This window comes from Aquimarina pacifica, assembly GCF_000520955.1.
Taxonomy (GTDB): Bacteria; Bacteroidota; Bacteroidia; order Flavobacteriales; family Flavobacteriaceae; genus Aquimarina; species Aquimarina pacifica.
The window spans coordinates 115,343-173,013 of the sequence record NZ_JACC01000008.1 but is presented as its reverse complement, the minus strand read 5'-3'; the positions used below and the strand labels follow the sequence as shown (position 1 = coordinate 173,013).

Below are 57,671 nucleotides of genomic sequence, written 5' to 3'. Positions count from 1 at the left end.
TTTACTTCTATCCATCCGTATAGGATAAAAGTATCGGGCCGTACAAAACATCATATTAATGTTTTTGGTGAAGAGCTTATTATTGAAAACACAGAGGAGGCACTAAGAAAAACTGCAAAAATAACAGGAAGCGAAATTGTCGACTATACTGTGGCTCCAATTTTTATGAGAGAAAAAGAAAAAGGGGCGCATGAATGGATTATAGAATTCAAGAAATCACCAGAAGATTTGGCTCATTTTGCACATATTTTGGATCAAAAATTACAAGAAGTAAATAGTGACTATGAGGCCAAAAGATATAATGATATAACCCTTACGATGCTCCGAATTCGTGAAGCACGACCAAATTTATTTTATGATTGGTTAAAAAAGAATGATAAGCTTGGGGGGCAGCATAAGATACCGAGATTGTCTAATAAAAGAATCTATCTCGAAGAATTAATAGAGCTTAATAAAGTAGGTTCATATAGTAGTTAAAAAATACTTGTGAAGATTTGCTAAGCACCTTTTGTAATGCATAAGTGCCGTGTGTAAAGTAATGTTCTATGTGTTTTGTTAGTTTAAAGTGATACACCGACCAAAACACCAACACCAACACCACCTATGGCGATTAGCGCTTTTTCGAAAATACTTTTTCTGCGTTGCCTTTTTACATTTTTCTCTACAAGATCCAGGCTATTTGTTGCTTTTTCTAAGCTATTGATAGTGTAGTCTAACGCCCTTTGCGTATTGATTAGAGTTGCTTGTGTTCTTTCATATATTTTTTGATCCAAACTGTCGTTTTTTGCAAAGTTTATTTTCAATTTATTCTCTAATTCAATATTGCGTTTGAGGGTATTTGTATAGTTGTCTACCAAAGTCTTGGTCATATCATTTTGGTTAGAAAATTCTTCATATATTTTTTTCATTGCCGAAAGAGACATTTTATTGACCAAAAAAATGTCGCCTGTTCTAAATATGTATAAGCTATCTTTTCTAACCATTTCGGGGGTGCCGATTCTATCAGCATAAGAAGCAGGGATTTCAATAATTTTTGATGAATTCAACTCTTGCCCAAAAGAGAAAGAAACAAGAAATATGGTGATAAGAGAAAATAATGCTGTTTTCATGGTTTTAAAATTACAAGTGTTTTTTTATGTAAGCCTTCTAGATATTATCGAGTATCAGGATTTATGAGAGTTCATTTTTTAATATTAAAAAGACTGTCTAGCAATACTCTTTCTGCAATTAATTTTTCTTGATTTTCTTTGATGCTATCTTTTATAGCAACAAGTGCATCCCAGTCAGCTGCAGTTTCCTTTTTAAAATCTAAAATGATAGAGTCGCGTTCTCTTTTGAAAATATCTTTCTGAAGATTCATCTTTTCGATTTCTTCTAGAGAGCTTTTTAGTCGAGTTTGCGTTATTTTTAACGTGTCTCGAGAAGTTTTTAGTTCATTACGAACGTTATCCAAATCCTTTTGAATACTCTCCCATTTGGATCCAGAGCTAAAAGTCATGTAACCAATTATGATCAAAAACACCAGCCCCACAATTTGTAAGATGGTATTTATATTTGTGGATTTCATAAGTAGAATTTTTATGGTAGTCGTTGTTGAGTTAGATTATACTGAACAACTTAGTAAATGTAAGTATTTTATTTTTTCTGAGCATAAGGAAAATACCCCTAAAAATTGTAAGTAAAATACCTACCAATTATGCGTATTTCTTAGTTTCTATATTTAATTGTACATTAGTCCAATACCGTAACAAGGAAAAGTATGTCAGAATTTTGGCTTTATTTACAACTCGGCTTTAAACATGTCCTTGATTGGCAGGCCTATGATCATGTTTTATTTTTAATCGTCCTTACTGTAGGTTATACTTTGGATCATTGGAAACGTATCTTGGTACTCGTTACATTGTTTACTCTTGGGCACACACTGTCATTGTTTTTGGCAGCATATAAGGTGCTTTCTGTAAATTCAGCGATCATAGAATTTTTGATTCCGTTAACGATATTGTTAACAGCCGTATTTTCTATACTTACAGCAAAGAATTCGGTTAATAAAGGGAAAGTTGGTTTTTTGTATGGAGTAACTATTTTTTTCGGCTGTATCCATGGTTTAGGGTTCTTTAGTTATTTTAGACTTATTCATGGTAATGCGGGCTCAAAGGTTTTGCCTTTATTAGAATTTGCTCTGGGGATAGAGTTTGCTCAAATTGTTGTTGTAGGATTGGTTCTTTTAATAAGTTCTTTGGTCCAGTTATTTTTTAGATTTCCGAAAAGGGATTGGATACTTGTTATTTCTTCTATTATTATCGGAATGGTCATTCCTATGCTAATTACTAATAAAATTTGGTGAATAAGTGGTGCTTAAGGTTGTATTTGCCACATCGTAATAATATCTTCGTACTTAGATCGTCAATTAATTGCAGTTATTTAATAATATGCCCAAAAAGAAGCAACGTAAATATGATAAAGCGTATCTTAGGATAGCAAAAGAGTGGGGCAAATTGTCTCATTGTGACCGAAAAAAAGTTGGAGCGGTTATTGTTAAAGATAGGATGATTATATCTGATGGATTTAATGGTACACCCACAGGTTTTGAAAACCCTTGTGAGGATGAAGAAGGGTATACAAAATGGTATGTTTTACATGCAGAAGCGAATGCAATTTCCAAAGTAGCATCTTCTACACAGTCTTGTAAAGGAGCCACCTTGTATATAACACTGTCTCCTTGTAAAGAGTGTAGTAAATTAATTCATCAGGCAGGAATCAAAAGAATTGTATATCAATTCGAATATAAAGACAATTCAGGATTAGAGTTTCTAAGAAAAGCAGGAGTAGAAATAGAAAGGATTACGGATTTAGAAGAATGAAAGGATATTCAAAAAAATATTTGCCTTTGTTTTTAGGCTTAGCGGTTGGACTAGGTGTGTTTTTGGGTAGTAAACTAGATTTTAGTAACCCCTCGGCAAAATTATTCTCATATAATGCAAAAAAAGAAAAGCTAAATAGACTTATTGATTATATAGATTATGAGTACGTTGATGAAATTAATACCGATAGTATTGTAGAGGTTACCGTTAACCGAATATTAGAAAACCTAGATCCACATTCTGTGTATATCCCTCAAGAAGAGTTAGAAGGGATTACCGAAAGTATGCAGGGAGATTTTATAGGTATTGGGGTAAGTTATTATCCGTATAGAGATACAATATCTGTGATTAATACAATCAAAGGAGGACCTAGTGAAGAGTCAGGAATCAAAGCTGGAGATAGAATATTAATGGCTGATAATGATACCTTGTTTGGGGAGCGATTGATACCAGAAGGTTTGGCAAATAAGCTTAAAGGAGAATTAAATAGTAAAGTGCTTCTAAAGGTCTATAGAAAAGGAAAAGGTGTATTCGATGTGTTTGTAAAAAGAGGACGAGTTCCTTTACAGAGTGTAGATGCAGCGTATATGCTTGATGAGGAGCTAGGTTATGTTAAGGTCAATCGTTTTGCCGAGACTACTTATAAAGAGTTTGAAAATGCATTAGATCTGTTAATAGACAAAGGAGCAAAGAACATGGTAATAGATCTTAGGGATAACGGAGGTGGATTTATTGCTCCTGCACTCAAAATGGCGGATGAGTTTTTAAAAGATGATATCTTAATCATGTTTACTAAGAATAAAAAAGGAGCGATAGAGAATAATTATGCAAGTAACCGAGGAAGTTTTGAGCAAGGAGATGTATATGTTTTGATTAATGAGAACTCTGCTTCTGCCAGCGAAATTTTTGCAGGAGCAATTCAGGACAATGATCGTGGCACTATTATTGGGAGACGTTCATATGGTAAAGGTTTGGTGCAGAGGGAGATGGCTTTGGGTGACGGAAGTGCTATACGATTAACTATCTCTAGGTATTATACGCCAACAGGGCGTTCAATACAAAAACCTTACGAAAATGGAAATAAAGCATATTTTAATGAATATCTAGAACGTTACAAGAATGGAGAATTGCAAAATGCAGATAGTATTCAGGTGGCAGATTCTTTAAAATTTAAAACACCCAAAGGAAAAATAGTGTATGGCGGCGGCGGTATAATTCCGGATATATTTGTGAGTAAGGATACAACGCGAGTGGGTGAGACCTTAGATTATATGTTGAGGTCTGGACGTATGGGAGCATATGTATTTGAAGAATTAGATAAAAATAGATCTTATTATAATGAGCTGTCAGAAGATAGTTTTGAAGAAGAAGTAAATATAGATGATGCCTTTGCAGAAAATTTTATGGAGTATGCTATGAGTAGAGGAGTAGAGATCAAATTAGATAACTATAAAGAACAGTTAAAAAAATATTTAAAAGCCACTATGGCGCAGCAATTATTTGGTGTTAGCACTTTTGAAAAAATAATCAATAGAGATGATGTAATGATTAAGAAAGTAATAGCGCTATCAAAAGAAGAGTAATTTTATGCCTTTGTAATGTCAGAAATTCAAGAATACTTAGTAGCAATAGCTATTTGCTCACCGCTTTTTTTCTTTATTATTGCAGTTGCTTTTAGGCTGTTAGATAATAGTGCGTCTATTTTTTTAGATCATGACATACTTGTAGATACATCATATGTTTCGGGAGATGTAATTAGAGAACACATAAATGACTCAGAAGATATAGAGCTCAAAAAGTCTTTAAGGCGAGCACTTTTGTTTAGGAAATTACATAATTTTTTTATGATATTAATGGTGATATCTATACCACCAGTAGTCATTGCTTGTTTTTTTATCTTCAATTGGGATTTTTCTTTCTGAAAAAAAATGATACAAAAGGATGTTTTATGGCGAATTTTAAAAACGTGCCTAAACCACTTTCATATAATTAATAGGAGAACTTCCTTTATTTTTTTCTCTTTTTCTGGATGCTTTGAGAAATTAGTAATATAAGCATGAGGATGATAGTACATGCAGACGAAAAAACTGTGATAAGTGCGGTCTTGCTAGTGTCAGTTTTTAGGTTATCGAATTCTATATGTGTGAGGTTGTAGATTAGTAAAGCTGATGCAATTGCAATGATCGTAAATATGAAGTATTTCATTATGGTGTGGTGTTATTTTTTTTAAAAAAGTCCTTTTATATTGGTGGCAAATAATTTGACAGCAATAGCTAGTAATATGACACCGAAAATTTTTCTGACAACATTAATTCCTTGTTTTCCTAAGACCTTTTCTATTTTTCCAGAAGACTTAAGGACAACGTATACAAATATAATATTGATAATGATAGCAATAATAATGTTGATAGTGTGATATTCTGATCTCAAAGAAAGAATAGAGGTCATTGTACCTGCTCCTGCAATTAGAGGGAATGCTAATGGGACCACCGCAGCGGTTTCTGGTGCATCATCCTTATATAATTGAATGCCTAGAATCATTTCTAAAGCAATAAAAAATAAAATAAAAGATCCAGCTACAGCAAAAGAATTAACGTCGATGCCAATAAGGTTTAATATTTCTTTCCCGATAAATAGAAACACGATCATTAGTAGCCCAGCTACTATAGACGCTTTTTCGCTCTGAATGTGTCCTACTTTTTTTCGTAGATCGATAATTATAGGAATACTTCCTATAATGTCAATCACAGCAAATAAAATCATACTTGCTGTTAGTATTTCTTTTATATCAAAGTTCATGCATCGATGGTTTCAAAAATTTATGCAAATTTAAATATACTTTATGTAATAAAAGTATGAACTAATTTTAACTTTTATTTGTAAGCTCAATTTTTAGGTAGAGTCTCCCTTTTTTTGTGTAAAAAATGAGACCCTTCTAGTTGTGAGAATACTTTTTAGAATTTCATAATTATGTTGTTGAACCAAAAATGGTAAAGTGCTATAATAAGCTATGATTCGATAAAGGATCATAAAAGTCAATTAGAGGTATAAACTAAGCTAAATAATTGATTAATGTGGTACTGTAAAAAGCTGTGTAAATTGTAAAAAAATTATAGTATAACAAGTATATTTGTCACATGTTTCAGTTAGGAAAGACCATAGTTTCAGAAGATATTATAGAGAAAGATTTTTTATGTAATCTTTCTGCTTGTAAAGGAGCGTGTTGTATCGACGGTGAGGCCGGAGCGCCTTTAGAAGAATCCGAAAGCCATATTCTTAAAGAGATATATCCGATTGTTAAATCATATTTACGAAAAGAAGGAATTGATGCAATCGAGAACCAGGGTGTATTTGTTAAGACCTCTGACGGAGAGCTAGAGACACCACTTATTAATGGAGCAGATTGCGCATATGTGATTTTTGATGATAAAAACACGGCCATGTGCGCTATTGAAGAAGCATATAATCAAGGGGAGATAGATTGGAAAAAACCAGTTTCGTGCCACTTGTATCCTGTTCGTGTGCAAGAATACACAGAGTTTGCTGCGGTTAACTATCATCAATGGGAAATTTGTGATGATGCCTGTGCATTAGGCAAAGAATTGCAAGTGCCAGTTTACAAATTCGTCAAAGAAGCACTTGTTAGAAAATTTGGCGAGGATTGGTATTCAGAATTAGAGAAGATTGCTCAAAAAATCAAAAAATAATCTTCATTTTTGATCTTCTTAGGATATTTTTTTAATTTTTTACTTGTGGAAAAGTTGTTTTTTTGATTACGGTTTTGCCGTAAAATGAACTGTTTCTGGTTTTTCGTTTTTTTGATGATAAAAAGCGGTTAACAAGTGGAAATAAGCACCTTTAGAAATTATGGCTTCCCGTATTTGTGTTTTTTGGAAAAAGAGTTAATTATTTGATTATTAGTTTTTTAACTTAGTTTTTTGTTAAGGTGTTTTTTGATGTAAAATTCCTTTGTGTTGAAAACTTTGTTGAAAACGTTTGTTAACTTTTGGTAGAACTTTTGACGTATTTGGTGATCTTTGTATGACCCTTTTGGAAATATAAATTTCTCAGACAACAGCTAAAAAAAAAATAATGAGCGCGGTAGAACCTATTTTGCAAGAAAATAAAGATCGATTTGTGATTTTTCCTATTCAACACCATGATATTTGGGAATGGTATAAGAAATCAGAAGCGAGTTTTTGGACTGCCGAAGAAATTGATTTACATCAAGATATTACAGATTGGTCTACCAAGCTGACCAATGATGAAAAATATTTTATCAAACATATATTAGCATTTTTTGCTGCTTCTGACGGGATTGTTAATGAAAATCTTGCCGAAAACTTCGTAAATGAAGTACAATATAGTGAGGCAAAGTTTTTCTATGGTTTCCAGATTATGATGGAAAATATACATTCAGAAACCTATTCTTTACTTATAGATACGTATGTAAAAGATGACAAAGAAAAAGATATTCTATTTAATGCAATCGAAAACTTTCCTGCAATCAAGAAAAAAGCAGATTGGGCATTACAATGGATTGAGTCAGATTCATTTGCAGAGCGATTGATAGCTTTTGCTGCTGTAGAAGGAATCTTTTTTTCTGGTGCTTTTTGTTCTATATTTTGGTTAAAGAAAAGAGGGCTAATGCCGGGACTTACGTTTTCTAATGAGTTGATATCTAGAGATGAAGGTGTGCATTGCGATTTTGCAGTTCACCTGCACAACAAGCACTTAATAAATAAAGTTCCTAAAGAAAGAATACGTAGTATTATTGTGGATGCACTAAATATCGAAAGAGAATTTATTACCGAATCTCTTCCTGTAAGCTTGATAGGGATGAACTCGAATTTAATGACACAATATCTCGAGTTTGTTACAGATAGATTGTTGTTAGAGTTAGAATGCGAAAAAGAATACGGAACCGCAAATCCATTTGATTTTATGGATATGATCTCATTGCAAGGAAAAACAAACTTCTTTGAGAAACGCGTTTCAGAATATCAAAAAGCAGGGGTTCTTAACAAGGATACCGATGATAATAAGATAAGTTTTGATGCAGATTTTTAGATAAGAGTGCATCAAACATGTATCACAAAATTCGAAATAGTTATTTAGAAAACTTAGAATAATAACGTTTTTTAAGATATCGATATATTCATTCTGAGCTGATCAAAAACATTTCTTCTGTTTAGTAAGATTAGCTCAGTTTGATACAACTTTTGTAAGTTGTATAGACAAAAAAGGGATATAGTAGTATAATATAAATTTTATAAGTACGCTGGCGTATTAGATTAGAGGTTGTTTTATAGCCTCTGGTTTATCATGACCTGACAGGGCATTATCCTGTTAGTGTATAGATTGGAATAGCACAAATTAACATCACTTTCTTCGATAGAAGAAAAATTAAAAACAAAAAAATCATATGTATGTAGTAAAAAGAGATGGGCGTAAAGAACCAATAATGTTTGATAAAATTACCGCAAGGGTAAGAAAATTGTGCTATAGTCTTAATACACTTGTTGATCCTGTTAAGGTTGCTATGAGAGTCATAGAAGGATTATATGATGGGGTAACGACAAGTGAGTTAGATAATCTAGCAGCAGAAATAGCTGCGACTATGACAATTACACATCCTGATTATGCAAAACTTGCGGCCCGTATCTCTGTGTCTAATTTACATAAAAACACAAAAAAAACCTTCTCTGAAGTAATTACAGACCTGTATGAGTATGTAAACCCTAGAACAGGTAAAAAAGCGCCTTTAATTTCTGATGAGGTATACAGTGTCATTGAGAGTAATAAGGAAAAATTAGATTCTACCATTATATATAATAGGGATTTTGGGTATGATTATTTTGGTTTTAAGACATTAGAACGTTCGTATTTGCTTAAGATTAATGGTAAAATAGCAGAACGTCCGCAACATATGTTGATGAGAGTTTCTATAGGGATTCATCCTAATGATCTTGATGCAGCCATAGAGACATATGAACTTATGTCAAAAAAATACTTTACGCACGCAACACCTACATTATTTAATTCAGGAACACCAAAACCACAAATGTCATCATGTTTCTTATTAGCAACAAAAGATGATAGTATTGATGGGATATATGATACGCTTAAACAAACAGCCAAAATCTCGCAATCTGCAGGAGGTATAGGATTGTCTATTCATAATGTTAGAGCTACAGGATCTTATATTGCAGGAACCAATGGTACTTCTAACGGGATTGTCCCGATGCTTAAAGTATTTAATGATACAGCGCGCTATGTAGATCAAGGAGGAGGAAAACGTAAAGGGTCCTTTGCAATTTATGTAGAGCCATGGCATGCCGATATTTTTGATTTCTTAGATCTTAAGAAAAATCATGGTAAAGAAGAAATGCGTGCACGTGATTTGTTCTATGCGATGTGGATTCCTGATTTATTTATGGAGCGAGTGCAAAATGATGCAGAATGGACATTAATGTGTCCTAATGAATGCCCGGGATTATTTGATATACATAGCGATGAGTTCGAAGAAGCATATCTACGTTTCGAAGCAGAAGGAAAAGGACGCAGAACTATTCGAGCAAGAGAGCTTTGGGAAAAAATATTAGAATCCCAAATCGAAACAGGTACGCCATATATGTTGTATAAAGATGCTGCAAATCGCAAATCAAATCAACAGAATTTAGGAACGATACGCTCATCAAACTTATGTACAGAGATTCTTGAGTATACAAGCCCAGATGAGGTAGCTGTTTGTAATTTAGCTTCTATCGCATTACCAATGTTTGTAAAAAACGGAGCATTTGATCATAAAGAACTTTTTAGAATCACAAAACGTGTAACTAAAAATCTTAATAGAGTAATCGATCGTAATTATTATCCGGTAAAAGAAGCAGAAAATTCGAATATGCGTCATCGTCCGGTAGGATTAGGAGTGCAAGGGCTTGCTGATACATTTATTCAGTTGCGTATGCCATTTACCAGTGATGAAGCAAAAAAATTGAATCAAGAGATTTTTGAAACACTTTATTTTGCAGCGGTAACCGCATCAATGGAAGAGGCAAAAGCCGATGGCCCTTACCAAACATATGAAGGGTCTCCGATATCAAAAGGAGAGTTTCAATACAATTTATGGGGTATAAAAGACGAAGAATTAAGTGGCCGATGGGATTGGGCAAAACTACGTAAGCAAGTGCTTAAAAACGGAGTGCGTAACTCTTTACTAGTAGCGCCAATGCCAACCGCATCTACCTCACAGATTTTAGGAAACAACGAAGCATTTGAGCCATATACAAGTAATATCTATACCAGACGTGTATTGTCAGGAGAATTTATAGTTGTTAATAAGCATCTATTAGAAGATTTGGTGAAATTAGGATTGTGGAATGATGATCTTAAGGATGCTATTATGAGAGCAAATGGATCAATACAGAATATTGATATCATCCCACAGGACTTAAAAGAATTGTATAGAACTGTTTGGGAAATGAGTATGAAAGATATAATTGATATGTCTCGTCATAGAGGATATTTTATAGATCAGTCTCAGTCTCTAAACTTATTTATGGAAGGAGCTACAATGGCAAAGCTAACTTCAATGCACTTCTACGCATGGAAAAGCGGATTAAAAACAGGAATGTATTACCTGAGAACAAAATCTGCAATCGATGCTATTAAGTTTACACTTAAAAGTGAAAAGAAAGAAGAAGTAAAACCAGAAAAGGTAGCAGTTGCAGCCGCTCAAGTAATGGAAGCGCAAGCAGCAACAAAATCAGAATCAAAAGAAGTGCCAGTCGCTGCAGCCACAGAAGGAACAGCACTTTCTCCAGAAGAACTACGTGCAATTATTGCACAATCAAAAGAAGCCGAAGGAGACGATTGTTTAATGTGTGGGTCATAGACCTGTATGTATATTGGGTAAAAGGGAAGTTTTCTGTATAGATACTTCCCTTTTTTGTTATTTTTGGGCGAATCCTCGTATCGAGGTCGGGCTATTCACTGTATCTTATTATTGGTTTTTGTAAAAACCAATAATAAGGATGCCGTTACTATCCCTTTCGCAAATGCAATAAAATTATGATGAATTGGGAACAACTTCTGTCTCTAAAAAGACAAGGGGATACAAATAAAAGATTACGCAAACACCAAGACGAAACTCGATTGGGTTTCGAGGTCGATTATGATCGTATTATTTTCTCATCGGCCTTTAGGAGTCTACAGGATAAAACACAGGTAATACCTTTGTCTAAAACCAGTTTTGTGCATACCAGGCTTACGCACAGTCTAGAAGTCTCTGTAGTAGGGCGTTCTTTAGGAAGAGTTGTAGGGAAACAAATTTTAGAAAAACATCCTCATCTTACTACAGAGCACGGGTATCAATTTAATGATTTTGGTGCCATTGTAGCAGCAGCAGCATTAGCTCATGATATAGGGAATCCTCCTTTCGGGCATTCAGGCGAAAAAGCTATAGGTGAATACTTCAAAACAGGAAGTGGTAAGCGATATAAAGAGGTATTAACCGCAAAACAGTATCAGGATCTTATCGATTTTGAGGGCAATGCAAACGGGTTCAAAATTCTTACAGAGTCTCGCGAAGGGATACAAGGAGGATTGAGACTATCCTATGCAACACTTGGTGCTTTTATGAAATACCCTAAAGAATCTTTACCAAAAAAACCAACACCTCATATTGCACATAAGAAGTTTGGATATTTTCAGAATGATAAACCATTTTTTGATGAAGTTGCAGAAGAAGTAGGTTTACTAAGTCATGCAGTAGAGGGAGGGGTTACTTATAGTCGGCACCCCTTAACCTTTTTGGTAGAAGCGGCAGATGATATCTGCTATACAATTATAGATTTTGAAGATGGGATTAATCTAGGCCTTATTGATGAAGAATATGCGCTCGAGTACCTGATCAAATTGGTAAAAGACACTATTAATACAGCAAAGTATAATCAATTAGTGACCACAGCCGATCGGTTAAGCTATCTTAGGGCATTAGCAATAAATACATTAATTGGTGAGGCAGCTACTGTTTTTATCAATAATGAAGAAGCAATTTTGGCTGGGGCGTTTGATGTAGCTTTGATTGATAAAAGTAAATACGAAGCTCAAATTGATGATATTATTAAGATAAGTATTGATAAAATTTATCACAGCCAGGAGGTGACCGAAAAAGAAATAGCGGGCTATGAGATTTTGGCCACGTTATTAGATCGATACTGTGTGGCTACAGATAATTTTAATAGAAGCAAAAGTTCTAATTATGATAAATTAATTCTTAGAGCAGAAGGAGAGCATTTTGATTATAAAAATGAAGACCTATACACACGACTTATTAGCATTAGTAATTATGTAGCAAGTCTTACCGACGGTAATGCGCTGTTGAAGTTTCAGAAAATACGTGGATTGCAGTTATAAAGGGAAATAAAAAATGGGATAAAATATTTTATCCCATTTTTTACTACGTTATGTTACTATCTATGCTTTTGTATAGGTATCAATATATGAGTATTCTATGGTTTCTCCATCTTCTTCATATGAACCTGAATATTCAAGTATAAGTGTAGTTTCGTTTAAGTCTAAAATCGTTGGGATATATGTTTCTTCATCTTCTAAATACGTTACAGAAAGCGTATCACCAGATAGAGACCATTCGAAAGCCCCTGAAAAGTCTACTTCACAAGTATCCCCATTAGAATAATAATAGGTTTCTGAGCCTGTTTTGTCAGAAGAAAAAATAATGGTATCCATCATATCGCATTCATCTAATTCATATTGTTCCCCATCTTCTTCACTAGCGGTCCATGTCCATGTTCCAATAAGGTTTGCTTCAGAAAAACTCGTAGCATCATCATCTTTAGAACAAGATGCAAAAATAGTTGTTACCAGTAGGATAAGTAGATTTAGTTTTTTCATTGTAATTTAAGTTTTAATTATTAATACTATTTGCGAGGTGCAAGTTATTTGTTTTCTTTTATTAGTGCAAGAAGTATGAATAATGTTACCCTTGGGATGTATTAAATTTTAAAATATATTTTGTTTCTTTTGTTTTTAATAAAAAAAACAATGTTATATATTTGGTAATGAGTTTGTTGATTTTTTCGATGATAGGGTGAAAAATGAATTAAATTCTAGAGTTTGTGATTCTGTAAAAGGCAAAAGTCACTCATATTTTTTCGTTAATTACTCTGCTGATTTCTTCTGCAGAAATTCCGCAGATATCATGTAGCTCATCTACTGTACCATGATGAATAAATTCATCCTGAATGCCTAAATTGGTAATCTTGTTTTTGTAGTTGTGATGATTGGCAAACGAAAGAATAGACTGGCCAAATCCACCTTTTATAACTCCGTCTTCTATCGTAATGATGTTTTGATATTTTTTGAGGATGTTATGTAATAATGTTTGGTCTAATGGTTTTATAAAACCAAAGTGATAGTGACTAATATTTTTATTACATGCGTCTATGGCTAATGCACTTACGTGGGCGATAGTTCCTGTCGAAATAATAGCAAGGTTTTCTCCTGTACGTAGCTTTTGCCCTTTTCCTATTTCGATTTTTTGAAACGGCTTTTTCCAATCAATGATATGTCCTCGCCCTCGGGGATATCGTATAGTGATAGGATGACTTACTCCTAATGAAGCGGTGTATAGTAAATTTCTTAATTCAATAGCATCTTTGGGAGCAGATATAATCATATTAGGGATGCAAGAAAGATAGGCAATGTCAAAAACCCCGTGGTGTGTAGCTCCATCTGCACCAACAATACCTGCACGATCAATGCAAAAGATTACAGGTAGATTTTGTAATGCAACATCATGTATAATTTGATCGTATGCACGTTGCAAAAAGGTAGAATAAATGGTGCAAAAAGGAATCAGTCCTTGTGTTGCCATTCCTGCAGCCAGTGTAACTGCATGTTGTTCTGCGATACCCACATCAAAAGCACGATCGGGCATTTCATTCATCATGTACTTTAAAGAACTTCCTGTAGGCATTGCCGGGGTAATCCCTACAATTTTATCATTTCCTCTGGCTAGTTCAAGAATGGTATGTCCAAATACATCTTGATATTTGGCTGGCAAATGGGTGAGGTCTTTAGAGATTAAATCTCCGGTAGCTGCATTAAATTTGCCGGGGGCATGATATTTTATTTGGTTTTCTTCTGCTTGCTTTAACCCTTTACCTTTGGTAGATATAATGTGTAATAGCTTAGGGCCTTCGGTATTCTTTAGTTTTTCTAGAGTGGCAAGTAATGTTGGTAAGTCATGACCATCAATAGGACCAAAATAATCAAAATTAAGTGCTTCTATAATATTATTGGTTCTCGGTTTAACTCCAATTTTGGCTTTGGTAAGATATTCCTTTAATGCACCCACACTAGGATCAATCCCAATAGCATTGTCATTTAGAATCACCAGCATATTGGTGTTTGTGACCCCGGCGTGATTAAGTCCTTCAAAAGCCATTCCGCTAGCGATCGATGCATCACCAATAACAGCTATATGTTGTTTTTTGAAATCCTTTTGCAGTCGCGATGCAATTGCCATACCTAATATGGCAGAAATAGAAGTCGAAGAATGACCTACCCCAAAGGTGTCATATTCACTTTCACTTCGTTTAGGAAAACCACTAATTCCTCCTAATTGCCTATTGGTATGAAAAATATCTTTTCGACCTGTAAGTATCTTATGAGGATAGGCTTGGTGACCAACATCCCAAACCAATAGATCATTGGGTGTGTCAAAAATATAGTGCAAGGCAATTGTTAATTCTATGACACCCAAACTCGCCCCGAGATGTCCCTCTTTTGTAGCCACAATAGTAATGATAAACTCACGTAATTCTTTTGCTAATTGCGGGAGCTGATTAGCCGCAAGTTTGCGTATATCCGATGGATAGTGTATGTTCGAAAGTAATGTATCTGGCATTCAAAATATATTGAAATGCAAAATTACGACTTTAAAAGATTATTCTTCGATTTTAAATACGATTGGGAGTTGGTAAAGACTGGATACGGGATTACCTTGATAGATTGCTGGTTCTAATTTGGGTGTTTTTTTTAGCACTCTCTCGGTTTCTTTTTCTAGCTTTGGATGCGTGGCTCTGATTTTAATGTTTTCGATTGTTCCGTTTTTATTGATTTCATATTGTACGTATATTCTTTGTATTCCAATTAGTCCTAAATCATTTCCTAGTGTTTTATTGAAATTCGTATTCACGATTTGGGACATTAGTTTTTGAAAATTTTCAGAAGTTCTTTTTTCTTTTACTGTACCTGTCAATGCAGGAAATATATCAAGTAGGTGAGCTGGTATAGGTTGATTAGAGTCAATACTTTCTGGGATAAGATATCCCATTATGACAACCTCTCCCTCTAATTCTTGATTTGCTTCAATCACTGGTTCATCGGGAATGGAATCTACAGGAGTAGAGGTTACAAACCCCAAATGGTCGAAAAAATCGTTATTGGTTGTATTGCTTTTCGTGATTCTAGAAGTCCTATTACTACATTTTTTGCTTTTATTTTGATCTATAATATCGTCTTTTGATTGTGTTGTTTTAATAATTTTTATAGCTTCAATTTTTTGTTGTTTTCCTTCATGATTTGTGCAATTTACAAGTGTAGTTCCCATGATAATTAGTAATGCTAATAGAAATGATTTTCTATAGGAATGTTGATGTTCAATTATTGTAAAGGGAATAGATAGGTGTATTGTGTCTAATTGTGCTTTTTTGAAATGACCGCATATCTTTTTTTCTTGATTTTCTTTAATGAAATGTTGAATTTGTGGTGGTGACATTGTAGTGAAATCTATTACTGTTTTTGTACAAGAATTACAAAATTTTCCTTTTTCTGAAGCCACCATTGTATTCCAATCCTCATGGCAGGGTTTTGGGATTGCTATTTTGTAGAATTTTTCCATAAATCAAAAGTTAGTTTTATTGGTAATCAAGTTTCCTGCCAATTTTCTTAAGTTTGCGTATAATCTAATTTGTAGAATATGTTGGATCCTTATGATGATGCTCATTTTATGAGAAAAGCTTTGCAAGAAGCAGAAATGGCGTATGAAAAAAATGAAGTTCCGATAGGAGCCGTTATTGTAGTCGCCGATAGGGTCATCGCTAGAGCACATAATCTTACCGAATTACTGAATGATGTAACTGCACATGCCGAGATGCAAGCGATTACGGCAGCATCCAATTTTTTGGGAGGTAAATATCTTAACGAATGTACCTTGTATGTTACGCTTGAACCCTGCCAGATGTGTGCCGGAGCACTTTATTGGAGTCAGATCAAAAAAATAGTATATGGCGCAGTAGACCCAAAAAGGGGCTGTGGTATTATGGGAACAAAGTTACACCCCAAAACAGAGATTGTAGGTGGGGTGTTAGATGAGGAATGCGGTGAGATATTGAAACGTTTTTTTATAGAAAAACGTAATTTGAATTAGAAGGTGGGTGTATGTATGTGCCTTGCCTCTTACTTGTTTTTGATAGTTACTCCCCTAAGCGTGATTCTTTTTTATCCATTTGTGCTTGCCAATTTGTAGGAAAACGAGCATGTCCATTCTGTTCCATCAATCTCATTTTTTCTTTAACTGCATTTTGCATTTCTATGGATCGGGTATAAAAGGTTTTTTTTATTTTGGTATAGCGACCATCATTTAACTCACTGTTATGATGTCTTATCGATGTTTTTTTTCCTGCATTAAATATGACAATCTTTATTTTACCATCGGTAAACATATCTGGACCTGTAGTACCATACACCAATATGATGTCGGTTTTACCATCATGATCAATATCAGCAATTTCTGAGTACTTTGTCCAAAACCAGATAGAGGTTTCCCATTCTTTATCAATTTCATCTTCGACAGTAAATCTCTTTTTGAATTGCTGATCTTCATATCTCAGATCAAATGCTTTTATAAAATTATAGACGGTGTCATTTTCTTCTTTAAAATTAAACCGATCTTCGGTTAGTACAAGATATTGGTCATTAGTACTAGAAGAATCTTTGTATTTATAAGCACTATGTATAGCGCATCTCATATCCAACTGTTTTTTTACTCCTCGAGTAAAGATTGCATTTACCTCTTGCTCAGTAAGTAAACCAGAAATATGATCAGAGCTTCTTGTCGATGCACGATCCGCTGTCGGGGAATTAGCTATTGATGTGGTTTGATCAACTTTTGATTTTTGTTGTTTTTGACAAGAAAATAGTACTAAAAGTACAATGAGGTAAAGTAATTTATTCATAGGGATAATTATATTGGTTTAGAAAAATAGCCCCATATCTTCTAAAGTGTTTTATTACTATATAAGACATGAAAATAGTAAATATTATCGGAATAACATCAATTATGAATTAAAACAAGCTAAAAATGACAAAGTAACTTTGTTTTTGTAAGACACCACGATTCTTTTTCATTGCGGCATTACGAAAAATAGGAATAAGAAAGTAGACACAGAAATGAACAAGTCTTTTACTTCATATTCATTAATAATTAGGCGCTCTAAAATAAAAAAGTAGATCAAAAATTGTTATGTTTTTTTATTTGTGCATCATATATATGAAGGTTTGTAAATAAATTGGTGTATTTGTTGATGTAAGATAATGAATAAGGGTGTTTAAGGAATACAATAGGGCACTCTTTGTACATTAATTGCTAAGTTGATTTGTGAGAATCCTCAATTTGGTAAGGGAAAAAGTTGCGGTAGTAGTGCCGCGACTTTTCTAGTTTTTGTCAAAAAAAATCTAATAGAAAAGGAGGGAATGCTATTAAAATTAATTACTATTCTAGGGCAATTGTACTTCTTATAGGTATCGTATTAAACTATAATTTGTACTTTTATGATCGATGACAGTACAAGATTTTATAACATGGTTTGGGAGTAACTCAAACATAGTATTGAGTTATTACGTAGTAATTATCCTCATTTCATTAATAGGGATGCTTTTTGTTAAGCCACCTAATTTTCGGCCACCAATTACTTACTTGTATAGTATGATTGTATATGCGGTCACAATTCCTGGGTTATTTGCATTGATTTTACTTTTATATAGTTTCTTTTTTTTGAGAACGAACTTGCTTCAGGTAGATCTTATCACATATTTTGTGCCGATATTGGCAATGATTATCACGTTGGTAATCGTCAATAAAACGGTAGAAATGTCTAAAATCCCTGGTTTTGGTAAACTTTCGGGCCTTTTTGTATTAATAATAGTCACTTTTGTAATTACCTATGTTTTACAACGTATGTTTTTTGGAGTATTCTTTGTAGGAAGAATTCAGCACTTAGTAGTGTTCTTTTTAGTATTGCTGTTTGTGCTAAAAATTGCTTGGAATAGAATAGTAAAATAAGTTTCATTATTGAGACAGTATAGGTATAGAGTTTGTAACATTTTTAGAATAAATGATACCTATATATAGATAAGAATAAAATGAGAGTCAAGTAATTTTATTGCCAAAACAGTGTTGCAACACTTATTTTTTTAAATTTGTTTAAATTCACTAACCATGTTAAAAAATCTAAAGTCTTTATTTATAGTAGACGATACAGAAGAAGAAACTCAAAAAACGTCGGAACCTAAAAAAAATGCAGAAACAAAAAGTGCAGATGATAATCCGGCTTCAACAATTCCTCCTCCAGTTCCCAAAAGCGTACCTTCTTCAAGCTCCTCTATCGGTGCAATAGATACTAAAATCGTAGAGAAATTATTACAGGCTATTGAAAAAAATAACCTAGAAGGTTTCGATTATCTAGAATATAAAAAATCATTGAAGGCGTTAGAAAAAATGCCGATGGATGAAGCAACGAAATATAGATCGGCCTTTGCAACTGCATCTACTATGGGGGTGACGCTTGATAAATTGTTACAAACTGTTGATTTTTATGTGGGAGTTTTAGACAAAGAAAATGAACAATTTTTGGGTGCTTTTAAAAGTCAGTTTGATGATAAAGTCTCAGGTAGAGAGCGAGAAATTGCACAGTTTGAGTCTATAATCAAAGAAAAATCAGAACAGATAAAAAAGTTGACAGAAGAGATAAGCAAACATCAACAACAAATTACTGAGCTCAAAGCCAAAGTAGAAGAGAGTAATAGTAAGATAAATAAGACACAAAACGATTTCAAAATGTCGTATGATCACCTGAAATCTCAGTTCGAAGAAGATATTATAAAAATGAAGCAATATTTAAAGTAATATGGAGAATTCTATGCAACCAAAATCATTTTGGAAAAGACCTGAAGGTAAAACAGGGATGTTATTTATGGGACTTTTGGGAGCAGGAGGACTATATGGATTATATAAAGTACTCCCGTTTCTAATTACAATCGTAGAAAACACACTCTATTTAGGAGTTTTATTAGCTGTCTTAGGAGCATTGATTTATATCGTGTTGGATCCAAAAATGAGAAACCTGATCTTCTATATGTATAAATCTTTTATGCGATGGTTAACAGGTATTTTTATTCAGATTGATCCCATAGGTATTCTAAAAAGTTATATAGACGATCTTAAGGACAACCTGAAAAAAATGAATAAGCAAATTGCCTCTCTCAAGGGGCAAATGAAACGCTTACAACAAATCATCTATGATAACAAAAAGAGTATTAATAGTAATCTTAAACTAGCAAGTGCGGCCAAAGAAAGGGACAAAAAAGGAATTATGATTCTTAAGTCCCGAAAAGCAGGAAGATTGCAAGAGTCGAATCTGAAATTAGATGGATTGTATAAAAAAATGGAAATCCTGTACAGAGTTTTAGTTAAGATGTATGAAAACTCTGAGATTCTTCTTGAGGATATCGAGGATCAGGTAATGGTCAAAGAACAAGAGAGAAAAGCAGTTAGGGCAGGGCATTCTGCTATGAAGTCAGCAATGAATATTATAGCAGGTAATAACGATAAAAAAGAAATGTTTGATCGTGCGCTAGAAGCAATTGCTGATGATGTGAGTATGAAAATTGGCGAGATGGAACGTTTTATGGAAATGTCTAATAACTTTATGGATTCTATTGATTTACAAAATGGTATTTTTGAAGAAGAAGGATTAGAACTTCTCGAGAAATGGGAGAAAGAAGGCGTTTCTCTGATATTAGGAAATCAAAAAGATCTGTTAGTTCACGATCAGCATAGTGTTGATCTAGATGCGCCAATTATAAAAAATAAAACACAAAATAATCAATACTCAGATTTATTCAATTTTGAGGACTAAAAAATAAAACCAATCAAATTAATTATGGCTAAAGGAAGATTAACACCGTTTTCAAAAATTTTAATAGTGCTACTTTTGGTAGGTGGAGCTTATTATTTGTTAACCCAACTTAGAAACCCGGCAGTAAAAGATAAATTAGAAAAGGTAACTTCTTCAGATAGTGACGAAGGAGAAACCAAAGAAGGCTACAAAGATGTAATTAATGTAGGTGTAGTGACCTGGGGAGGATATGCCGGAGGTCAATATTTTAACGAAGGATTTGAGGCGAATACAGCTTCTAGATTTTATAAAGATTATGGGTTCAAAGTAAATTTTGAAGTAATTGATGATTTTGATGCATCTCGAGATGCCTTTAAAAATGGATCTATAGATTTGATGTGGGCAACTATTGATGCTTTTCCAACAGAAGTAGAAGGGTTATCGCAATATCAGCCTCAAGTCGTTTTTCAGGCAGATTGGAGTAGAGGTGGTGATGCTATCGTAGCACGAAGAGGAATCAGTAAGATAAGTGATTTGCGAGGCAAGAAAGTTGCTGTCGCTCCCATGACGCCATCGCATTCTTTCTTGATTTGGTTACTCGAAGCAAGTGATATGACACCAAAAGATGTTCAGATTGTTGAAGTGCCAAGTGCTATTGATGCGGCAGATGCATTTAAAAGTAATACAGTAGATGCAGCAGTAGTTTGGAGTCCGGATGATGCTGATTGTGTGAGTAAAGTGGCTGGCGCGCGAGTACTAGAAAGTACAAAAAATGCAACTCATATTATTGCAGACGTTTTCGTCGCCAAAAAAGAATTTATCGAAACACATAAAGAACAATTGAGTGATTTATATGAAGGATGGATGATTGGTGCATCAGAATTGAATGGTAATAACACCAATAAGAAAAAGGCAGCCAAAATATTAGCAAAAGGATTATCACAACCAGAAGACTTTTGCTACGATGCGATTAATAATGTGCGACTAGCAACACACGGAGATAATAAAGATTTCTTCGGATTAAACCCAAGTTATACAGGAGTAACAGGAGAAGACTTGTATAATAAAATGAAAGTGAAGTACAACGCATTAGGGTATAGTACTGCAGGAGCAAAAAGTTGGAGGTTGTTATCTACAAAAGATTTAGTGTCAAGAACAAATCTGTCGGGTAATAGTCATAATTCAGAGCAACAAAAACAATTTACAAAGGTTGACGAAAGTCTTGCTAAGAAAGAATCGCTGTCGTCAAAAAAAGTAAGTATTAGTTTTAGAACAGGAGAATATCAATTAGATGAGAACTCAAAGCAATTAATTGACCTTCAATTTACACCAATTGCAAAGGCATTTGCTAATGCACGAATTAGAATCGAAGGAAATACAGATAACGTAGGAGGAAGAAACTCTAATATTTCCTTGTCAAAAAAACGAGCACAATCTGTTGCAGATTATCTAATAAAACAACACAGTATGCCTACCAACAGGTTTATAATTTTGGGTAACGGTCCAGATAAACCTGTGCCTGGCTGTGAACGAAATCAAAATGCAGATTGTAAATCCAAAAATAGAAGAACAGATTTTGAACTCGTTGTAGACTAACTCGGCATAATGGATATCAAAAAACTATTTGAGCTCAGAGGAACCCTTGATCGCAAGGATAAAGTAATACTGACCATAATAGGAGCTCTGATCCTTATTGGATTATGGTTCCTATTTGCAGAATTTTTATCTAAATCAGTAATTACCCAAGACGAATCTATTGATATTAGTACATTTTCTGAAAAAGAAAAAATGTATTACGAAAGTGATTCTCTTCTGGTTGCAAATTACGATACGTTAGAAAAGTTAAGCGTTGCAGAGTTACAATCGTATGGACTCAAGAAAAACAAAGTATATCCATTGTTACCCTCACCAATTAAGGTGATAAAAGCATTTCCAGAACTTAATCGTAATGATGATGTAATTGGGAATACTTTTTATTCTATAAAGCTTAATTTTCTAGGATACCTATTGGCTATTTTGGTGTCAATTCCCATTGGATTTTTATTGGGATTGGTACCTTTATTTAGAGGGCTTTTTAGTCAGATTATTAATTCATACAGATTTATTCCCCTTACTGCCGTAACAGGTATATTTATTATGTGGTTAGGGTTAGGAAGTCAGATGAAAGTTTCTTTTTTGGCATTTGGTATTATAGTGTATTTGATTCCGGTAGTGGTGCACCGTATTGATGAGGTGCAAAATGTATATCTCAACACAGTGTTTACATTAGGAGCCTCTTCTTGGCAAACTATAAGAACAGTATATATGCCATATGTGTTTTCAAAGATTATTGACGATATAAGAGTATTGACGGCTATTTCTTGGACGTATATCACTATTGTAGAGATGCTTAATAAAGGAGGAGGTATAGGAGAACTTATTTGGACAGCCAAAAGGCAAAGTAGAATAGACAAGGCCTTTGCTATATTAATTATTATCGTGGTTATTGGGATTTTACAAGATAGATTATTTGTAATGATTGATAGAATGTTATTCCCACATAAACATGTTCAAAAAGGTAAAAAACACTAAGGATGGCATTACAATTTACAGATAATCCAGCGGTAGCTAATATCATAGAATTACGAGGTATTTCTCAATCGTATGATGCCGGAAAGACTAATATTATAGAGAATCTAGATCTTCTCGTTGAAGATAAACCAATGCAGGGACAGTTTACAGTAATTTTGGGAATGTCTGGGTGTGGTAAATCTACATTATTACGATATATCGCAGGTTTGCAAGAACCTACTTTAGGCACTGTATTGGTAAAAGGAAAAGAGGTGAGTAAGCAGAATAGGGTAAGCATGGTGTTTCAGCAATATTCATCATTACCCTGGATGACTGTATTGGATAATGTAGGACTGGGATTGCGTTTCAAAGGAGTTTCTAAAAAAGAAAGAGATGAAAAAGCCATGGAAATGATCCAACTGGTAGGATTAGATGGTCATCAAAAAAAATACGCACAATACCCAACATTATCAGGGGGACAATTACAGCGTGTTGCTATAGCACGTAGTCTAATGTCAAATCCAGAAATATTATTAATGGATGAGCCTTTTGGAGCGTTAGACGTTAAGACACGATTGCAAATGCAAGATCTATTAATAGGTATTTGGGAAAAATTTAGTCCTACGATATTATTTGTTACTCATGACATTCAGGAAGCGGTATATCTAGGTGATGATATTTATATTATGAAGCATGCACCTTCTCGATTTGTAAAACATATTGATGTTGATCTCCCTTTTCAGAGAAATAGAGAAATCAAACGCCTTCCGCATTTCGATGAGTTAGTGCATGAAGTAGAAGATGCGATGATGCAAATTGACTCAGAGAGCTAAAAGAGACTCAAGTCCTCTAGGAAAATGCAAACTTCATAAGTCTTTAAGACCTGTTCGCCGCATACTATATTCTTAAGGCTTTTAAAATAAACAAATATCAAGTTCTCTATAGATATGAACAATAGAAAATACACGAAAATTAGTGCGCTTTTTTTTTCAAAGTTATCCACAGAAAATAGACCTTTCTTCTTCAAAGGAAAATCAATCAATCCATTAAAAATACTTAGTATTTCAGATGCTTTTCCTACACTAACAATCAAAGATGAAGACCTCTTAGTTTTGTACTCTTTATCAGAATCTATAGATGCATTAGATTTTATTATTACCAATAAAAATATTCATATCGCAGGTGCTACTATTGCTTTGGCAAAAGGTGTTTTTTCTGATGTCAAGTTTAGTGCGTATCCTAAGGGACATATTACTATCCTGAATGATTTTGTTGATGAGCTGCTATTGATCAAAAGAGATGAAAAAAAGAGTTTAAGTGATTTTACGAATAAATTCAAGGATTTTGTCAATCAAAAAGAAGATGCCACTAAGAAGTTTGATATTGATTATGCTTATTTACAGATCTTAAAAAATGAGGGTGAAAAGATTCAAAATTTGGCAGAAGACCTTAATGCAAATAAGAGATTTTCGAATACTATAAACGGGATTGTACATAAGACAGATGATGCGATAGAGTTCAAAGCAGAGCATATTATTCTACAAGATATTATAAAGGTATTTAACATGGTTTATCCATTAAGTGATAAAAATAATACCGTAGCCGATATGAAAATAAAGTTTCTATTGGCTTTCTTATTCGAAAAATTGCAAGGAAATGATATTATTACCTCACTATCTATAGAGCGCATCAATTCTTTTGTGCAATCAGAGAAATTTGATAAAAATATTGAAGTGATTAAGACGGCAAGTCTTTTTGATATGGGGGCAGATTATAAAAATGAATTTCTATTACCTTCTTTACTAAAAAGATTAGATAGCCAACATTTTTCTAACTCTGGATCATTTTTATATCGTATTGCCTCATTATTAGCAAAGGCAGACGGAATAATTTCTGATGAGGAAACTGCTTTATTAAAAAAGGTTAACGATAAAGTATCTCACCCTAAAGAAAAGCTCGAAGGTGTAAAACAAACCGAAATAGATGAGAATGAAACCTTAGATGAAGTATTAGAGGAATTAAATGAGCTTATTGGCTTAGATACAATCAAGACTTCTGTTCAGGAACTATCTAATTTCTTAAAAGTCCAGAAAATACGAGAGGAAAAGGGGTTGAAAAACGTAAACAATTCCTTGCATTCTGTGTTTATGGGACCTCCCGGAACAGGAAAAACCACGGTAGCAAGATTGGTATCAAAAATATATAGACATTTAGGATATCTAGAAAAAGGACATTTGGTAGAAACGGATCGAACAGGAATGGTTGCCGGGTACGTTGGGCAAACAGCACTCAAAGTCGAAGAAGTGATCAAAACTTCAATAGATGGTGTCTTATTTATTGATGAAGCCTACTCTCTTGCCAATGGCAATAAAAAGGATTTTGGGAATGAAGCTATCGAAGTACTTCTTAAAAAAATGGAGGATCATCGAGATCAACTGGTAGTAATTGTGGCAGGATATCCTGATGAGATGCAAGAATTTATAGGTTCTAACCCTGGATTACAATCCCGGTTTAATAGATACTTCACTTTTGACCATTATAAACCCAAAGAATTGATAGGTATTTTTGAGTTATTTTGCCTTAAAAACGATTTTGTATTGGCTGAAGAAGGCAAAGAAAAACTGCAATTTATCTTTGATAAACTATATGAAAAGAGACATAAGAGTTTTGGAAATGCAAGAGTAGCTCGAAATTTGTTTGAGAAAATTATTGAGTATCAAGCTAACCGAATTGTATCGATTACACCACTTACCGAAGAATTATTAAAAACCATTACCGAAGAAGATATCCCGCCAATCAATCAAACTGTTGATGAGTATTTGCGATTTCAGCAAGACGAAGAAGAAGCTTAAATAATAAGATTAAATTAGGAGTAATAATCTATGTATATAGAAAAAGTAGTATCGTATTATCAGGATTGTTATAAACAAGAATTTAGAGATAACGACGTACTCAATTTTTTGGGAACCAAAGTAGACAAGCGTTTTTTTCTTTCGCAGACAAATTCTTTATATCGCGAAGAAGATACTACGTTTATGAAGATCGATTTTGGGGAGGAGCTATATAAATACCTAGAAATCAATCGAAAAGAAAAAACATTTATTTCCTGTAGTTTCTTTATTACAGGAAAACTTACTTTTCTTGGCAAACGAAGAACTATTTGTGCTCCTTTGATTGTTACACCCGTATCTCTAGAGATTAATAATGACGGATTATATCATATTGACTATAATTTTTCAGAAAATAGGACGAATGATGCATTATTAAATCTTTTAAAAGGAAATTTTGATCTTGACGATTCTTTTTTATTAGAAATAAAATCTTTGGTCAATGAACAATCTCCCGAAAAGCAAAACATAGAAAAGATTGCCAAAAAGCTTAAGGAATACCTAGATGTCGATACTAAAGCCTTAGAAGAATTACCTAAATTACTAAATGGAGATAAACTAAAGAGTCACGTAAAATCATCATCTCTAAAACTACTACCTGTTGTTGCAATAGGTGTTGTCGAGAAATCTAAGTCGAATCGAAATGTGTTACATGAAATAGAAGAAATAAAAGATGGACATTTATTTAATGAAACGTTACATTCTTTGTTTTCTCGAAATAAAAATATTCATGGGAATTCTTCTGATCAAAAAGCATCTATTTATGTGCCCTCTAATCTTAGTGAGCCACAGTTAGATATTATTCGTGGCGTAAAGAATAATGATGTTACTGTTGTGGTTGGACCACCAGGAACAGGAAAATCATATACAATTGCTTCACTTGCAATTGATTTAGTATACCATCAACAAAGTGTTCTCATATGTTCTAAATCTGATCAGGCGGTTGATGTATTACAAAATAAAATAATACATGATCTTGGGATAAAAGGCTTGTCTATACGGGCAGGTTCAGGAAGAGGATATAAAGCAAAATTAAAGAAGAAAATAGAATCTATTTTAAGATTCAGAAAGTCCAAAGGAGGAGATTTTTATATTCCTAAAAAAAAGAAAGAAATAGAGTATGCAGAAAGAAAGATACAAGAAATATCAGATGAAATTTTAGAAAGAGAATCTCAGGAAATTAAGAATGCAAAACTGTTTTTAGAACATAGACCATCTTTTTTTAAAAGAATTAAAAGAAATTATGTGTCCAAACAAGTATTAAAAAGCATACCGTTTTGGCAATTAATTGATTTATTGCATCATTATATACATCAAAAAAATAAATTGATCAAGGAGATCATATCATTGCAATATGCGGATCGTGTTACTTCTTTACTAAAGGATCATCGAAGTACTTTTCAGGATTTATTGCGTTTGGCAAAATCTCCTGATCCCGAAGTGAGAGATCAGTTGTTCGAAGCTATTAATTTTGATGCTGTGCTATCTTGTTTGCCCATTTGGATTACCAAATCTACTGATGTAAGTGAAGTATTGCCTTTAAAAAATGATGTGTTTGATGTGGTAATTATTGATGAAGCATCCCAATGTGATATTGCTACCATGATTCCTATTTTAGCAAGAGCAAAAAAGATAGTTATTGTAGGAGACCCCAAACAATTAAGACATGTTTCCTTTTTATCTAAAGCAGTCATGGAAAAAACAGCTAGTACATATGGGTTAGAGCATGAAATGGATGTGTCTAATTATAGAGAGACTAGTTTTTTGGATTACGTACTTGAGCGTATTAAATCACAGGAGAGTATTCATTTTCTAGATGAACATTATAGAAGTTTGCCCGATATTATACGATATAGTAATCATAAGTTCTATGAGAATCAATTGAAAGTAATGTCTGGGTTATATATCCACAAGAAACAATCCTCTCTAGAATGGATTCAATGTAGTGGTAGTAAAAAGAAAGATGGGGTAAACCTAGAAGAAGCGCATAAAGTTTTGGAAGAAATAGAACGTTTGGTCGAAGAAGAAAAAGAGATCGCGTCTAATGTTTGTACCACTATAGGAGTTTTATCTCCTTTTAGAGATCAGGTTAATTATCTAAAGAAAAAAATGGAGGAAATAGACCTGACTGCTATTAGAAAACATAAGATTGCGGTTGGAACCCCATTCGAGTTTCAAGGAGAAGAACGAGACCTTATGTTGATTACATTTACTATTGATAATGATACTAGTGCTTCAGTTTTTCAATATTTGGATAGAGAAGATGTGTTTAACGTAAGTATAACAAGAGCAAAGCAAAAACAACTTTTGTATTACTCTTTTGATGCCAAAAATTTTAAAAACAGGCATTTATTAATAGAATATTTATCAGAAACCCGAATACGTGATAAACATGTTAATGATACTGATTTTATTGATAATTTTGCGACAGAGGTGTTTGAGGAACTTATTCAATTAGGGATTAAAGAACAAGATATTCTGATTAATTATCCACTTGCAGGGTATGTAATGGATATACTTTTGACCTATAATAACCGAACAGTATGTATAGACTTGGTAGGGTATCCAGGATCATTAGAAAAGACATTTTCTATAGAACAATACAAAACATTGTTTAGAATCAGAGTTCCTATTATTACAATACCTTATGCGTATTGGTTGTATAATAAAAAAGACTGTTTAGCATATATTTCTAAAAAAGTAAGGATTACCAAATGATCACAGAAAAAGACATTTCAAAAACTGTAGGTAGGACTATAAAATCTCCCATTAGAGTAGGCGGACTCAGAGATTTTAAAATTAATCAAGTGTCATTTCTGGATTTTTTTAAACCTTTTTTTGAAAGCTTAGAAGATGATCACTATTTGGTAAGAGGAAAACAAATTGTTTTTCTGAAAACTATTTTCTCAGAAGATGCTGAGAGTATCGAAAAGTTTCATAAATCCTATTTTGAGGGCACTGTTTCTACAGATGTTCTAACCCGATGGATTGAACGTTTGAATTCGGATCAGAAACAAAAATTTGATCAATTGTCGATGATAACAAGACAGCGAAGTATAGCATCGTTTGAAGTTGAAATATGGGATGATACTTTTTTTGTAGAACGTATATTGCATAAGGGATTTGAGCAAGATGTAGATGATTTTAGAGTATGGAAACGTGTATTTACTCAAGCACCATCTCAATTAGTAGAGAATGATTTATTTTTTGAATTACTAAAGAAGATGGCAGGTTTGGTCAAAGAAATCCATCCCGATATCAGAAAAATACAGATCACTAGCCATTTTATGAGAACCATTTCTAGAGAGACTATCAAGGGTGAGAATGCTCCAGAAGGAATTCATGAAGATGGGGCGCAATATATTATGTCGGCTTTGGTAATTAATAGACAAAATATAGAAGGAGCAGAAAGTCAAATTTATGAGAAGACAAACTCAGCAGATAAAGAATTGGTGTATAAAAAAATATTAGATCCAGGAGAATTTATATTTCAGGCAGATACCGGAGAGGAGTTCACCTTTGGTAATGATCTGTGGCATTATGTAACTCCCATTGCACCTATTGATGTCTTAAAACCAGGAATACGGGATATAATAGGGTTTGATATGGATATTTTAGAGTAGTGGAGTACCCGTATTTTGTTCTAAAATTGCCGACTCTTTTTCGATTTGTGTTCTTATAGATTTATAAGTTGTGAACTCATAAAGTTCATGTAAAGCGCCATGGCCTCTGTTTCCAAAATGATGTGCCAATACATGGATACAACAGTTTCCTAAAATTCTGGCTCCGGGTCCTATAACATTAGTACTTCGCTGGATATAGGAACGTTCTGCCAGTTTTTGGATAGGAGTGATAGCCGATCTGATTTTATAATGTCCTGCTAAAAGTACCAGGCCTTTTATAATCATGATGTTTTCACGTCGCATAGGTTCGTAATCGATGTAATATTGTATGCCATAAGTTCCTTGACCGATTTGAATTTCTTTAGTTCTGGGGGTAAAGCGTGATGCATTTTCTAAGATCAGTCTAATGCAACTTTTAAGAGCCTCACTCTCCATTGTATATTCGAGACTTTTTACTATTGAAATAGCTTCCTTAGCAGTTGTAATTTTGGTTTCTTTACTAAAAACCTTAGCGATCATAGAAAAAGCATCTCTCTTATCATCAGGATATTCAGTGATAGTTTGATTCACAAAATCTCCGAAAGGGTCGGGCAATAGTAAGAACAGGGGAGTACCATCTTCAAAACAAATCCCTGAATGATTGATAAGTATTCTTTCAATTATACTTATGGAGTCCGCATAAGGCGAAAAATCATTTTCCTTTAATGTTTTGCATTGTAAGAAGTCTTTTAATACCGCAATAAAACCTTCTGATATAGATTGAGTTTCCACAAATCGTTTTAGTTGATTTGTAATCATTTTAAGAGACAAAAGGTAAGAAAAATCATGATTCCAATAGGTAATGAGAAATATCAATTCTTTTTCAGAAAAAGGTAAAATGGCTCTAATTAAGGCATTAACAATCATTAGGGTAAAAACACTTGAGATTTACTCAAGATCACTCTTCTTGTTTAATTGCTGTTGTTCAGTTCGATGTAATAGATAAAGGACAAACTCTTTTTTTTCTTTTTTGGATTGTTTAGTTAAAATATCGTAAGAACTTAAATCACTTAGGTTGATCTCATGTAAAGCTGTATGATCTATTTTCGAAATTGTCGTGGCCTCATGAAACAGAGTCACCAGAAGCTCTTCATATTCATTTATTTCCTCATTCTTTATAAGCTCATCAAGATCAATGATGGAAGTTTTAATAGGAATAGGTTTTCCTTCGGATAGGATTTTCTTTTCATCAGGAGAGAGCTCGAATTTGGAAGGTTCTATTCCAAATATTTTAAACATTAATTTTTCCAGATCCATGATTCGAACTATTTACTCCATTTTTAATTAGGATAACAGGCAGCTAATTTTATCTAAGGATGATCCATAATCAAAATTAAAATCAATATGTACTAAATCTCCGGCCTTCACCTGTTGAGTATTGGTGGTTTTTAGAACAGTAGGAGGCATAAGGCTATCGGTTCCTGTAAAATTAGAACCCTCAGTAACCTCTACATAAGACTCCAGATATAGGGCATTAACTTCGCCCGAAAATAATACCGGGACAGAAAAACTAAGGGTAACACCTTGTTTCTTTTCTTTAAGCAATTCGATCTCATTAACCAGAAATTGCTGCGTAAGAAACATGGGTTGATGCCGGGTAAAATTTACGGGATAGTGATGAATATTCGGATCAATATCAGCCGTACACAATCTGGCAAAATTTACAATACGATTTGGGAAGAGTTTACCTTCAGGTTTTAAAAATTCGCGCATGTGCTGAAAAATCTGTACCTGAAACTCATTGGCACAATAAATACTCATGAGTTCACCAATTACATAATCTACTTTTTCGGGAAGTTCTACTGTGAGTGCATCAGCATAGATCACTTCGACTTTATTTGCCCAAGGATGTTTTGCAATTTCTGCATTTATAAAAGGTATCAAATCAGGGTTGTTTTCTATTAAGTATGCTTTTTTTACATGTGGCATATATAATTTGGTGAGCGGGAGTGTTCCTACTCCAATTTCACAAACTGTAGCTCCCTGTAAATTATTGTTGATTTTGAATGCATTATGAAAAGCATCAACACGTTGCTTGTCAGTCTCCATTATCTTATAGTAGATATCAGGAAAGCCAAAATGAGATTCATCAAAGGTTTGGGCTTTTAACAAGTCGTATTTTAAATCTTCGTAGTTGTCAATAATGTTCTCAAATAATTTATCTTTCATAGTAGTAGCAGTCTGATTATATAGGTAAATATATATAATTATTTTGGCCTTGTTTATACTTTTGAATTAAGTAATTATAATAACCTTCTTCTATTTTTAGAATTCTTTATCAGATTTTTTTGATCTGAAAATTGTGTCAACAGTTTTTGACATAAATCGAAATAACCTGCTTTTGATCGAAGATTAATGCTTTTATTTAACTCTTTTAGTATCATTTTAGACGATAGATTAATACTTTCATTATATATTCTTTTTTAAGTATATGACAAAAAATGTATTAAGATGGAAAGTGATTTGAATATGGCAGAAGTACGACTGATTATACGAAACCTCATTACGTTTATAGTAATAGAAGGAAAGGAATATGTAAATGACGATAAGAAAAAAGCATATGTGGCCGGATATGTGAATCTTCTAGTCAAAACTATTCATCTCATAGACGAAGAAGAAAAAAAATCGATAATACAAGACATTTCTAATGATATAACTACCTATTTGGGGTAATAATTTTGAGATGTTTTTTTACAGAGCAGTGCTTTCTTAAAAAATTTAAGAAGGCTTTCTTTTTATGTCTCAATAACTTTTATATCTTAACTATCGTAATAAGATTTTTATACTTTCAACAATAAAAAGAAAAATATTTTCTGAAGGTATAGTTATTCAAAATTAGAAAATAGTGAGTGAGCAGGATTATATCGAACGGTTAAAGACAGAAAATAAACTTCTTCAGGACAAGCTTGATAAAATAAATAAAGTATCACAAAAGAAAAAGAAATTTAGGTGGTGGCTTCTTAAAAAAACAGGTACTCCTATTCTTGGTAACAAGCTCAAGAGAAGCATTAATACTGCAATTAATGAGTATAAAGAGTATAGAACAGTTTCTACAGATACAGTTTCAGACGTTTCTTCGAGTATTATATGGCGGATTACTAGAGTAGGGTTGTTTGCATTTTTATTTGCGGTGGTACCTTCTCTAGTTTTATTGTTTCAGACCAAGCTCATTATGAATCAAAATGACCTGATTACGAGTCAAAATAATTTGGTAGAGGCAGATCGTAGATCTTCATTAGTTTTTGTGATGGGAGATGTGCTCGCAGATCTCAATGAAGAGTTAAAATATAAAGGCTCTAGCACACGTAATATAAGTAATACTCTAGAGGCTAGGATAATAGGTCTGTGTATGGCAATGAAGCCTTATAAGTACATGGAAAATGGAAAATTAATCGAGAAGCCCATTAGCTCAGAACGAGGGCAATTACTATTTACACTATTAAAAAGTGATTTGGCATCAGAATCTTCACAGGATATCCTTAATTTATCCGATTTTAGTTATACGAATTTCTATAAAGTTAATTTAGGAAGAGGGGTTAACCTCAAATATGCTCGTTTAAATCACTCTAATTTAATTGAAGCAGAAATGCCCGCTGCCAATTTACAGAGCAGTGAACTTAGGGAATCAGAAATGAGTGGGATAAATTTATCTGATGCAAACCTTAAAAGAGCACAGGTTCAAAGAGCTAATCTTAGAAAAGCAGAGTTGTTAAGTGTAGACCTTACCAATGCTAATTTATCTGGAGCAGATCTCACAGGAGCAGATCTTACCGAGGCAGTTCTTTGGGGAACAAAGCTTAAAGATGCAAACCTAACAGATGTTACTCTTGATAATGTCATTGTTGATCGGCAAGATTGGATTTCCTATATCGAGGATTCCCTAGATGTAGAAGGAGCAGACGAAATAAAGGATAAATATAGAATTAAAAAACAAGGGAAAAAGCAGTTTGTTCTTTTGCCCAAAAAGTAATTAATTACAATTTTTGGTTTACTTGGTAAACTACACAAGCTATTTTTTTGAAAAAATAAGTTGATGGGTTTTATCCACTAGCCAGTTACCTGCAGGAAAATAAAGAGCAAAAAACAGTGCCATACCAAGACTAAAATTTTGTGGACTAAATAATGTATCAAGAATATTGTTAGGGTACACATAAGAAGTACGTAACCAATACCCTAAAAATTCAAGAATTCCCATTGCGACAAGGCCATAAGCATATTGATCAAAAAAAGAATACCCTCTAAGCATGATAGAAATAGGGACCATATATAAAATATAGCAGGTGATTACCTGCCACCAATAAGTGAACTTTGCAATTTCCATTTCAATGCCAAAACGATTCATTCCTAGTCCCCAGACAAAATAAATGATCACATAAGTAATTATTAATGTTTTAGGAACGCTTCTTAGTTTTTCTAAGTTTTTAGCTGCTATTTCTTTCATTACATATATAGATTTGGGCAATCATACGAAAAAAAGGCTTTTTGATCACCGTATACTTTTCTATTTCACTGCCCTTTATAATTGTTAATAACTCTTTACGAGTAAAAGCTCTTCGTATTGCAATCAACCCATCTTTTTTTGCCATTTCAGAAATAGGAAGTACTGTACTGACAAGTTTAAAAATATAATAGGCAATTGCACTCCTGTAAAGTTCGCTAAAAATAATATGTTTTACAGTTTTGGTTTGTAATTTTTTAAGAAAATCACATAATTGTTGATCGTTAAAATGATAAATAAAATGACTGCTAATCACTACATCACAAATAGGTAAATTAAAATCTGAGGCTAAAATATCTGCTGTCCTAAAAGCTATATTCGAAGGGTCAGGATTGTTTTGTTGAGCGTATGCAATACTTTGTGGATTTCCATCAATTCCCATTAGAGAGGCATTAATATTTCTTGCCTTTAACTTTTTCGAAATATAAAATAGGCTATCACCACCACCACAACCAATATCTATTATAGAAATTTTTTTTTGAGGAAACCTGGTAAGGCAAAACTTTATGACGGCACTACTTAATTGTCTATGATTACCTAAAAATAAATTGATATGTCGAAGACTGAGTAAAGTTTGCTGCAATACTTTCCCGGATAAGGAAAGATTGTCTAATTGTTCAGCTTGATGTGATCGTTTTTCGAAATTCAAGATAATTTGTAAAGATGAGTTCTAGAATAATAATAACTTTACAAAAAAAAGAAATAATATGTTAGAAGAAGATATTAATACCATAATTCGAGAAAGACGTTCTATTTTTCCTGTTGAGTATAATGGTAAAGAGGTTTCGAAGGCATTTATTAAAATGATGTTAGAAAATGCAAACTATGCTCCAACACATAAACTTACGCAGCCATGGCGTTTTAAGGTGCTACAAGGAAGTGCTAAAGAGCGATTGGCGATTTTTTTGTCAGATACCTATACAGATATCACGAGCGAAACGGATTTTTCTCCTTTTAAGCATAAAAAAATAATTAGAAACTGTAACGCTGCAAGTGCTATAGTAGCTATATGTCTGCAAAGAGATAAGAAGGAACGTGTTCCTGAGTGGGAAGAGGTTGCCTCTATGGCAATGGCTGTTCAGAATATGTGGTTAACATGTACTGCAAATAAAATAGGATGTTATTGGAGCAGCCCTAAGTTAATAGACTATTTGGGCGATTTTTTTGATTTTGAAGATGGAGAACGTTGTTATGGTTTCTTTTATCTAGGACATTATGATAAAGAACAGAAAGATGCCTCTAAGCGTGATCCTATAGAAGTAAAAGTACAATGGTTAGAATAAAAAAGACCATCCATAAAATGGATGGTCTTTTGTTTTGGTCAAGTTTAGCTGACCAGAGATATCTTAAAGATAACTATTGTTGCATCATTTTTGTTGAAAGCTCTTGAAGTTTCTTAGATCTTTCAGTCATATAATCAGATAATTTTTTTGCATCTTCACCAGAAAGCTTACCTGAGATTTCTTGAGCCATTGTCCCAAGTTCTTGTCCTTTTTCTGCAAGCCCTGCAAAAGCTCCCATATCCTTAGCTGCAACAACTTTTTCGTATTCATCTAAGTACTTTTCGTAAGAATCAACATATTGTTGTACTGCAGGATCGCTAAAGCTAGGAACAGCATCAGCTACACTTTCTACTTTTTCTGCAACTTCTTGAACAGCTTCTGTTACTGCTTCTTCAGTAGTCTCTGCAGCGTCTTGTACAGCATCTGCTGCTTTGTCTGTAGTGTTCTTACAAGATATAACAGATACACACACTAAAATTGCTAAAAATAAATTTTTCATAATATTTGATTTAGTTAATTTAGGTTATTTAACGACTAATTTAGGGCTTTATTTCATGTATTGCGCTATTTCAAGTGGGTAAAAATTCCACACCAAGTGTGATGTTTTTTTAGAAAATGTCAAAAAAATAGGTTAAAAAAATAGAGTTATGTCAATAAATATAATGCATAGCAGGTTTTGTATATTAGTTTTTTTCGATGAGATATTTCCAATATCGTTTTGGCAAATGACGTAAATGAAGCTTATTGTTTTTGCGCGATATGATGTTAACATTAGAGAAATAGGTTCTCCAGAGAGCTTCAAATTCTTTTTCATTACTAGAAAGTGATTTGATATCTATGTTTGATTTTACAGTCCCCTCTATAGTAATGATTTCTATTTTTTTTAGATCATAATAAATCCCATAGCTCCTTTTTAGATCGTATATCATCCACTTTTGATCTGCATACCTATCCTTAAAATGAGAAGTAATAAGGGGTAGTACGTTAAAATCAGGTTCAATAATAGAAGTGTAAATGTTGTCAGTGGTTAATCGAAATCTAACAAAGGCCTCAATCCTGTGCTTTTCTCTTTGAACCATTTTGGCAACCTGACTAATTTTAAGAATGTCTTTATTACTATAATCAATCGAGGTATCGGTTTTCTCTTTCATAAAGACAATTCTTAAATAGTTGAACAAGGTGTTTTCAACACCTTTAATTTCACTTAAGAATGCTTTAAAAAACATGCGCTGTTGTGTCTTAGTTGTTTTTAATTTAAATCCATCCCAAACTCGCTTGGCTTTTTGCTTTTCGGTATGTATTTCTTCTGTAGTGGCGAATAATTGTGTTGGGGTACTTTTGTTTTTTTTATTTATAATAGGATGTGTCACCTTTTGTTCATAGATCAAAAACACTGCACATAAAAAACCATCAAAACTACCATCGTATAGAATTATCGTTTGTGAGTGCATAGTTATTGTTAAAAAAGACGTAATTGATGGTTAAAATACTTTTTATACTTGCTATTAGAGTTTTTGAGAATTCTAGCTTTTATCTCATCTGGGGCAAGTTCCTGAGAATAAAAATCTTTAGAATCGCAAGTAATAAAATAATGAGCTCTATTATTGGCTATTCCGATTGCTTTAAGATGTGTCCAATTAAGTTTTCTGAATTTTCGAGCTTCGAGTATTTTGTATACTGATTGCATACCAATACCTGGTACTCTTGCAAGCATTCTTTTATCTGCTCTATTAATGTCGATAGGAAAAAAGTGTAGATTTCGCAGTGCCCAACTGAGTTTTGGGTCGATATCTAAGTCTAAATGCGTATGCGAATCGTTGAGAATCTCTTCTACAGAGAATCCATAAAATCGAAGTAACCAATCTGTTTGGTACAGTCTATTTTCTCTTAAAATAGGTACTTCGGTGTCTATCGCAGGTAATCGACTATCCTCGAGTACGGGAATATAGCCCGAATAATAGACCCTGCGCATATTGAATTTTTTGTAATAAAAAGTGGCAGAATACATGATGTCACGATCACTTTCTCCTGTAGCTCCAATAATCATTTGAGTACTTTGTCCGGCAGGAGCATATCTTGGCGTACTTTTTATAATTTTTTGTTCTGCACGGTGTTGAATAATTTCTTCCTTGACTTTTTGCATCGGTTTGATAAAATCCTCATGTTTCTTATCTGGCGCAAGCAGTTTTAATCCCGATTTAGTTGGGATTTCTATATTCACACTGAGACGATCTGCATACAAGCCTGCTTCACGCATTAATTCATCACTAGCACCCGGAATAGATTTGAGATGAATATACCCATTAAAGTTCTCCTCTAATCTTAATTTTTTGGCTACCTCGACCAAGCGTTCCATGGTAAAATCTGCATTTTTAAATATTCCAGAACTCAAAAAAAGACCTTCGATATAATTTCTTCGATAAAAATTAATAGTGAGATCAACAACTTCCTGAATTTTAAAAGCAGCTCTTTGTATATCATTGCTTTTTCTCGTTATACAATACGCACAATCATAGATGCAATGGTTGGTAAGTAGTATTTTTAGTAAAGAAACGCAACGCCCATCCTCGGTATAACTGTGGCATATACCCATACCAGTATTATTTCCAAGTCCTTTTTTCGGATTATTTCTTTTACCTCCGCTACTTGCACAAGAAACATCGTACTTAGCCGCATCAGCAAGAATGGAGAGTTTTTCTCTAATTCTTTCAAACGACATACACTTTGTCTGAAGAGGTTTTTATTTGATTTTTTATTGTGCGTATGATTTCTTCTATGTCTGTAAGAATTTGATAATCAGTAAATTTTAAAACGGTAATTCCTAAAGAAGAAATAATAAGTTTTTTGGGAGCATCGAGATTATAGACATCAGAAAACTCATGCGCATATCCATCAATGTCTATGGCTATTTTTAGACCTGAACAATAAAAATCAAAGGTATAGTTTCCGATTGTTTGATTTCGCGAAAAATGAAATCCTTTCTCCGTAAGTTTTTGATACAGATAATCTATTGTGGCAATAGAATTATCAAGAGAATGTCTAATAATAGTCTCTGATACTTTTTGATAATGTGGGATCATTTGTGTTGGCATAATTAGATTTGTTAATAGTAATTTTTCCAAATTTATGGAAAAATTCCATAATGATGGAATTTTGACTATGTTAAAATTGGAAATATTCCAAAATATTTTATCTTTGTTACTGATTATCCCTGCTCCTAAATTATTTTTGTAGGATAGATAGTACTGTTAATTTTTATTTTATGGATAATTCAACTAGCCAAACGATTAAGCGTTTTAAAGAAATTCGTGAGGAAAATCATTTTACCCAATCTGATTTTGCTAAGATTTTACAGATCAAAAATTCTACTGCAGATATAGAAAGGGGTAAAACCAAAATTTCTGGAAAAGTCGTTGCTCGATTACTTCAGGAATTCAGTATCAATCCTCTTTGGCTTTTTGGAGAAAGCAATCAAAAGAAAATTAGATTGTATCAAAATGATGTTTCTCCTAAAGTAGTCACTATTAATTCAGAAAGCAATGAGAATATTGTTTTAGTTAATGTAAAAGCTGCGGCAGGGTATCCTAATCATGTTCAGGATTTGGATTGGTATCAGCAATTACCAGCATTTGACATCCCGCTACCCGAATATAGAAACGCAACGTATCGTGGTTTTCAGGTTGAAGGTGATAGTATGCTACCTTTGTTAGAACCCAAAGAATGGGTTATAGGTAAGGCTGTGAACAATCTTAATGAGGTAAGTAATAATACAGTTTGCGTAGTAGTATTAGAAGATAGTGTAGTTGTGAAGAAAATCAGAAAAAGTGAAGATAATGCCGAAATGACATTAATATCGATTAATACAGAGTATGCTCCTTATACAATTATGACGCATCAAATTGTTGAGCTTTGGGAAATAAATAGTAAGCTGAGTTTTAACATTGATGCAAATTCTGATACTACAAGTCTTAAACAAATACAAGAAGCTATGATAGAGTTAACTTCTGAAGTAAGAGGACTAAAAGCTAATTAATAAACCCCATTTTTTTTGCGTGTAATACAGCCTCTTCTGAAGTTGTGAAAAGTAGAATAGGACAAGCATTAAAAGAAGTTATGATCTTTTGTATGCGCTTTTCTTTTTTGAGATGACGCACATTTCTTAAATATATTGCCAAAATGCGGTTAGGATATTCTTCTGCAATAGTAGTATAAATATCAGCATCTTTTTCTCCACTATCCCCAATAAGAATGTAATTAAGATTTGGATACATTTCTAAAAGGTTAATGATTTCTGATTGTTTATGTGGCATCTTGGGTTTGGGAGTTTTGTCAAAAGGGGTCCTAAAATCTCTTAGTAAAATGGGACCTGGAGGGAAATGATTTTTTTCGAAAAAGGCACTAAGATAATCATAGAGATTCCAAGGACTATTGCTGACATAGAAAAACGGATTAGAAGGTACGCCTATTTCAGTATTGTTGAGTTTTTTATAGAAAAATACAGTTCCCTCGGTAGCTATTCTTTTATCAAAGTTTTTAAAAATTGTATTCGCTATTACCTTCCATTTAAAGAAAGAAGCAACACCAGTATGAAGAATAGTATCATCTATATCACTAATAATACCAAAACTGGCTTTGGAAGAAGGGATGAGCATCTTACTCTGAAAGACATTTTTATGGCTAATTCTTTTTTTGATAGCTTCTTTTTGATAAGATACAATATAGGGTATCCAGCCTTCTTTGTCTGTATAATCAGAAAGTACAGTTTCTGATAATTCGACTTGATAATAACCTTCTTGATCAGTTGTTGTCTCTATTATTTCTCCATTGGGTAATGTTACTTTTATGGGGATATTTCTTACTTCATCACTTTCGAACTGGCGATAAATATTACGTAAAGTTTTAAAAATATTTTGATTGATTCCAAAGTCTATGTTTTCATCTTCTAGAGCGCGGCCAGTAGCTCTAAACAGAGTATCTGTCCCATATCCCAGGTATGTATTGATGCGTAACGCTTTTTTTCTGAAAATTGATATCATTTATACTTTGAGTTTATCTTAATAAAACACTCTTTTTCTACTTCTTTTTCAGAAAAAAATTAATTCTAGTTATGGCAATTATAACAATGCTAATTTTTTTCCTTCACATAGACTAAAAACAGCTCATTTTCTTTTCTGGTACATTCAGAATGTAACTGAGATTAGGAAGTGTGCTTTGTAAAAGTATAAAAATAAACAACCTCACTCAAAAAGCGAGGTTGTACAAGGTAGTTATTTAATATTTTAATTTATGAAAGTCTTTTGTTGGCTTTAATACCTTTTGTTTTTTTGATGTCTATTAGCTTCTGTAGATTTAATAGTTTCATGGTTAGTTGCCTTACGGTTATTTTCTGTGATTTTAGGAATATCCGTTTTTCGAGCTAATTCAGTAGGTTTGATAGATGTAGTTATTTCTATAGGCTTGTTTGCAACTGCTGTCTCTGCAGAGTGATTCCCCAGAAGGGGAGCGATCACTAGACCAACTAAACATGTTAATTTGATTAAAATATTCATCGATGGGCCAGAAGTATCTTTAAAAGGATCTCCAACGGTATCACCTGTCACTGCAGCCTTGTGAGAATCAGAACCTTTATATGTCATTTCGCCATTAATTTCTACACCAGCTTCGAATGATTTTTTTGCATTGTCCCAGGCACCACCTGCATTATTTTGAAAAATTGCCCACATTACTCCTGATACGCAAACACCAGCCATATATCCTCCTAGGGGTTCTGCTCCAAAAAATAGTCCAATAAGGATAGGGGTAATGATGGTAATAAGCCCAGGTAGAATCATTTCTTTTAATGCAGCTTTTGTTGATATGTCTACACATTTTGCATACTCGGGAGTGCCAGTCCCTTCCATAATTCCAGGAATTTCTTTAAACTGTCGACGCACCTCATGCACCATTTCCATAGCAGCTTTACCTACAGATTGCATTGCTAAGGCAGAAAATACAACAGGGATCATTCCTCCTATAAATAACATGGCAAGTACATCTGCTTTGAAAATGTTAATTCCATCTATTCCTGTAAAGGTTACATATGCTGCAAATAGTGCTAAAGCTGTCAAAGCAGCAGATGCGATTGCAAACCCTTTACCAACTGCAGCTGTTGTGTTTCCTACAGAGTCGAGAATATCGGTTCGTTCTCTTACTTCTGGATCTAATTCACTCATTTCTGCTACACCTCCTGCATTATCGGCAATGGGACCAAAAGCATCAATCGCTAATTGCATGGCGGTGGTCGCCATCATAGCAGAAGCTGCGAGTGCAACTCCATAGAACCCTGCGAGAGCATACGATCCATAAATGGCAGCAGCAAATAAGAATACAGATAAAAATGTAGATTTCATACCAACAGCAAGTCCCGCAATAATATTGGTAGCGGCTCCTGTTGCACTATTTTGTACGATATTAAGCACTGGCTTTTTGCCAAGACTAGTATAATGAGCAGTTACCATAGATATAAGTGCCCCAACGGCCAATCCAATAATTGTAGCATAGAATACATTAATTGAAGCAATTTCTTTAATGCCTTCACCAAAAAAGCTCATGCGCATTGTTTTTGGTAGCATCCAGTCAATCAAAAAATAGCTAGCTATAAGGGTTAAGAGAATAGCAGCCCAGTTTCCGATATCTAGTGCTTTTTGTATTTGTGCCTCTTTTGCATCATTACTTTTGATACCAACTAAAAATGTTCCGATAATTGATGCCAAAATACCTACACCTGCGATAACAATTGGCAATAGTATGGGACCCATGTTACCAAAGTCATCTGTAAATATGGTTGTGCTAGACATATCTCTGATCACGTAATTTCCTAATACCATTGCTGCGAGTACTGTAGCCACATAGGAGCCAAATAAATCTGCTCCCATACCAGCAACATCTCCTACATTATCTCCTACATTATCAGCAATAGTAGCGGGATTTCGAGGATCGTCTTCGGGTATTCCTGCTTCTACTTTACCTACTAGATCAGCTCCTACATCTGCAGCTTTTGTATAAATACCTCCTCCTACACGTGCGAATAAGGCAATAGATTCTGCACCCAAAGAAAATCCAGCAAGAGCTTCTAGTACGATTGTCATATTATCATAAAAAGATCCTGGATTACCCATAAATTGATGTGTAAAGAACATAAAGAATAAACTCAGCCCGAGAACAGCAAGCCCTGCAACTCCTAATCCCATTACAGTACCACCACCAAAGGATACCTTAAGTGCTTGTGGCAAACTTGTTTTTGCAGCTTCGGCTGTTCGAGCATTTGCATCTGTAGCAATGCGCATACCTATATTTCCTGCTAATGCAGAAAAAATAGCACCCATAATAAAAGCCGGAACAATCATCCAGCTCGTAGTAGCAACGTATAATGATATGCCGAATAATGCGGCAGACGCTATAACAACAAAAATTACTAATAATCTATATTCTGCGGCAAGAAATGCCAATGCGCCTTCTTTAATGCTTTTTGATATTTCTTGCATTTTGCTGCTTCCTGGGTCTTGCTTTTTTACCCAAACCATTTTAATAAACATAAAGAGTAAGCCCAAAATTGCCAATGCGATTGGCGCAAAGATTATGTGTGATTTCATTAAGTGTATTTTTATTTGTGAGTTAGTGAATTGTTAAATGTAGTGAATTCAAATAAATATAAAAAGCGCAATAAACTTTGAAAATATTACGATTTTTGTATTTTAAGACAATAAAATTCTTATAAATGCAAAATGATTGGTCTTTTTGACCATCTTATATCTAAAGATTTGTTGTCATTTGTGTCATGCTCCTGATTTTATTTCAGTTTTTTTCTTGAAACAAAATCTTTTTCACCCATTATATATCAGGTATTTTACCTTTGCGTGAAAATGTTTGCTTGGCAATACGTTTCCTGGATAGAAACGTATTTTATATTTTTTTTTCGATATCAGAATCATCTTGATATTTGACATCTTTTAACAATTCTTGAGCTTCCTGAATTAATTGATCTAACTGTTTCGTTGATTGGTCAAGTAATGCTAAGCACTGGTTTTTATCTTCTTCGCTAACTCCTGATTTGATAAGATCCAAAAGCCCTAAAATAGAAGATACAGGACCACGTAATTGATGCGAATTAAAATGTGCATATTTGATTAATTGTTTGTTTTGTTCCTGTAATTTAAGTGTTCTTTTTTTTACTTTTTCGTCTAATGATTTATTGAGTGTCGAAATTTGATCATTCAGCTTTGATAGGTTAAGAGACTTAATTGCGAGTTCATCTTTCTGTTTATTAAGTAAATTGTTTTTGGTGACAATTTCTTGGCGTCCTTTTTTAAGTTTACTTATCGTATCATTAAAAGTTTCTGCCAAAACACCTAATTCGTCTTTATTAGAAACCTTAACCTCGGCATCAAAATTACCCTTACCTAACTCTGTGGCAAATTTTGCTAAAGAACGAATGGGTTTATAAATAGTTCTTGCCAATATAACCGAGGCTATGAATGCGATAAAAACAAGAATTGATAACATTAGAATTGATTTACGAGCTCCTTGTTTTACAGAACCAAATACTTCTGCCGCATCAATTTCGGCAAGAAAAGCCCATGACATCCCGTTAATTTTTAAGGAGGTATATGAACTCAATACTTCAATTTTTCTGTAGTCAGGAGTAATCATAGTGCCAGAGATGCCTGCTAATGCCTTTGTTACTGGTTCGGTATCTACTTTTTGAAATAATACGCTAGTTTTATAATAGTCCATTAGAGCAATCTCTTCTTGCGTGGCGGTTTTTGCTTTCTTAATAGATTCAAAGTATGTTTTTGGGGATTCTATGATGAACCTAGAATCTGTTCTCATTTTGTAATCACTCCCTACTATATAGGTTTCTCCTGATTGACCAAGACCTTCTTCTTCCCATGCTTTGGTACCTGTGGCAATTTCATTAATTTTATGCAAAGGCACTTGCAATATGAGAGTGCCTATTTTTAATTCTCCATCAAAAACTGGAGCAGCTATAAATGCTGCAGGGGCAAAATTAGAAGGTAAATAGCGTTCAAAATCGCACATCATTGTCCCATTCTTTAATCCGGTATACCTTATTTTTCGATATAGTTTTCCGATGTTAGAATCGGCAAAAGGGCCAGATAAAAGACTTGTTGCGTAGTCAATTTCTTTGGCTACACTATAGACAATATAACCTGTTTTGTCTTCTATTAGGAAAAGGTCATAGATGTCGTATCTTTTTATAAAGGAAGATAATGATTTGTGATATTTATTATGGATATCAAAGTAATGCAAATGTTCAAAATTTGCTTTAGTATTCATTAAGTATTGATGCTGTAAAAGTATGCTTACAGTATTGTCAGGAATCAAGTTTTTAATTTCTGTTTCTTTTCCTTTTTTGGGAGTAGGGATATGTATTTGTTGGTCTTCATAATATTCTTGCAGGTCTTTCTTATAATTGGGAGATAGGGATAGGTCTTTCATTTCTGCGAATGCCTCCTTAAATTCTTTCATAGCATTCACGGCAAAATTGCTTTGAGCAAATAAGCCAGTTTCGGTATTTATCTTAGAAAAATACCATTCTAGCTCTCTTTTTTTTATTTGACGAACAGTTTTTAGTTGTTCAAAACTCCGTTGACTTAATCTTTCTATAGACTGGTTATATTCCCATACTACAAACCCTCCTAATGGTAGAACACTAATCAAAATAAAAATCAGTTGAACTCTAAATTTTATACTTCGCAACATGAGTGATTATATTAAGTAAAATTTATCTGAAACAATATGATGAAAAATTAGGGTAGTTTTTTTACTTCAGTAACTAATTAGAAGTATCAACCTATTAACCATCTGGGGTAGAATATTGAATATATTTTTATCAAATACAGTAACTAAAATAGGTATTTTTACTAAAAAAAAATGGGTTGTAGTAAAGTTTTTTACCTTAATTCAGTTTAGGTATTGTGGTATGTAATGCTAAAAATTAGGTGATTATTAAGTTTACTATTCACATTTAGGTTGCGCTAAATAGTACCAGCTAAACTTGGATTATGTATTGGAAGTAGAGATTATTTTGCGGCTCTATATAACTATATTAAATGGCAAGGGATTGGATTGTTTTCTGAGGTATCAATCCGATATTTATTATATAATGGAGTAAAATAAAAAGCCCTACCATAGTGTATTACATTATAGTAGGGGCATAAATAAATTTACATAGGATATAACATCCTATTTATCTTTAATTCTAAAAAAAAGGGGTTAGTAAATACTAAATAATCCCTCGGGTCTGTCTTTTATATCTTCAAAACGCTTTATGCTGGTTTGAATAATTTCTTTAGCTTCTGCAAGATCACCCCATCCGCCAACATCGACTTTCTTTTTTTCTAAATCTTTGTATACTCTAAAAAAATGTTCAATTTCTTTAATTAGGTGAGGGTTTAACTCATTGATATCCTTAATTTGGCTAGCTATAGGGTCAGAAACAGGTACGCAAATGATTTTTTCATCAGGTCCTTTCTCATCTGTCATATGAAAAATACCAATAGGCTTTACCTCCATTACACAACCAGGAAATGTAGGTTCAGTAACTAATACTAAAACATCAAGAGGATCTCCGTCTAATGCCAAAGTTTCTGGAATAAATCCATAATCCGCAGGATACATCATTGATGAGAATATCATACGGTCGTAGCGTACTTTCTTTATTTCAAAATCATATTCATATTTATTGCGACTTCCTTTAGGAATTTCAATCAATACATCAAAACTTTCGTGGGTTGTTGAGCTCATAGTTTTCATCTACTTTTAATAGTCGCCAAATATAGGAATTACAACAGGTTGATTACAATTAAAATCTGAAATTTATATTTTTTTTGGCAAAAAATTATTATTAACGTAAAATACAACGTTTTCGCTTTAGTGGTTTTGATATAATCTTAATTCATAAATGATTTGTGCAACTATTAGTTGCTGCTTTTAGTTTTCTGTAAAGCGAGAAAATAACTTATGTAAGAAGGTGCGTAGATTAATTAAAAATAGAAACCAAAAGATCCAGTAACTCCAAATTTTCGAGCATCTGGGTTGTCAAAATAATTACCTCTAAAATGAAAATCGATTCTAAAGATTTTGAATATATTGCCAACACCAAGACTATATTCCCAATATGCTTCGTCATCTGGCGCAATAAGGATTTCATTTGAAGGAGCGCTTAGTGCAATGTTTTCGTCTGATAATTCACCCCATACTGCTCGAATACCAACTAACTCTCTTAAATTTAATTTGCGCAATAATGGTATTCTTGAGAATATTCGACCATTAAAATTGTGTTCAAGTTGTAAAGATGCATAAGTATCTGTTACAAATTCATAGAAATTAAGTAATGGAAATGTATTGGATATGGATAGATATGTTTGATTTCCTGGTATTACACTTAATAATCCTAAAGGTACATCTCCAAAGGTTTTGCCAAGCTCTAGAGAGCTGTTAAGTTTTCCAAAACCACCTATTGTCCATGGTTTTTGGTAGAAAAATTGAATTTTTTGATAATCAAAATCACTTTCAACAAACCCTTTGACCCCAAGACTATAATTCAGAAATAATGTAGAGAAGTCACCATCATTAACGACTGTTCTATCAACTCCATAACTTGTTGTTTTTTTACCGGGTGTATATGTAAGTTGGGTAGCAATTTCTGTTTGTTTGATTTTTGATCTTTGTTCTCCAGTCTCCATGTCTATAAAATCTAAACTAAATAAAGACCTGTCGGCAGGTTCTAAAGTACGGTGCGATCCCGTAATCCCTAAAGTAAAATTCTTTTTGGGTTCTATTTGCATAGAGAACGCAGTTAGATTAAGTGATGTCAACCTATTATTATCGCCAGTACTAACAATTGAAGATGAGGCCAAACTTCGTCCTTCTACATCGTTAGTATTTGTTAAGCTGGCACCTAATTGTTCTACATCATTTCTATGGCCTGCCGCCACAATAAGCCTAGATTTTCTATCTACAAGGTATTTTCCTGAGACTCCGTACTTAAATTTCTGGTCTCTAAAACCATACGCTCCATATCCTTCTATACGCCATCTGTCATTTGTGGTAAAATAAGTACGTCCTCCTGCTCTAATTCTCCATCCTTCGATAGAATTAAACCCAACTGTAGAGAATAGTGGCCCAAAATCAAATCCATTAAATTCTATATAGCCTGAAGCGAGTATGGTTCCTATACTATACAAACGCTTGAATGCTTTAACGGTTCTAAGCGTATCTAGGAGTTTGTATACTTTTTGTTCATCTTTATTAAGTTCTTCCATCCGAGCATTTGACCAAAAAGAATCTTCTCGGTTAAAAATGTCTTGATCATAAGGATCTACTTGATTTTGATAGAATTTTTTGTCCTTTTTTATGTCGAACTTATAATTATCATATAGCGTAGTTCTCTTGCCATATACACCTCTGGATTTTTCCTTTTTGCTAAAGGCAAAGTCAGATTGAAAGTAATCTTTGGTTATAAGAAAAATAGAGTCATTAAGAACATCAAACTCTTGTTCTATATAAAGGTCTTTAACCCAATTGATATTTGCGCTTTTGGTTACCTCAAGATTAATCTCTTTGAGAGCCCATGTTGTGTCATTTACCCAAAAATCTCCTTTAAACGTAAGCTCATTTTTTCTTCTGGGATAGTATATGATATTATAGCACCATTTATTATCAACATATGCACTATCTGAGAGTACATAATTGTATACACTTACTCCAGTTCTTGATAAAGGACTAGTAAAGCTCTTGTCGAAGAATTTAAGATAGTTTTCATAAACATCATAATCAGAATATAAGTCTTTAACAAAGGCAATCAATGTTTGGTTGTCACTAAAACCTGCGTTTTTGTTACCCGTTAAAACTTCTTTATGTTCGGCAAGAATATTGTCTCCATATACCTTAGAAAGTGCTTCATTAAGAAAAATGGGTAAATACGTTTTTCCGGTAATTCTTGAGGTATCTACATCATCAAAAATAAACTCCATACCATTAAAAATACGACTATTTATAAGAGTGCTGTCGATTGTGTTAAGGTCAAACTCTAATTTTTCGTATTTATCATAGGTGTATTGCTTAAATTTTTTCACCCCATTTTCACGGCGATTCTTCCAGATTTTTTTTAGGATTTCTACAGCGGGGTTGTTTTTTTTAGCGGTTTTTCCTTTAAAAATTACAACTTCATCAAGGGCAGCAGCTTCTTCTTCAAGTATGATTTCCATTTTATAGTTAACACTTTTTTGAAGTGTTATTGTTTTTGTCTCAAAACCTACAAAGGAAATTTTAATTTCAGAGTGGTTGTCATCAGACTCCATATAGAATCTACCATCCTCATCCGTAATTGTTCCTACCGTAGAATTAACAAATACAATATTAGCAAATGGAATAGGCTGTTTGTAGTTATCAAAAACCTGACCTCCAACTTTAGTTTGTGCATGAACACATGAAAAAGAAACTACAGTAAAAAGGAATCCTAAAATCAAACGTTTCATCTAAAGCTATTAACATTAATACTTGTGAAAAATTTATTATCCACATCAAATTTCAGGCCATTTTTATGGTTTGATGTGACTTCTAAAGAATGATGAAACGCAAAAATATAGGCTTCATTTTATTTATACATAACTTTTTTTACCGCATGTACAACATCATTACTATTTGGTAACCATTGTTCTAATAAAACAGGAGAATATGGTGTTGGTGTGTCAGCTGTATTGATTTTTAAGATCGGTGCATCCAAATAATCAAATATGTTTGATTGCACTTGATATGTGATTTCTGAAGCAATATTGGCAAGTGGCCAAGCTTCTTCCAGAATTACTAATCGATTTGTTTTTTTAACAGAAGTAAAAATAGCATCAAGATCTAATGGTCTAACAGTTCTCAAATCAATTATTTCGCATGAAATATTATCTTTGGCCAACTCATCGGCTGCTTTGTATGCTTCTTTGATGATTTTACCAAAAGAAACTATAGTTACGTCTGTACCTTCTCTTTTTGTTTCAGCAACGCCTAATGGTATTGTGTATTCTCCTTCAGGTACTTCTCCTTTATCACCATACATTTGTTCACTCTCCATGAAGATTACAGGATCATTGTCACGGATAGCAGATTTTAATAGCCCTTTTGCATCTTTAGGATTAGAAGGGATAACAACTTTAAGTCCCGGAGTATTGGCAAACCAGTTTTCAAAAGCTTGAGAATGCGTTGCTCCTAATTGACCTGCAGAAGCAGTAGGACCTCTAAATACAATAGGTATGTTAAATTGTCCACCACTCATTTGGCGCATTTTTGCGGCATTATTGATAATTTGATCAATACCTACTAAAGAGAAGTTAAACGTCATATACTCAACAATAGGACGATTACCAAGCATAGCACTTCCTATAGCAATACCAGAAAAACCTAATTCAGAAATCGGCGTGTCAATGACTCTGTCAGGGCCAAACTCATCTAACATACCTTTACTCGCTTTGTATGCCCCATTATATTCTGCTACCTCTTCACCCATTAAGTATATGGATTCATCTTGGCGCATCTCTTCACTCATTGCTTCGCAAATTGCTTCTCTAAACTGTATCGTTTTCATCTGTAAAAAATTATTTTTGCTATAAGAATGCCAAAAGTAATAATTAATACCTTTTGTAGGTGATCGAATATCGAAAAATTTATTATGCATGCATAGTAAATTCGAGTTTTTATTTGTACCTTCGCTATTATTGTTAAATTCTCAAAAAACACCTATATAAAATGAAGATATTAGTTTGTATTAGCCATGTACCGGACACAACTTCCAAAATTAATTTTACGGATGGTGATACTAAGTTCGATACAAATGGGGTACAGTTTGTAATTAACCCTAATGATGAGTTTGGATTAACCAGAGCTATGTGGTTTAAAGAAAAACAAGGTGCGTCAGTTGATGTTGTTAATGTTGGCGGGCCAGAAACTGAACCTACTTTACGAAAAGCTTTGGCAATTGGTGCAGATAGTGCAATTCGAGTAAATACAGAGGCCACAGATGGTTTTTATGTAGCAAAACAATTGGCACATGTTATTCAGGATGGGGGATATGATCTAGTTATAGCCGGGAGAGAATCCATTGATTATAATGGTGGTATGGTCCCTGGTATGATTGCTGGACTTACAGGTGCTAATTTTGTTAATACCTGTATCGGTCTTGAGGTAGACGGAGATTTGGCTACTGCAGTTCGTGAAATAGATGGAGGAAAAGAAACATCAACCGCTAAATTACCCTTGATTGTAGGAGGTCAAAAAGGATTGGTAGAAGAGAGTGATTTGCGCATACCTAATATGAGAGGTATTATGATGGCTCGTAAAAAGCCACTTACCGTTGTAGAACCTATTGATGCAGGACAAGAAACGAAGTCTGTTAAGTTTCAAAAACCGGAGCCAAAAGGAGCTGTTACCCTTGTAGATGCAGAAAATGTTGATCAATTAGTTTCATTATTGCATAATGAGGCAAAGGTGATTTAGATATTTTGTTTGAGCCAAAGAGTATTGGTTTCAAAACCTTTTAAAAACATTTCAAAATAATCAAATATGTTCCTGAACTATAATCAGGACTAAATTTTAAAATATAATATATTATGTCAGTATTAGTATATACGGAGAGCGATAGCGGAAAATTTAAAAAATCGGCTTTTGAAGCGGCATCTTATGCAAAAGAAGTGGCTGCTATGTTAGGTGTTGCAGTAACTGCAGTAAGTATTAATGGGGGTGATAGTAGCGAGTTAGGGACTTATGGAGTAGATAAAGTGCTTGAAGTTAAGAATGATGATTTAACCAATTTTAATGCCAAGGCATATGCTGATATACTCAAACAAGCTGCACAAAAGGAAGGTGCCAAAGTTGTTGTTGTGAGCTCAACGGCAGATAGTAAATTTTTAGCACCTTTATTGGCAGTTCACCTTGATGCGGGTTACGCCTCAAATGTAGTTGCTCTTCCTGAGAGTGCTTCTCCTTTTGTTGTAAAACGTACAGCTTTTACCAATAAGGCATTTAGTATGACAGAAATGTCTACAGATGTCAAAGTAATTGGGTTGTCTAATAATGCTTTTGGACTTAAAGAAAATTCTGGAGATGCAGCTGCAGAGGTATTCGAGCCAGTATTATCTCAAGATGATTTTTCTACCCAGATAACTGCCGTAGATAGAGCTTCTGATAAGGTGTCTATTGCAGATGCCGAAATTGTTGTTTCAGGAGGTCGTGGTCTTAAAGGACCTGAGCATTGGGGTATGATAGAAGAACTTGCCGATGTTCTTGGTGCTGCTACTGCCTGTTCTAAGCCTGTAAGTGATATGGGATGGAGACCTCATGGAGAACATGTAGGGCAAACAGGAAAGCCTGTTGCTTCTAATTTGTATATTGCAATTGGCGTTTCAGGTGCGATTCAGCATTTGGCTGGGATTAATGCAAGTAAAGTAAAAGTAGTTATTAATAATGATCCAGAAGCCCCATTCTTCAAGGCTGCAGATTATGGCATCGTAGGTGATGCTTTTGATGTAGTGCCAAAACTTATTGAAAAATTAAAAGAATTTAAGTCGAATAACGCATAATTTTTATAAATTGTACCCAATTAAGGGCTGTTTGAACTTCGGAAAAAGTCCACTTGTTCAAACAGGCCTTTTTTTTATTGAGAGAAATATGAGTTTAGTTCGCCTTAACATAAAAGGTATATCATACAGTCAAACCCAAAATGGTGCATATGCATTGATTTTGAGTGAGGTAGATGGAGAAAGAAAACTGCCAATTGTTATAGGGGCTTTTGAAGCCCAATCTATAGCTATTGCTCTAGAAAAGGAGATTAAACCTCCTAGACCTCTTACTCATGATCTGTTTAAAAATTTTGCAGATCGGTTTGATATAATAGTAAAGCAGGTTATTATTCATAAACTGGTGGATGGAGTGTTTTACTCTAGCGTTATCTGTGAACGTGATAAAATAGAAGAAATAATAGATGCACGAACAAGTGATGCTATAGCTTTGGCATTGCGTTTTCAGGCACCTATTTTTACATATAAGAATATTTTAGATCAGGCAGGAATATACTTAAAAGTTAATCCTAAAAAAGAAGATGAAAATGCTTCAGATGATCCATTAGTTGATGAGTTGCTTGTGTCTGACGAGCTTCAAGGTACCACAAAAGAAACGAGTTATAAAGATCTTTCATTAGATGAGCTTAACACAATGCTGGGGCAGGCTGTGTCTAGTGAAGATTATGAATTAGCTGCAAGAATAAGAGATGAAATTTCTAAAAGAGGCTAATACGATTCGCTTCAAGTGTCTGAAAAGGCAGTATAAATGATTTGATTTTTATGAGTAAAAAAATTCTTACCTCTATATTTTTATTCTTTGTTTTTGTAGCGGTATCCTCACAGTCGATAGAAAATAAATGGATTTTAGAAAAAATTAATGATGCTTCTAAAGTATCTTCTTCCGAAGTAAAAAAACAAGATTACTTTGTATTTGACAAAGGCGAATTTTCTTATATTTCTAAAGGTATAGAAACATTAAAAGGTGACTATATTCAGCAAAACAACCTTGTTTTGGTATTTCCTGAAGCAACAGAAGATTCTATTATAAAATATAAGGTGCGTTCTATAACGGACTCCACATTAGTTTTATCTAAAATAGGAGTTACATATACATTTATTTCAGAAAAAAAATTACCCGTTCAAGTCACAGAAATTAGCGAATCTACCTTAGTTCCTAATCAAGGGTTTTCATTTAATAGTTTGTGGAGAGGAGTTCTAGGGATGTTTGTGCTCCTTATTATAGCGTTTTTATGCAGTAGTAATAGAAAAGCGATTAACTGGAAAACAGTCGGAATTGGCCTTCTTGGTCAATTACTATTGGCTTTTGGTGTTTTGAAAGTGAAATTTATACAGGCGGTTTTTAATTTTATAGGAAAAATATTTAATGAAATATTATTGTATACTCAAGCTGGTAGTGAATTTCTTTTGGGTGGTATGATGGATGTCGATAGCTATGGTTTTATATTTTTGTTTCAGGTGTTACCTACAATTATTTTCTTTTCGGCACTGACGTCTATTCTATTTTACTTTGGAATTATACAAGTGATAGTAAAAGGGATGGCTTGGATTCTTACCAAGTTAATGGGTATTTCTGGGGCAGAAAGTTTAAGTGTTGCAGGTAATATTTTTCTAGGGCAAACAGAAGCACCATTAATGATCAAGGCATACCTAGAGCGTATGACACGTTCTGAAATGTTATTAGTTATGGTAGGAGGAATGGCGACCGTAGCAGGTGGTGTTCTAGCAGCATATATTGGTTTTTTAGGTGGTAATGACGAACAGTTGCGTTTAGAGTTTGCAAGGCATCTTTTAGCAGCATCTGTAATGGCAGCTCCGGGTGCAATTGTAGTTTCTAAAATATTGTTTCCACAGACTGAAAAAATAGATAGTACAATTGAAGTTACGCAGGATAAGATAGGTTCTAATGTTTTAGATGCCATTTCTAACGGTACAACAGAAGGACTGAAATTGGCTGCTAATGTCGGAGCTATGTTATTAGTATTTGTAGCTTTGATAGCAATGCTTAATGGTATTTTGGGGTGGTTAGGCGATGTCACTACTTTTAATTCTTTTATAGCGAATTACACACCGTATAACAAGTTCTCATTAGAGTCTATTTTAGGGACAATCTTTGCTCCTCTAATGTGGTTGATAGGGGTTGCAAAAGAAGATATGATGTTAATGGGGCAACTGCTAGGTATTAAGTTGGCAGCAAGTGAATTTGTAGGGTATATACAATTGGCAGATTTAAAAAACACAGCGAATACAATGCATTTTACATATAACAAATCAGTTATTATGGCTACCTATATGCTATGTGGGTTTGCTAATTTTGCTTCTATAGGGATACAGATTGGAGGGATTGGTTCCTTGGCACCTGGCCAGAGAAGAGTATTGTCAGAATTCGGAATGAGAGCACTTCTGGGAGGGACCATAGCTTCATTACTTTCTGCAACAATCGCTGGTATGATTATTGGATAATTTTTGGACTCTTTTGTTGTCGAAAACGTATTTTTGCATTACGGTTTATAAGTATTTAATAATCTAATAGTTGAATCATATCTTGAACCCTATTTTTTGTATATTTGAGGTGAAATTGATACAATGTTAACAAACTCAAAGTAATAGCAGTCAGGGAATATGAAACAATATCTTGATCTTGTGCGCCACGTATTAGAAACGGGGAACGCAAAAGAAGATCGAACCGGTACGGGAACAAAAAGTGTTTTTGGATATCAAATGAGGTTTGATCTTAGCGAAGGTTTTCCGATGGTTACAACCAAAAAGTTACACCTTAAATCTATCATTTACGAACTCTTGTGGTTTCTTAAAGGTGATACTAATATAGAGTACCTCAAACAAAACGGAGTACGTATATGGAATGAATGGGCAGATGAAAATGGTGATCTAGGACCTGTTTATGGCCATCAATGGCGTAACTGGAATAGTGATGAAATTGATCAAATTAAAGAAGTAATAGATACACTTAAAAACAACCCTGATAGTCGACGTATGATCGTCTCTGCATGGAACCCAAGTGTACTACCAGATACATCAAGGTCTTTTTCTGAAAATGTAGCAAATGGCAAAGCGGCATTACCTCCTTGTCACGCATTTTTTCAATTTTATGTAGCTAATGGTAAGTTATCCTGTCAGTTATATCAGCGAAGTGCAGATATTTTTCTTGGAGTACCTTTTAATATAGCTTCGTATGCGTTGTTTACTATGATGATTGCACAGGTTTGTGGATATGAAGCTGGAGAATTTATTCATACATTTGGAGATGCACATATCTACAATAATCATTTAGAACAATTAGAATTACAATTGTCAAGAACACCTCGAAAATTACCCAAAATGATCATTAATCCAGAAGTAAAAGATATACTGGAATTTACTTTTGACGATTTTACTCTGCAGGATTATGATCCGCACCCCCATATTAAAGGTGCCGTGGCAATTTAATAAACCCCTCAAATTTTACACAAACTTACACGTAACACAACCTATGAAAAAATTATTACTTTTCACTATGCTGTCATTTTCGTCAGTTTTATTCTCTCAAGAATCTATAGTTTTATCTTCAGAAAGTGCAACTGAAAAAGGAATTAGCCCGATTTGGCCTAAGTGCGATCGATCCAGGCAAACACCAATTGATTGCTTTAATCAAAAATTGATGACGCACATTATTCAAAATTTCCAGTATCCAGAAATAGCTCTAAGTGAATCCTTAAGTGGCACGGTAACCGTAGAGTTTATAATTAATAAAAAGGGTAAAGTAGAAGTTATAGACGTCAAAGGAGGACATAGATATTTGCAAAGAGAAGCAATTAGAATTATCAGAGCTATCCCTAGAATGAAACCTGCATTGTGGGGTACCAAGCCTATAGCTATTGCATATGCAGCTCCCATAACATTTATAAAACCAAAATAAGTGTAATCAATAAATTTAACATTGGATTAATTCTATTGTTAGGATTAAGAAAAATAAAAATGCCTAAATTTGAGTGTATTCGTAAAACGAATACACTTTTTTTATGATCACTACAAATACCTTATTGGCATCCTTCTTACGTACTAGGTCTGATACTGAAGAAATATGTGCCCCATTGCAAATAGAAGACTATGTAATACAGCCAATAGTCTATGTATCTCCACCCAAGTGGCATATGGGACATACTACCTGGTTTTTCGAAGAGTTTATTTTGTCCAAATATGTTAAAGGATATAAACGTTTTCACCCAGAGTATGCATTCGTTTTTAACAGCTACTATGAAAGCATAGGGAAAAGAGTGATGCGAACAAATCGCGGGAACCTATCTAGACCTACTGTTCAAGAAGTTTATGAATACAGAGATCATATTACTTCATGTATGAAAACGTTTCTCGAAGAGGATTTGGATACGGATATTATAAAACTAGTTCTTATAGGGATTCATCACGAAAAACAACATCAGGAATTATTACTTACGGATATTAAATTTATTCTTGGAACAAATCCTTTATTTCCCAAATATAATGACACCTTTACTGAGAATTTTGTACAAAGCAAGATTTCTGGATATACTAAAATAAAAAAAGGACTATATAGCGTAGGCTATATCGGTAATCAGTTTTGTTATGATAACGAATTGGGGGCTCACGATGTGTTTCTTCAGGAATACTCAATTAGTAACAAGCTAGTAACAAATAAAGAATATCTTGAGTTTATTGAAGATGGAGGTTACAAAAATAGTATGTTTTGGCATGCCGAAGCATGGGATTGGATACTTAATAACGGTGTAGAGGCCCCATTGTATTGGCATAAAGTAGATGAACAATTTTGGCAATACACATTTCAAGGTTTGAAACCTCTTGATACTAGTGCTCAGGTAAACCATATTTCTTATTACGAAGCATTTGCTTTTGCACAATGGAAAGGAGAGCGTTTACCAACAGAATTTGAATGGGAGGTAGCGCAATCATTTTTTGATTGGGGAACACGATGGGAATGGACAGAAAGTGCATATGCACCATATCCTAATTATAAGAAAGCTATTGGAGCTTTAGGAGAATACAACGGCAAGTTTATGGTCAATCAAAAAGTATTGAGAGGTGGGTCTGTTGCCACAGCTGCAAACCATACCAGACCTACCTATCGTAATTTTTTTCATCCTGAGTTGAGGTGGCAATTTACAGGAATACGATTGGTAAAAGAAAATTAATTTAATACGTAAGATGAATTCTAAAAATCAAAAAGTTGGTATTTCTAATTTTGAAAAAGAAGTATGCGAGGGATTAACAGCTTTTCCTAAATATATATCTTCAAAGTTTTTTTATGATAAGACAGGTGATGCTCTTTTTCAAAAGATTATGGCATTACCAGAGTATTATCTAACCAATGCCGAATTTGAAATTTTTACAAAACACGCATCTGGTATTATAAGTAGTTTTGGTTCTTCTGAAGAAGGGTTTGATCTTATTGAATTGGGAGCCGGAGATGGAAAAAAAACAAAAGTGCTATTGCAAGAGTTAGAAAATAGGAATTATGATTTTAGCTATATGCCGATTGATATTAGTAAAAATGCAATTAATAATTTGGTAGAGAACTTAAGTGTCGAAATGCCCACTGTTCATGTAGAAGGACATATAGGTGAGTATTTCGAAATTTTGGATCGACTAAAACATATTAGTGAACGCAAAAAAGTTGTTATGGTATTAGGGTCTAATATTGGAAACTTATTGCACCCTAAGGCTATTCAATTTTTGAAAGAATTGAATAATATAATGAATGCAGATGATCTCGTTTTTATAGGTTTTGATCAAAAAAAAGATCCTCAGAAAATTTTAGATGCATATAATGACAAATCAGGTATAACTGCTGCTTTCAATAAAAATGTTCTGACCCGAATTAACAGAGAACTTAGTGCCAACTTTAATCTTGATAAATTTATACATTGGGAGGCCTATGATCCCGAAAATGGAACCGCAAAGAGTTATTTGGTGAGTACAGAAAAACAAATAGTAGATATTGATTTGTTATCCCTAGAGGTGCATTTTGAGGCTTGGGAAAGTATACATACTGAGATATCACAGAAATATGATGATGATATTGTAACTTGGTTGACAAAAGAAT

At 33.7% G+C, this 57,671-nt stretch carries 53 protein-coding genes (2 of these 53 running past the window's edge); 31 read left to right on the top strand and 22 right to left on the bottom strand.

Annotated features, from left to right (window positions below; translation table 11 throughout):
* Positions 1 to 477, top strand: the end of a protein-coding gene (locus DZ60_RS0106235; protein WP_025741232.1) for a GH3 auxin-responsive promoter family protein. The gene continues 1,056 nt to the left of window position 1, outside the view; only the last 477 of its 1,533 coding nucleotides appear in the window; its start codon lies beyond the left edge, outside the window; it ends in the stop codon at positions 475 to 477.
* Positions 478 to 560: 83 nt separating this feature from the next.
* Here DZ60_RS0106235 and DZ60_RS0106230 read toward each other — a convergent pair whose 3' ends face one another.
* Entirely contained in the window at positions 561 to 1,109 is a 549-nt protein-coding gene (locus DZ60_RS0106230; RefSeq protein WP_025741231.1) for a hypothetical protein, read from the bottom strand.
* A 71-nt stretch (positions 1,110 to 1,180) separates the two neighbouring features.
* Positions 1,181 to 1,567 (bottom strand): hypothetical protein, encoded by a 387-nt coding sequence (locus DZ60_RS0106225; RefSeq protein ID WP_025741230.1) that lies wholly within the window; start codon positions 1,565 to 1,567, stop codon positions 1,181 to 1,183.
* Between the two features lie 192 nt (positions 1,568 to 1,759).
* On the opposite strand from DZ60_RS0106225, the gene DZ60_RS0106220 reads away from it, so the two are divergent.
* The 4 genes from DZ60_RS0106220 (at position 1,760) to DZ60_RS0106205 (ending at position 4,783) form a co-directional block, all read left to right on the top strand.
* On the top strand, positions 1,760 to 2,344 hold the full coding sequence (locus DZ60_RS0106220; RefSeq protein ID WP_025741229.1) for a HupE/UreJ family protein: 585 nt from the start codon (positions 1,760 to 1,762) through the stop codon (positions 2,342 to 2,344).
* A gap of 85 nt (positions 2,345 to 2,429) precedes the next feature.
* Positions 2,430 to 2,861 (top strand): deoxycytidylate deaminase, encoded by a 432-nt coding sequence (locus DZ60_RS0106215; RefSeq protein WP_025741228.1) that lies wholly within the window; start codon positions 2,430 to 2,432, stop codon positions 2,859 to 2,861.
* Complete coding sequence (locus tag DZ60_RS0106210; protein WP_025741227.1) at positions 2,858 to 4,444, top strand: S41 family peptidase; 1,587 nt, start codon at positions 2,858 to 2,860, stop codon at positions 4,442 to 4,444. The genes DZ60_RS0106215 and DZ60_RS0106210 overlap by 4 nt, the downstream gene beginning before the upstream one ends.
* 15 nt (positions 4,445 to 4,459) lie before the next feature.
* Complete coding sequence (locus tag DZ60_RS0106205; protein ID WP_025741226.1) at positions 4,460 to 4,783, top strand: hypothetical protein; 324 nt, start codon at positions 4,460 to 4,462, stop codon at positions 4,781 to 4,783.
* A 304-nt stretch (positions 4,784 to 5,087) separates the two neighbouring features.
* Here DZ60_RS0106205 and DZ60_RS0106200 read toward each other — a convergent pair whose 3' ends face one another.
* Positions 5,088 to 5,660 (bottom strand): MarC family protein, encoded by a 573-nt coding sequence (locus tag DZ60_RS0106200; RefSeq protein WP_025741225.1) that lies wholly within the window; start codon positions 5,658 to 5,660, stop codon positions 5,088 to 5,090.
* A 338-nt stretch (positions 5,661 to 5,998) separates the two neighbouring features.
* Here DZ60_RS0106200 and DZ60_RS0106195 point away from each other — a divergent pair, with 338 nt between their 5' ends.
* From DZ60_RS0106195 to dgt, 4 genes are all read left to right on the top strand, one after another.
* Positions 5,999 to 6,568: a DUF3109 family protein gene (locus DZ60_RS0106195; RefSeq protein ID WP_025741224.1), complete on the top strand. Its 570-nt coding sequence runs from the start codon at positions 5,999 to 6,001 to the stop codon at positions 6,566 to 6,568.
* 385 nt (positions 6,569 to 6,953) lie between these two features.
* Positions 6,954 to 7,931, top strand: coding sequence for a ribonucleotide-diphosphate reductase subunit beta (locus DZ60_RS0106190; RefSeq protein WP_025741223.1), 978 nt, complete (start codon positions 6,954 to 6,956; stop codon positions 7,929 to 7,931).
* Positions 7,932 to 8,286: 355 nt separating this feature from the next.
* On the top strand, positions 8,287 to 10,758 hold the full coding sequence (locus DZ60_RS0106185) for a ribonucleoside-diphosphate reductase subunit alpha (RefSeq protein ID WP_025741222.1): 2,472 nt from the start codon (positions 8,287 to 8,289) through the stop codon (positions 10,756 to 10,758).
* A 179-nt stretch (positions 10,759 to 10,937) separates the two neighbouring features.
* Positions 10,938 to 12,281: a dGTP triphosphohydrolase gene (dgt, locus tag DZ60_RS0106180; RefSeq protein ID WP_025741221.1), complete on the top strand. Its 1,344-nt coding sequence runs from the start codon at positions 10,938 to 10,940 to the stop codon at positions 12,279 to 12,281.
* A gap of 60 nt (positions 12,282 to 12,341) precedes the next feature.
* Here dgt and DZ60_RS0106175 read toward each other — a convergent pair whose 3' ends face one another.
* The 3 genes from DZ60_RS0106175 to DZ60_RS25460 form a co-directional block, all read right to left on the bottom strand.
* A complete protein-coding gene (locus DZ60_RS0106175) occupies positions 12,342 to 12,779 on the bottom strand; it encodes a lipocalin-like domain-containing protein (RefSeq protein ID WP_025741220.1) in 438 nt (145 codons plus the stop codon).
* A gap of 250 nt (positions 12,780 to 13,029) precedes the next feature.
* Complete coding sequence (locus DZ60_RS0106170) at positions 13,030 to 14,796, bottom strand: 1-deoxy-D-xylulose-5-phosphate synthase (RefSeq protein WP_025741219.1); 1,767 nt, start codon at positions 14,794 to 14,796, stop codon at positions 13,030 to 13,032.
* Between the two features lie 39 nt (positions 14,797 to 14,835).
* Positions 14,836 to 15,792 (bottom strand): energy transducer TonB, encoded by a 957-nt coding sequence (locus DZ60_RS25460; protein ID WP_025741218.1) that lies wholly within the window; start codon positions 15,790 to 15,792, stop codon positions 14,836 to 14,838.
* 78 nt (positions 15,793 to 15,870) lie between these two features.
* Here DZ60_RS25460 and DZ60_RS0106160 point away from each other — a divergent pair, with 78 nt between their 5' ends.
* Entirely contained in the window at positions 15,871 to 16,320 is a 450-nt protein-coding gene (locus DZ60_RS0106160) for a nucleoside deaminase (protein WP_025741217.1), read from the top strand.
* A 46-nt stretch (positions 16,321 to 16,366) separates the two neighbouring features.
* On the opposite strand, the gene DZ60_RS22610 is transcribed toward DZ60_RS0106160, so the two are convergent.
* Positions 16,367 to 17,128: a M949_RS01915 family surface polysaccharide biosynthesis protein gene (locus DZ60_RS22610; protein WP_025741216.1), complete on the bottom strand. Its 762-nt coding sequence runs from the start codon at positions 17,126 to 17,128 to the stop codon at positions 16,367 to 16,369.
* A 602-nt stretch (positions 17,129 to 17,730) separates the two neighbouring features.
* On the opposite strand from DZ60_RS22610, the gene DZ60_RS22605 reads away from it, so the two are divergent.
* From DZ60_RS22605 to DZ60_RS0106110, 9 genes are all read left to right on the top strand, one after another.
* Positions 17,731 to 18,234, top strand: a complete 504-nt coding sequence (locus tag DZ60_RS22605; RefSeq protein ID WP_034228846.1) for a hypothetical protein — start codon at positions 17,731 to 17,733, stop codon at positions 18,232 to 18,234.
* Between the two features lie 156 nt (positions 18,235 to 18,390).
* The gene (locus DZ60_RS0106145; protein WP_025741214.1) at positions 18,391 to 19,077 is read left to right on the top strand and encodes a hypothetical protein; all 687 of its coding nucleotides are present in this window, start codon (positions 18,391 to 18,393) and stop codon (positions 19,075 to 19,077) included.
* Position 19,078: 1 nt separating this feature from the next.
* On the top strand, positions 19,079 to 20,089 hold the full coding sequence (locus DZ60_RS0106140) for a PspA/IM30 family protein (RefSeq protein ID WP_025741213.1): 1,011 nt from the start codon (positions 19,079 to 19,081) through the stop codon (positions 20,087 to 20,089).
* A 24-nt stretch (positions 20,090 to 20,113) separates the two neighbouring features.
* Positions 20,114 to 21,664 carry a phosphate ABC transporter substrate-binding/OmpA family protein gene (locus tag DZ60_RS0106135; RefSeq protein ID WP_025741212.1) on the top strand — a complete coding sequence of 517 codons (1,551 nt, stop codon included), beginning with the start codon at positions 20,114 to 20,116 and terminating at the stop codon, positions 21,662 to 21,664.
* A gap of 9 nt (positions 21,665 to 21,673) precedes the next feature.
* Positions 21,674 to 22,639, top strand: a complete 966-nt coding sequence (locus tag DZ60_RS0106130) for an ABC transporter permease (protein ID WP_025741211.1) — start codon at positions 21,674 to 21,676, stop codon at positions 22,637 to 22,639.
* A gap of 2 nt (positions 22,640 to 22,641) precedes the next feature.
* Positions 22,642 to 23,451 (top strand): ABC transporter ATP-binding protein, encoded by an 810-nt coding sequence (locus DZ60_RS0106125; protein ID WP_025741210.1) that lies wholly within the window; start codon positions 22,642 to 22,644, stop codon positions 23,449 to 23,451.
* 114 nt (positions 23,452 to 23,565) lie between these two features.
* On the top strand, positions 23,566 to 25,470 hold the full coding sequence (locus DZ60_RS25510) for an AAA family ATPase (protein ID WP_025741209.1): 1,905 nt from the start codon (positions 23,566 to 23,568) through the stop codon (positions 25,468 to 25,470).
* 30 nt (positions 25,471 to 25,500) lie between these two features.
* A complete protein-coding gene (locus DZ60_RS0106115; protein WP_025741208.1) occupies positions 25,501 to 28,224 on the top strand; it encodes a DEAD/DEAH box helicase in 2,724 nt (907 codons plus the stop codon).
* Positions 28,221 to 29,129 carry a 2OG-Fe dioxygenase family protein gene (locus DZ60_RS0106110; RefSeq protein ID WP_025741207.1) on the top strand — a complete coding sequence of 303 codons (909 nt, stop codon included), beginning with the start codon at positions 28,221 to 28,223 and terminating at the stop codon, positions 29,127 to 29,129. The genes DZ60_RS0106115 and DZ60_RS0106110 overlap by 4 nt, the downstream gene beginning before the upstream one ends.
* Here the strand turns inward: DZ60_RS0106110 and DZ60_RS0106105 are convergent.
* The 3 genes from DZ60_RS0106105 to DZ60_RS0106095 are packed head-to-tail and all read right to left on the bottom strand — an operon-like array spanning position 29,121 to position 31,337.
* Entirely contained in the window at positions 29,121 to 30,035 is a 915-nt protein-coding gene (locus DZ60_RS0106105) for a hypothetical protein (RefSeq protein WP_025741206.1), read from the bottom strand. The two genes, DZ60_RS0106110 and DZ60_RS0106105, sit on opposite strands and share 9 nt — an antisense overlap.
* Before the next feature lie 21 nt (positions 30,036 to 30,056).
* Positions 30,057 to 30,407 (bottom strand): hypothetical protein, encoded by a 351-nt coding sequence (locus DZ60_RS0106100; protein WP_152537373.1) that lies wholly within the window; start codon positions 30,405 to 30,407, stop codon positions 30,057 to 30,059.
* A gap of 45 nt (positions 30,408 to 30,452) precedes the next feature.
* A complete protein-coding gene (locus tag DZ60_RS0106095) occupies positions 30,453 to 31,337 on the bottom strand; it encodes an SAM-dependent methyltransferase (protein WP_025741204.1) in 885 nt (294 codons plus the stop codon).
* Between the two features lie 282 nt (positions 31,338 to 31,619).
* Between DZ60_RS0106095 and DZ60_RS0106090 the strand changes: the two genes are divergently transcribed.
* Both DZ60_RS0106090 and DZ60_RS24075 read left to right on the top strand, forming a co-directional pair.
* A complete protein-coding gene (locus DZ60_RS0106090) occupies positions 31,620 to 31,841 on the top strand; it encodes a hypothetical protein (protein ID WP_025741203.1) in 222 nt (73 codons plus the stop codon).
* Between the two features lie 172 nt (positions 31,842 to 32,013).
* Positions 32,014 to 33,138 (top strand): pentapeptide repeat-containing protein, encoded by a 1,125-nt coding sequence (locus DZ60_RS24075; RefSeq protein ID WP_025741202.1) that lies wholly within the window; start codon positions 32,014 to 32,016, stop codon positions 33,136 to 33,138.
* Between the two features lie 39 nt (positions 33,139 to 33,177).
* Here the strand turns inward: DZ60_RS24075 and DZ60_RS0106080 are convergent, their stop codons facing one another.
* The gene (locus tag DZ60_RS0106080) at positions 33,178 to 33,609 is read right to left on the bottom strand and encodes a hypothetical protein (protein WP_025741201.1); all 432 of its coding nucleotides are present in this window, start codon (positions 33,607 to 33,609) and stop codon (positions 33,178 to 33,180) included.
* Complete coding sequence (locus DZ60_RS0106075; RefSeq protein WP_025741200.1) at positions 33,590 to 34,315, bottom strand: methyltransferase domain-containing protein; 726 nt, start codon at positions 34,313 to 34,315, stop codon at positions 33,590 to 33,592. The genes DZ60_RS0106080 and DZ60_RS0106075 overlap by 20 nt, the downstream gene beginning before the upstream one ends.
* Positions 34,316 to 34,373: 58 nt before the next feature.
* Between DZ60_RS0106075 and DZ60_RS0106070 the strand changes: the two genes are divergently transcribed.
* The gene (locus tag DZ60_RS0106070) at positions 34,374 to 34,949 is read left to right on the top strand and encodes a nitroreductase family protein (protein WP_034228842.1); all 576 of its coding nucleotides are present in this window, start codon (positions 34,374 to 34,376) and stop codon (positions 34,947 to 34,949) included.
* A gap of 73 nt (positions 34,950 to 35,022) precedes the next feature.
* Here the strand turns inward: DZ60_RS0106070 and DZ60_RS25430 are convergent, their stop codons facing one another.
* The 4 genes from DZ60_RS25430 to DZ60_RS0106050 form a co-directional block, all read right to left on the bottom strand.
* Positions 35,023 to 35,448: a hypothetical protein gene (locus DZ60_RS25430; protein ID WP_025741198.1), complete on the bottom strand. Its 426-nt coding sequence runs from the start codon at positions 35,446 to 35,448 to the stop codon at positions 35,023 to 35,025.
* 184 nt (positions 35,449 to 35,632) lie between these two features.
* Positions 35,633 to 36,400, bottom strand: coding sequence for a TIGR03915 family putative DNA repair protein (locus DZ60_RS0106060; protein WP_025741197.1), 768 nt, complete (start codon positions 36,398 to 36,400; stop codon positions 35,633 to 35,635).
* Positions 36,401 to 36,408: 8 nt separating this feature from the next.
* A complete protein-coding gene (locus DZ60_RS0106055; RefSeq protein WP_025741196.1) occupies positions 36,409 to 37,668 on the bottom strand; it encodes a putative DNA modification/repair radical SAM protein in 1,260 nt (419 codons plus the stop codon).
* Positions 37,658 to 38,041: an endonuclease domain-containing protein gene (locus DZ60_RS0106050; RefSeq protein WP_025741195.1), complete on the bottom strand. Its 384-nt coding sequence runs from the start codon at positions 38,039 to 38,041 to the stop codon at positions 37,658 to 37,660. The genes DZ60_RS0106055 and DZ60_RS0106050 overlap by 11 nt, the downstream gene beginning before the upstream one ends.
* Before the next feature lie 170 nt (positions 38,042 to 38,211).
* On the opposite strand from DZ60_RS0106050, the gene DZ60_RS0106045 reads away from it, so the two are divergent.
* Entirely contained in the window at positions 38,212 to 38,982 is a 771-nt protein-coding gene (locus DZ60_RS0106045; RefSeq protein ID WP_025741194.1) for an XRE family transcriptional regulator, read from the top strand.
* Here the strand turns inward: DZ60_RS0106045 and DZ60_RS0106040 are convergent.
* The 6 genes from DZ60_RS0106040 to DZ60_RS0106015 all read right to left on the bottom strand — a co-directional run bounded on the left by DZ60_RS0106040 (position 38,975) and on the right by DZ60_RS0106015 (position 49,587).
* Positions 38,975 to 39,985: an App1 family protein gene (locus DZ60_RS0106040; RefSeq protein WP_034228840.1), complete on the bottom strand. Its 1,011-nt coding sequence runs from the start codon at positions 39,983 to 39,985 to the stop codon at positions 38,975 to 38,977. The two genes, DZ60_RS0106045 and DZ60_RS0106040, sit on opposite strands and share 8 nt — an antisense overlap.
* 270 nt (positions 39,986 to 40,255) lie before the next feature.
* A complete protein-coding gene (locus DZ60_RS0106035) occupies positions 40,256 to 42,580 on the bottom strand; it encodes a sodium-translocating pyrophosphatase (protein ID WP_025741192.1) in 2,325 nt (774 codons plus the stop codon).
* 310 nt (positions 42,581 to 42,890) lie between these two features.
* Positions 42,891 to 44,711: a HAMP domain-containing protein gene (locus DZ60_RS0106030; protein ID WP_025741191.1), complete on the bottom strand. Its 1,821-nt coding sequence runs from the start codon at positions 44,709 to 44,711 to the stop codon at positions 42,891 to 42,893.
* A 513-nt stretch (positions 44,712 to 45,224) separates the two neighbouring features.
* Positions 45,225 to 45,755, bottom strand: a complete 531-nt coding sequence (locus DZ60_RS0106025; protein WP_025741190.1) for an inorganic diphosphatase — start codon at positions 45,753 to 45,755, stop codon at positions 45,225 to 45,227.
* A gap of 239 nt (positions 45,756 to 45,994) precedes the next feature.
* Positions 45,995 to 48,490 (bottom strand): DUF5686 and carboxypeptidase-like regulatory domain-containing protein, encoded by a 2,496-nt coding sequence (locus DZ60_RS0106020; protein ID WP_025741189.1) that lies wholly within the window; start codon positions 48,488 to 48,490, stop codon positions 45,995 to 45,997.
* 119 nt (positions 48,491 to 48,609) lie between these two features.
* Complete coding sequence (locus DZ60_RS0106015; RefSeq protein WP_025741188.1) at positions 48,610 to 49,587, bottom strand: pyruvate dehydrogenase complex E1 component subunit beta; 978 nt, start codon at positions 49,585 to 49,587, stop codon at positions 48,610 to 48,612.
* A gap of 161 nt (positions 49,588 to 49,748) precedes the next feature.
* Between DZ60_RS0106015 and DZ60_RS0106010 the strand changes: the two genes are divergently transcribed.
* The 8 genes from DZ60_RS0106010 to DZ60_RS0105975 all read left to right on the top strand — a co-directional run.
* The gene (locus DZ60_RS0106010; protein ID WP_025741187.1) at positions 49,749 to 50,495 is read left to right on the top strand and encodes an electron transfer flavoprotein subunit beta/FixA family protein; all 747 of its coding nucleotides are present in this window, start codon (positions 49,749 to 49,751) and stop codon (positions 50,493 to 50,495) included.
* Between the two features lie 113 nt (positions 50,496 to 50,608).
* The gene (locus tag DZ60_RS0106005; RefSeq protein WP_025741186.1) at positions 50,609 to 51,577 is read left to right on the top strand and encodes an electron transfer flavoprotein subunit alpha/FixB family protein; all 969 of its coding nucleotides are present in this window, start codon (positions 50,609 to 50,611) and stop codon (positions 51,575 to 51,577) included.
* 88 nt (positions 51,578 to 51,665) lie between these two features.
* The gene (locus DZ60_RS0106000; protein ID WP_025741185.1) at positions 51,666 to 52,286 is read left to right on the top strand and encodes a bifunctional nuclease family protein; all 621 of its coding nucleotides are present in this window, start codon (positions 51,666 to 51,668) and stop codon (positions 52,284 to 52,286) included.
* 50 nt (positions 52,287 to 52,336) lie between these two features.
* Positions 52,337 to 54,037, top strand: coding sequence for a NupC/NupG family nucleoside CNT transporter (locus DZ60_RS0105995; protein WP_025741184.1), 1,701 nt, complete (start codon positions 52,337 to 52,339; stop codon positions 54,035 to 54,037).
* Positions 54,038 to 54,196: 159 nt separating this feature from the next.
* Positions 54,197 to 55,021: a thymidylate synthase gene (locus DZ60_RS0105990; protein WP_025741183.1), complete on the top strand. Its 825-nt coding sequence runs from the start codon at positions 54,197 to 54,199 to the stop codon at positions 55,019 to 55,021.
* A gap of 43 nt (positions 55,022 to 55,064) precedes the next feature.
* Complete coding sequence (locus DZ60_RS0105985; protein WP_025741182.1) at positions 55,065 to 55,490, top strand: energy transducer TonB; 426 nt, start codon at positions 55,065 to 55,067, stop codon at positions 55,488 to 55,490.
* 103 nt (positions 55,491 to 55,593) lie between these two features.
* A complete protein-coding gene (egtB, locus tag DZ60_RS0105980; RefSeq protein ID WP_025741181.1) occupies positions 55,594 to 56,760 on the top strand; it encodes an ergothioneine biosynthesis protein EgtB in 1,167 nt (388 codons plus the stop codon).
* A 13-nt stretch (positions 56,761 to 56,773) separates the two neighbouring features.
* Positions 56,774 to 57,671, top strand: partial view of an L-histidine N(alpha)-methyltransferase gene (locus DZ60_RS0105975; RefSeq protein WP_025741180.1) — the 5' portion only. The gene runs 77 nt beyond the window's last position; 898 of the gene's 975 nt are visible here — the first part of the coding sequence; its start codon is at positions 56,774 to 56,776; its stop codon lies beyond the right edge, outside the window.

Bases quoted from the DNA above. Each gene is read 5' to 3' on its own strand.
- DZ60_RS0106230 (WP_025741231.1), bottom strand. From the start codon at position 1,109: ATGAAAACAGCATTATTTTCTCTTATCACCATATTTCTTGTTTCTTTC.
- DZ60_RS0106225 (WP_025741230.1), bottom strand. From the start codon at position 1,567: ATGAAATCCACAAATATAAATACCATCTTACAAATTGTGGGGCTGGTG.
- DZ60_RS0106220 (WP_025741229.1), top strand. From the start codon at position 1,760: ATGTCAGAATTTTGGCTTTATTTACAACTCGGCTTTAAACATGTCCTT.
- DZ60_RS0106215 (WP_025741228.1), top strand. From the start codon at position 2,430: ATGCCCAAAAAGAAGCAACGTAAATATGATAAAGCGTATCTTAGGATA.
- DZ60_RS0106210 (WP_025741227.1), top strand. From the start codon at position 2,858: ATGAAAGGATATTCAAAAAAATATTTGCCTTTGTTTTTAGGCTTAGCG.
- DZ60_RS0106205 (WP_025741226.1), top strand. From the start codon at position 4,460: ATGTCAGAAATTCAAGAATACTTAGTAGCAATAGCTATTTGCTCACCG.
- DZ60_RS0106200 (WP_025741225.1), bottom strand. From the start codon at position 5,660: ATGAACTTTGATATAAAAGAAATACTAACAGCAAGTATGATTTTATTT.
- DZ60_RS0106195 (WP_025741224.1), top strand. From the start codon at position 5,999: ATGTTTCAGTTAGGAAAGACCATAGTTTCAGAAGATATTATAGAGAAA.
- DZ60_RS0106190 (WP_025741223.1), top strand. From the start codon at position 6,954: ATGAGCGCGGTAGAACCTATTTTGCAAGAAAATAAAGATCGATTTGTG.
- DZ60_RS0106185 (WP_025741222.1), top strand. From the start codon at position 8,287: ATGTATGTAGTAAAAAGAGATGGGCGTAAAGAACCAATAATGTTTGAT.
- dgt (WP_025741221.1), top strand. From the start codon at position 10,938: ATGAATTGGGAACAACTTCTGTCTCTAAAAAGACAAGGGGATACAAAT.
- DZ60_RS0106175 (WP_025741220.1), bottom strand. From the start codon at position 12,779: ATGAAAAAACTAAATCTACTTATCCTACTGGTAACAACTATTTTTGCA.
- DZ60_RS0106170 (WP_025741219.1), bottom strand. From the start codon at position 14,796: ATGCCAGATACATTACTTTCGAACATACACTATCCATCGGATATACGC.
- DZ60_RS25460 (WP_025741218.1), bottom strand. From the start codon at position 15,792: ATGGAAAAATTCTACAAAATAGCAATCCCAAAACCCTGCCATGAGGAT.
- DZ60_RS0106160 (WP_025741217.1), top strand. From the start codon at position 15,871: ATGTTGGATCCTTATGATGATGCTCATTTTATGAGAAAAGCTTTGCAA.
- DZ60_RS22610 (WP_025741216.1), bottom strand. From the start codon at position 17,128: ATGAATAAATTACTTTACCTCATTGTACTTTTAGTACTATTTTCTTGT.
- DZ60_RS22605 (WP_034228846.1), top strand. From the start codon at position 17,731: ATGACAGTACAAGATTTTATAACATGGTTTGGGAGTAACTCAAACATA.
- DZ60_RS0106145 (WP_025741214.1), top strand. From the start codon at position 18,391: ATGTTAAAAAATCTAAAGTCTTTATTTATAGTAGACGATACAGAAGAA.
- DZ60_RS0106140 (WP_025741213.1), top strand. From the start codon at position 19,079: ATGGAGAATTCTATGCAACCAAAATCATTTTGGAAAAGACCTGAAGGT.
- DZ60_RS0106135 (WP_025741212.1), top strand. From the start codon at position 20,114: ATGGCTAAAGGAAGATTAACACCGTTTTCAAAAATTTTAATAGTGCTA.
- DZ60_RS0106130 (WP_025741211.1), top strand. From the start codon at position 21,674: ATGGATATCAAAAAACTATTTGAGCTCAGAGGAACCCTTGATCGCAAG.
- DZ60_RS0106125 (WP_025741210.1), top strand. From the start codon at position 22,642: ATGGCATTACAATTTACAGATAATCCAGCGGTAGCTAATATCATAGAA.
- DZ60_RS25510 (WP_025741209.1), top strand. From the start codon at position 23,566: ATGAACAATAGAAAATACACGAAAATTAGTGCGCTTTTTTTTTCAAAG.
- DZ60_RS0106115 (WP_025741208.1), top strand. From the start codon at position 25,501: ATGTATATAGAAAAAGTAGTATCGTATTATCAGGATTGTTATAAACAA.
- DZ60_RS0106110 (WP_025741207.1), top strand. From the start codon at position 28,221: ATGATCACAGAAAAAGACATTTCAAAAACTGTAGGTAGGACTATAAAA.
- DZ60_RS0106105 (WP_025741206.1), bottom strand. From the start codon at position 30,035: ATGATTGTTAATGCCTTAATTAGAGCCATTTTACCTTTTTCTGAAAAA.
- DZ60_RS0106100 (WP_152537373.1), bottom strand. From the start codon at position 30,407: ATGTTTAAAATATTTGGAATAGAACCTTCCAAATTCGAGCTCTCTCCT.
- DZ60_RS0106095 (WP_025741204.1), bottom strand. From the start codon at position 31,337: ATGAAAGATAAATTATTTGAGAACATTATTGACAACTACGAAGATTTA.
- DZ60_RS0106090 (WP_025741203.1), top strand. From the start codon at position 31,620: ATGGAAAGTGATTTGAATATGGCAGAAGTACGACTGATTATACGAAAC.
- DZ60_RS0106080 (WP_025741201.1), bottom strand. From the start codon at position 33,609: ATGAAAGAAATAGCAGCTAAAAACTTAGAAAAACTAAGAAGCGTTCCT.
- DZ60_RS0106070 (WP_034228842.1), top strand. From the start codon at position 34,374: ATGTTAGAAGAAGATATTAATACCATAATTCGAGAAAGACGTTCTATT.
- DZ60_RS25430 (WP_025741198.1), bottom strand. From the start codon at position 35,448: ATGAAAAATTTATTTTTAGCAATTTTAGTGTGTGTATCTGTTATATCT.
- DZ60_RS0106060 (WP_025741197.1), bottom strand. From the start codon at position 36,400: ATGCACTCACAAACGATAATTCTATACGATGGTAGTTTTGATGGTTTT.
- DZ60_RS0106055 (WP_025741196.1), bottom strand. From the start codon at position 37,668: ATGTCGTTTGAAAGAATTAGAGAAAAACTCTCCATTCTTGCTGATGCG.
- DZ60_RS0106050 (WP_025741195.1), bottom strand. From the start codon at position 38,041: ATGCCAACACAAATGATCCCACATTATCAAAAAGTATCAGAGACTATT.
- DZ60_RS0106045 (WP_025741194.1), top strand. From the start codon at position 38,212: ATGGATAATTCAACTAGCCAAACGATTAAGCGTTTTAAAGAAATTCGT.
- DZ60_RS0106040 (WP_034228840.1), bottom strand. From the start codon at position 39,985: ATGATATCAATTTTCAGAAAAAAAGCGTTACGCATCAATACATACCTG.
- DZ60_RS0106035 (WP_025741192.1), bottom strand. From the start codon at position 42,580: ATGAAATCACACATAATCTTTGCGCCAATCGCATTGGCAATTTTGGGC.
- DZ60_RS0106030 (WP_025741191.1), bottom strand. From the start codon at position 44,711: ATGTTGCGAAGTATAAAATTTAGAGTTCAACTGATTTTTATTTTGATT.
- DZ60_RS0106025 (WP_025741190.1), bottom strand. From the start codon at position 45,755: ATGAGCTCAACAACCCACGAAAGTTTTGATGTATTGATTGAAATTCCT.
- DZ60_RS0106020 (WP_025741189.1), bottom strand. From the start codon at position 48,490: ATGAAACGTTTGATTTTAGGATTCCTTTTTACTGTAGTTTCTTTTTCA.
- DZ60_RS0106015 (WP_025741188.1), bottom strand. From the start codon at position 49,587: ATGAAAACGATACAGTTTAGAGAAGCAATTTGCGAAGCAATGAGTGAA.
- DZ60_RS0106010 (WP_025741187.1), top strand. From the start codon at position 49,749: ATGAAGATATTAGTTTGTATTAGCCATGTACCGGACACAACTTCCAAA.
- DZ60_RS0106005 (WP_025741186.1), top strand. From the start codon at position 50,609: ATGTCAGTATTAGTATATACGGAGAGCGATAGCGGAAAATTTAAAAAA.
- DZ60_RS0106000 (WP_025741185.1), top strand. From the start codon at position 51,666: ATGAGTTTAGTTCGCCTTAACATAAAAGGTATATCATACAGTCAAACC.
- DZ60_RS0105995 (WP_025741184.1), top strand. From the start codon at position 52,337: ATGAGTAAAAAAATTCTTACCTCTATATTTTTATTCTTTGTTTTTGTA.
- DZ60_RS0105990 (WP_025741183.1), top strand. From the start codon at position 54,197: ATGAAACAATATCTTGATCTTGTGCGCCACGTATTAGAAACGGGGAAC.
- DZ60_RS0105985 (WP_025741182.1), top strand. From the start codon at position 55,065: ATGAAAAAATTATTACTTTTCACTATGCTGTCATTTTCGTCAGTTTTA.
- egtB (WP_025741181.1), top strand. From the start codon at position 55,594: ATGATCACTACAAATACCTTATTGGCATCCTTCTTACGTACTAGGTCT.